This window comes from Maricaulis sp., from assembly GCF_048270095.1.
GTDB lineage: Bacteria > Pseudomonadota > Alphaproteobacteria > Caulobacterales > Maricaulaceae > Maricaulis.
Genome location: NZ_JBLWTL010000006.1, coordinates 29,520 through 85,641, shown reverse-complemented (window position 1 = coordinate 85,641; position 56,122 = coordinate 29,520). Strand labels below are relative to the sequence as shown.

Annotated in this window: 51 protein-coding genes; 27 read left to right on the top strand and 24 right to left on the bottom strand. The window is 63.1% G+C overall.

Annotated elements, in window-relative coordinates; genetic code table 11:
- Positions 1–28: 28 nt before the first annotated feature.
- On the bottom strand, positions 29–946 hold the full coding sequence (locus ACN0YJ_RS05690) for a methyltransferase domain-containing protein (RefSeq protein WP_417495589.1): 918 nt from the start codon (positions 944–946) through the stop codon (positions 29–31).
- Positions 947–989: 43 nt separating this feature from the next.
- Between ACN0YJ_RS05690 and ACN0YJ_RS05685 the strand changes: the two genes are divergently transcribed.
- Genes ACN0YJ_RS05685 through ACN0YJ_RS05670 form a run of 4 tightly spaced genes read left to right on the top strand, consistent with a single transcriptional unit; the run spans position 990 to position 3,275 of the window.
- Complete coding sequence (locus ACN0YJ_RS05685; protein ID WP_417495588.1) at positions 990–1,736, top strand: ComF family protein; 747 nt, start codon at positions 990–992, stop codon at positions 1,734–1,736.
- Positions 1,737–1,756: 20 nt separating this feature from the next.
- Complete coding sequence (gene grxC, locus ACN0YJ_RS05680) at positions 1,757–2,014, top strand: glutaredoxin 3 (RefSeq protein WP_417495587.1); 258 nt, start codon at positions 1,757–1,759, stop codon at positions 2,012–2,014.
- Positions 2,014–2,856 (top strand): carbon-nitrogen hydrolase family protein, encoded by an 843-nt coding sequence (locus tag ACN0YJ_RS05675; RefSeq protein WP_417495586.1) that lies wholly within the window; start codon positions 2,014–2,016, stop codon positions 2,854–2,856. The genes grxC and ACN0YJ_RS05675 overlap by 1 nt, the downstream gene beginning before the upstream one ends.
- Positions 2,853–3,275 (top strand): DUF1178 family protein, encoded by a 423-nt coding sequence (locus ACN0YJ_RS05670; protein WP_417489357.1) that lies wholly within the window; start codon positions 2,853–2,855, stop codon positions 3,273–3,275. Before ACN0YJ_RS05675 ends, ACN0YJ_RS05670 begins: the two co-directional genes overlap by 4 nt.
- A gap of 16 nt (positions 3,276–3,291) precedes the next feature.
- Here the strand turns inward: ACN0YJ_RS05670 and ubiG are convergent, their stop codons facing one another.
- A complete protein-coding gene (ubiG, locus tag ACN0YJ_RS05665) occupies positions 3,292–4,056 on the bottom strand; it encodes a bifunctional 2-polyprenyl-6-hydroxyphenol methylase/3-demethylubiquinol 3-O-methyltransferase UbiG (protein WP_417495585.1) in 765 nt (254 codons plus the stop codon).
- A gap of 207 nt (positions 4,057–4,263) precedes the next feature.
- On the opposite strand from ubiG, the gene ACN0YJ_RS05660 reads away from it, so the two are divergent.
- The 7 genes from ACN0YJ_RS05660 to ACN0YJ_RS05630 all read left to right on the top strand — a co-directional run bounded on the left by ACN0YJ_RS05660 (position 4,264) and on the right by ACN0YJ_RS05630 (position 12,531).
- Entirely contained in the window at positions 4,264–5,487 is a 1,224-nt protein-coding gene (locus ACN0YJ_RS05660; protein ID WP_417495584.1) for an aspartate kinase, read from the top strand.
- Positions 5,487–7,778, top strand: a complete 2,292-nt coding sequence (gene ptsP, locus ACN0YJ_RS05655) for a phosphoenolpyruvate--protein phosphotransferase (RefSeq protein WP_417495583.1) — start codon at positions 5,487–5,489, stop codon at positions 7,776–7,778. Before ACN0YJ_RS05660 ends, ptsP begins: the two co-directional genes overlap by 1 nt.
- A gap of 85 nt (positions 7,779–7,863) precedes the next feature.
- Complete coding sequence (locus ACN0YJ_RS05650; RefSeq protein WP_417495582.1) at positions 7,864–8,709, top strand: helix-turn-helix domain-containing protein; 846 nt, start codon at positions 7,864–7,866, stop codon at positions 8,707–8,709.
- A gap of 84 nt (positions 8,710–8,793) precedes the next feature.
- A complete protein-coding gene (ispG, locus tag ACN0YJ_RS05645) occupies positions 8,794–9,951 on the top strand; it encodes a flavodoxin-dependent (E)-4-hydroxy-3-methylbut-2-enyl-diphosphate synthase (protein ID WP_417489361.1) in 1,158 nt (385 codons plus the stop codon).
- Positions 9,952–10,065: 114 nt separating this feature from the next.
- The gene (locus ACN0YJ_RS05640) at positions 10,066–11,055 is read left to right on the top strand and encodes a hypothetical protein (RefSeq protein ID WP_417495581.1); all 990 of its coding nucleotides are present in this window, start codon (positions 10,066–10,068) and stop codon (positions 11,053–11,055) included.
- 10 nt (positions 11,056–11,065) lie between these two features.
- Positions 11,066–11,419, top strand: a complete 354-nt coding sequence (locus tag ACN0YJ_RS05635; protein WP_417478027.1) for an ArsC/Spx/MgsR family protein — start codon at positions 11,066–11,068, stop codon at positions 11,417–11,419.
- Positions 11,416–12,531, top strand: coding sequence for a threonine aldolase family protein (locus ACN0YJ_RS05630; RefSeq protein WP_417495580.1), 1,116 nt, complete (start codon positions 11,416–11,418; stop codon positions 12,529–12,531). The genes ACN0YJ_RS05635 and ACN0YJ_RS05630 overlap by 4 nt, the downstream gene beginning before the upstream one ends.
- Here the strand turns inward: ACN0YJ_RS05630 and ACN0YJ_RS05625 are convergent.
- Positions 12,500–13,600 (bottom strand): hypothetical protein, encoded by a 1,101-nt coding sequence (locus ACN0YJ_RS05625; RefSeq protein ID WP_417495579.1) that lies wholly within the window; start codon positions 13,598–13,600, stop codon positions 12,500–12,502. The genes ACN0YJ_RS05630 and ACN0YJ_RS05625 overlap by 32 nt on opposite strands.
- Positions 13,601–13,667: 67 nt before the next feature.
- Here ACN0YJ_RS05625 and ACN0YJ_RS05620 point away from each other — a divergent pair, with 67 nt between their 5' ends.
- The 6 genes from ACN0YJ_RS05620 (at position 13,668) to ACN0YJ_RS05595 (ending at position 19,340) form a co-directional block, all read left to right on the top strand.
- A complete protein-coding gene (locus ACN0YJ_RS05620; protein WP_417478030.1) occupies positions 13,668–14,249 on the top strand; it encodes a TIGR00730 family Rossman fold protein in 582 nt (193 codons plus the stop codon).
- A gap of 107 nt (positions 14,250–14,356) precedes the next feature.
- Positions 14,357–14,773 (top strand): MAPEG family protein, encoded by a 417-nt coding sequence (locus tag ACN0YJ_RS05615; protein WP_417478031.1) that lies wholly within the window; start codon positions 14,357–14,359, stop codon positions 14,771–14,773.
- A gap of 58 nt (positions 14,774–14,831) precedes the next feature.
- A complete protein-coding gene (prfA, locus tag ACN0YJ_RS05610; protein WP_417478032.1) occupies positions 14,832–15,899 on the top strand; it encodes a peptide chain release factor 1 in 1,068 nt (355 codons plus the stop codon).
- Positions 15,900–15,987: 88 nt separating this feature from the next.
- Positions 15,988–17,343, top strand: a complete 1,356-nt coding sequence (locus ACN0YJ_RS05605; RefSeq protein WP_417495578.1) for an alpha/beta hydrolase family protein — start codon at positions 15,988–15,990, stop codon at positions 17,341–17,343.
- A complete protein-coding gene (prmC, locus tag ACN0YJ_RS05600; RefSeq protein ID WP_417495577.1) occupies positions 17,340–18,302 on the top strand; it encodes a peptide chain release factor N(5)-glutamine methyltransferase in 963 nt (320 codons plus the stop codon). The genes ACN0YJ_RS05605 and prmC overlap by 4 nt, the downstream gene beginning before the upstream one ends.
- 183 nt (positions 18,303–18,485) lie before the next feature.
- Positions 18,486–19,340 (top strand): DUF4167 domain-containing protein, encoded by an 855-nt coding sequence (locus tag ACN0YJ_RS05595; protein WP_417478035.1) that lies wholly within the window; start codon positions 18,486–18,488, stop codon positions 19,338–19,340.
- A 59-nt stretch (positions 19,341–19,399) separates the two neighbouring features.
- Here the strand turns inward: ACN0YJ_RS05595 and ACN0YJ_RS05590 are convergent, their stop codons facing one another.
- Both ACN0YJ_RS05590 and ACN0YJ_RS05585 read right to left on the bottom strand, forming a co-directional pair.
- A complete protein-coding gene (locus tag ACN0YJ_RS05590) occupies positions 19,400–20,797 on the bottom strand; it encodes an MATE family efflux transporter (RefSeq protein WP_417478036.1) in 1,398 nt (465 codons plus the stop codon).
- A 165-nt stretch (positions 20,798–20,962) separates the two neighbouring features.
- Positions 20,963–21,733 (bottom strand): MOSC domain-containing protein, encoded by a 771-nt coding sequence (locus tag ACN0YJ_RS05585; protein WP_417495576.1) that lies wholly within the window; start codon positions 21,731–21,733, stop codon positions 20,963–20,965.
- Between the two features lie 158 nt (positions 21,734–21,891).
- Between ACN0YJ_RS05585 and clpB the strand changes: the two genes are divergently transcribed.
- Positions 21,892–24,501 (top strand): ATP-dependent chaperone ClpB, encoded by a 2,610-nt coding sequence (gene clpB, locus ACN0YJ_RS05580; RefSeq protein ID WP_417495575.1) that lies wholly within the window; start codon positions 21,892–21,894, stop codon positions 24,499–24,501.
- Positions 24,502–24,701: 200 nt separating this feature from the next.
- On the opposite strand, the gene ACN0YJ_RS05575 is transcribed toward clpB, so the two are convergent.
- Positions 24,702–25,139, bottom strand: coding sequence for a glyoxalase superfamily protein (locus tag ACN0YJ_RS05575; protein WP_417495574.1), 438 nt, complete (start codon positions 25,137–25,139; stop codon positions 24,702–24,704).
- 207 nt (positions 25,140–25,346) lie between these two features.
- Entirely contained in the window at positions 25,347–26,831 is a 1,485-nt protein-coding gene (locus ACN0YJ_RS05570; RefSeq protein WP_417478040.1) for a peptidoglycan DD-metalloendopeptidase family protein, read from the bottom strand.
- A 215-nt stretch (positions 26,832–27,046) separates the two neighbouring features.
- Here ACN0YJ_RS05570 and chpT point away from each other — a divergent pair, with 215 nt between their 5' ends.
- From chpT to ACN0YJ_RS05540, 6 genes are all read left to right on the top strand, one after another.
- Entirely contained in the window at positions 27,047–27,718 is a 672-nt protein-coding gene (chpT, locus tag ACN0YJ_RS05565) for a histidine phosphotransferase ChpT (RefSeq protein ID WP_417478041.1), read from the top strand.
- A gap of 140 nt (positions 27,719–27,858) precedes the next feature.
- On the top strand, positions 27,859–30,639 hold the full coding sequence (locus ACN0YJ_RS05560; RefSeq protein ID WP_417489276.1) for a chemotaxis protein CheW: 2,781 nt from the start codon (positions 27,859–27,861) through the stop codon (positions 30,637–30,639).
- Positions 30,636–31,118 carry a chemotaxis protein CheW gene (locus ACN0YJ_RS05555; protein WP_417478043.1) on the top strand — a complete coding sequence of 161 codons (483 nt, stop codon included), beginning with the start codon at positions 30,636–30,638 and terminating at the stop codon, positions 31,116–31,118. The genes ACN0YJ_RS05560 and ACN0YJ_RS05555 overlap by 4 nt, the downstream gene beginning before the upstream one ends.
- 14 nt (positions 31,119–31,132) lie before the next feature.
- On the top strand, positions 31,133–31,507 hold the full coding sequence (locus tag ACN0YJ_RS05550; RefSeq protein ID WP_091766385.1) for a response regulator: 375 nt from the start codon (positions 31,133–31,135) through the stop codon (positions 31,505–31,507).
- A gap of 9 nt (positions 31,508–31,516) precedes the next feature.
- On the top strand, positions 31,517–32,686 hold the full coding sequence (locus ACN0YJ_RS05545; protein WP_417495573.1) for a protein-glutamate methylesterase/protein-glutamine glutaminase: 1,170 nt from the start codon (positions 31,517–31,519) through the stop codon (positions 32,684–32,686).
- Positions 32,687–32,690: 4 nt separating this feature from the next.
- Positions 32,691–33,533: a CheR family methyltransferase gene (locus ACN0YJ_RS05540; protein ID WP_417478045.1), complete on the top strand. Its 843-nt coding sequence runs from the start codon at positions 32,691–32,693 to the stop codon at positions 33,531–33,533.
- An 88-nt stretch (positions 33,534–33,621) separates the two neighbouring features.
- Here ACN0YJ_RS05540 and ACN0YJ_RS05535 read toward each other — a convergent pair whose 3' ends face one another.
- The 3 genes from ACN0YJ_RS05535 to ctrA form a co-directional block, all read right to left on the bottom strand.
- Positions 33,622–34,257, bottom strand: coding sequence for a hypothetical protein (locus ACN0YJ_RS05535; protein WP_417489274.1), 636 nt, complete (start codon positions 34,255–34,257; stop codon positions 33,622–33,624).
- 137 nt (positions 34,258–34,394) lie between these two features.
- Positions 34,395–35,549 (bottom strand): hypothetical protein, encoded by a 1,155-nt coding sequence (locus tag ACN0YJ_RS05530; protein WP_417489273.1) that lies wholly within the window; start codon positions 35,547–35,549, stop codon positions 34,395–34,397.
- Between the two features lie 131 nt (positions 35,550–35,680).
- A complete protein-coding gene (ctrA, locus tag ACN0YJ_RS05525) occupies positions 35,681–36,376 on the bottom strand; it encodes a response regulator transcription factor CtrA (protein ID WP_091766370.1) in 696 nt (231 codons plus the stop codon).
- Between the two features lie 808 nt (positions 36,377–37,184).
- On the opposite strand from ctrA, the gene fliI reads away from it, so the two are divergent.
- Both fliI and fliJ read left to right on the top strand, forming a co-directional pair.
- On the top strand, positions 37,185–38,525 hold the full coding sequence (fliI, locus tag ACN0YJ_RS05520; RefSeq protein WP_417495623.1) for a flagellar protein export ATPase FliI: 1,341 nt from the start codon (positions 37,185–37,187) through the stop codon (positions 38,523–38,525).
- Entirely contained in the window at positions 38,522–38,938 is a 417-nt protein-coding gene (gene fliJ, locus ACN0YJ_RS05515) for a flagellar export protein FliJ (protein WP_417478048.1), read from the top strand. Before fliI ends, fliJ begins: the two co-directional genes overlap by 4 nt.
- Positions 38,939–38,943: 5 nt before the next feature.
- Here the strand turns inward: fliJ and ACN0YJ_RS05510 are convergent, their stop codons facing one another.
- On the bottom strand, positions 38,944–41,037 hold the full coding sequence (locus ACN0YJ_RS05510) for a TonB-dependent receptor domain-containing protein (protein ID WP_417495572.1): 2,094 nt from the start codon (positions 41,035–41,037) through the stop codon (positions 38,944–38,946).
- Between the two features lie 125 nt (positions 41,038–41,162).
- Here ACN0YJ_RS05510 and ACN0YJ_RS05505 point away from each other — a divergent pair, with 125 nt between their 5' ends.
- Positions 41,163–42,146 carry a DUF6607 family protein gene (locus ACN0YJ_RS05505; RefSeq protein WP_417495571.1) on the top strand — a complete coding sequence of 328 codons (984 nt, stop codon included), beginning with the start codon at positions 41,163–41,165 and terminating at the stop codon, positions 42,144–42,146.
- A 45-nt stretch (positions 42,147–42,191) separates the two neighbouring features.
- Here the strand turns inward: ACN0YJ_RS05505 and ACN0YJ_RS05500 are convergent, their stop codons facing one another.
- From ACN0YJ_RS05500 to ACN0YJ_RS05440, 13 genes are all read right to left on the bottom strand, one after another.
- Complete coding sequence (locus ACN0YJ_RS05500) at positions 42,192–42,515, bottom strand: hypothetical protein (protein ID WP_417478051.1); 324 nt, start codon at positions 42,513–42,515, stop codon at positions 42,192–42,194.
- 38 nt (positions 42,516–42,553) lie between these two features.
- Positions 42,554–43,354, bottom strand: a complete 801-nt coding sequence (locus ACN0YJ_RS05495) for an AAA family ATPase (protein ID WP_417489272.1) — start codon at positions 43,352–43,354, stop codon at positions 42,554–42,556.
- Between the two features lie 2 nt (positions 43,355–43,356).
- A complete protein-coding gene (locus tag ACN0YJ_RS05490; RefSeq protein ID WP_417489271.1) occupies positions 43,357–44,349 on the bottom strand; it encodes a flagellar biosynthesis-like protein (FlhF) in 993 nt (330 codons plus the stop codon).
- A 32-nt stretch (positions 44,350–44,381) separates the two neighbouring features.
- Positions 44,382–46,508: a flagellar biosynthesis protein FlhA gene (flhA, locus tag ACN0YJ_RS05485; RefSeq protein WP_417495570.1), complete on the bottom strand. Its 2,127-nt coding sequence runs from the start codon at positions 46,506–46,508 to the stop codon at positions 44,382–44,384.
- Positions 46,509–46,519: 11 nt separating this feature from the next.
- The gene (locus ACN0YJ_RS05480; protein ID WP_417478714.1) at positions 46,520–47,890 is read right to left on the bottom strand and encodes a sigma-54 interaction domain-containing protein; all 1,371 of its coding nucleotides are present in this window, start codon (positions 47,888–47,890) and stop codon (positions 46,520–46,522) included.
- A 39-nt stretch (positions 47,891–47,929) separates the two neighbouring features.
- Positions 47,930–48,202 (bottom strand): flagellar motor switch protein FliN, encoded by a 273-nt coding sequence (gene fliN / locus ACN0YJ_RS05475; RefSeq protein WP_417478717.1) that lies wholly within the window; start codon positions 48,200–48,202, stop codon positions 47,930–47,932.
- A gap of 98 nt (positions 48,203–48,300) precedes the next feature.
- Positions 48,301–48,951 carry a hypothetical protein gene (locus ACN0YJ_RS05470; RefSeq protein WP_417495569.1) on the bottom strand — a complete coding sequence of 217 codons (651 nt, stop codon included), beginning with the start codon at positions 48,949–48,951 and terminating at the stop codon, positions 48,301–48,303.
- Positions 48,952–48,964: 13 nt separating this feature from the next.
- Complete coding sequence (fliG, locus tag ACN0YJ_RS05465; RefSeq protein WP_417478716.1) at positions 48,965–49,951, bottom strand: flagellar motor switch protein FliG; 987 nt, start codon at positions 49,949–49,951, stop codon at positions 48,965–48,967.
- 44 nt (positions 49,952–49,995) lie between these two features.
- Complete coding sequence (gene fliF / locus ACN0YJ_RS05460) at positions 49,996–51,639, bottom strand: flagellar basal-body MS-ring/collar protein FliF (protein WP_417495568.1); 1,644 nt, start codon at positions 51,637–51,639, stop codon at positions 49,996–49,998.
- 219 nt (positions 51,640–51,858) lie between these two features.
- Positions 51,859–52,131 carry a DUF1153 domain-containing protein gene (locus ACN0YJ_RS05455; protein WP_091766327.1) on the bottom strand — a complete coding sequence of 91 codons (273 nt, stop codon included), beginning with the start codon at positions 52,129–52,131 and terminating at the stop codon, positions 51,859–51,861.
- Positions 52,132–52,327: 196 nt separating this feature from the next.
- On the bottom strand, positions 52,328–53,716 hold the full coding sequence (locus ACN0YJ_RS05450; RefSeq protein ID WP_417478711.1) for a flagellar hook protein FlgE: 1,389 nt from the start codon (positions 53,714–53,716) through the stop codon (positions 52,328–52,330).
- A 104-nt stretch (positions 53,717–53,820) separates the two neighbouring features.
- Positions 53,821–54,480, bottom strand: coding sequence for a flagellar hook assembly protein FlgD (locus ACN0YJ_RS05445; protein ID WP_417478710.1), 660 nt, complete (start codon positions 54,478–54,480; stop codon positions 53,821–53,823).
- A 10-nt stretch (positions 54,481–54,490) separates the two neighbouring features.
- The coding region (locus tag ACN0YJ_RS05440; protein ID WP_417495567.1) for a flagellar hook-length control protein FliK at positions 54,491–56,122 on the bottom strand (1,632 nt) is incomplete at its 5' end.

Here is a 56,122-nt window from a genome sequence, read left to right as displayed (position 1 = left end):
TGAGTTCGGGCTGGAGACATGTATGACTCTAGCGCCCGGCTTTTTCGCCCGCAGACGTCTCCGTCACACCCAACGCATCGGCGAGCCTGACCGTCGCCGATCCGGGCCGCTTGGCCTTCGGCTGATCGGGATGTGGGGCCCAGCCGGCAGCGTGGACGATTTCGAATGAGGCGCGGATGCGCCCGTCGGGATCGGAGAACCGCTCGGCATAGATTTCCGCCATCCGGACGAACAGGGCCCGTGTCGCCGGACCGCGGGACCGGTCGGCGAGAAGACTGGTTTCGGCCATGCCGCGCAGGTCTGCCATCAGCGCGAAGGCATTGTCATAGCGCACGGTGACGCGATCGATATCGGCGACCGGCATGGTGAAACCGGCGCGCTGGAGCAGGGCGGCGATGTCAAATGTGCCCGCCAGCGGTGAGACACGCGCATGTGCGCCGCCGCTCAACTCGGTCTCGGCCGTTACCAGGCATTGGCGCAATTCGGTCAGGCTATTGCCGCCCAGCAGGGCCGCCGCGAAAAACCCGTCCGGCTTCAGCGACCGGCGCAATTGCACCAGCACGCCGGGCAGGTCGTTGGTCCAGTGCAGGCCCAGTGGCGCGAGAATGAGGTCGAGGCTGGCATCGGCGAAAGGCAGGCGCTCCTCGTCGAGCGCGACGGCGGGGCCGTCAAGCCGGGCCGCGATCGCCGGTGCCAGGTCGCTCTGCGCAACCCAGCCGGTTTTGCTGCCGGCATGGCGTTGGCGAAATTCTGTTTGCAGACCGGGGCCGCCGCCGAGGATCACGGCGTGGTCAAAATCGCGCATGACGCCTTCGACCCGGTCACAAATATCGTCGAATGCCCGTTGCACGAGAAAATTGTATGACTGTATGCTGCGCGCAGCGCGATTGCGGCGCTGGCGCAACAGGCCTCGGTCAAACAAAAGCGGGGGCAGGTCGGGCGACATGCAGCCGATATGCCTTTTGCGGCGCGCCAAGGGAAGGGGCGGTGTGAGCAAGCGCATTCTGACAGCCATTGCCGACGCGATCTGGCCCCCGGTCTGCCCCGTGCGCAGTGTACCGGTCGACGCCAGCGGGCGGCTTGAGGCGAGCGCCTGGCAGGGGCTGGACTTCCTGGCAGCGCCCTGGTGCGATTGCTGTGGCGCGCCCTTCCCCTACACGTCCGGGACCGGCGCCGACACAGGAGTGTTGTGCGCGACCTGCATGGCCCGCCCACCCAAATTCGACCGCGCCCGGGCGCCGCTCGCCTATGGCGATGTGTCGCGGCAGCTGGTGTTGGGGTTCAAAAATGGGGGCCGGCGCGAGATGATCGACCAGTTCGGCTGCTGGATGGCCCATGCCGGCGCAGCCTGCCTGGACGGTGCCGATTATATCCTGCCGGTTCCGTTGCACTGGCGTCGCCTGCTGTCGCGGCGCTACAATCAGTCAGCATTGCTCGGCCAGGCCCTGTCGCGCCAGACGGGTGTGCCCATGCAGGCCGGCTGGCTGTTGCGGACGCGGGCGACGCCGAGCCAGGCAGGAAAGAGCGTGTTGTCGCGGCGCCGCAATATGGCTGGAGCCTTTCATGTCGCCCCCGGTCACCGGCTCGACGGCAGCCATATTGTTCTGGTCGATGATGTCTTCACGACCGGGGCAACGGCCTCGGCCTGTGCGCGCCAATTGCGGCGTGCCGGAGCTGAAATTGTGACTGTTGTCACGCTCTGCCGTGTTGTACGCGCCAGCGATCCCACTATGTAAAAGGGTAGAGGAGTTTCCCAATGGCCAAAGTGACCATCTATACCCGACCCATGTGTGGCTACTGCGCCCGCGCGGTCTCGCTGCTGAAATCAAAGAAAGTCGACTTCGAGGAAATCGATGCCGGCTTCGACCAGAAGAAGCGCGAGGAAATGGTGCAACGCTCCCGCGGCGCTCGCACCTTCCCGCAAATCTTTATCGGCAAGGACCATGTCGGCGGCTGTGACGAACTTGTGGCGCTGGACCGCGCGGGCAAGCTGGACGCAATGCTGAGCCTGTAATGAGCACGATCGCAACAGGGCTGATCCAGATGCGGTCCGGGATCGATCCGGCCGCCAATCTGGCGATGGCCTGCGATCTGATCCGCCAGGCCGCAGCGCGTGGCGCAATGCTGGTTGCGACACCGGAAACCACGCATCTGGTGCAAAAGGATGCCGACCAGGCCTTTGCGGTGATGCGGACGCCGGACGAGGATCCGGCCATCCCGGCCTTCGCTGCGCTGGCCAAAGAGCTCGGCATCACCCTTCTGATCGGCTCGCTCGCTGTCAAACTGGCGGAGCGCCGCGCCGCCAACCGCTCATTCCTGTTCGCGCCGGACGGGCGATTGCTCGCCAGCTACGACAAGGCACACATGTTCGATGTCGGTCTGGGGCAAGGTGAGACCTATCGCGAATCCGCGAATTACCGCGCCGGTGACCGGCTGGTGCTGGCCGATATCGGCGCGGCGCGGCTTGGCCTGTCGATCTGCTATGATGTGCGCTTCGCCTATCTCTATCGCCGCCTGGCCCAGGCCGGGGCGCAAATTCTCTCAGTGCCGGCCGCCTTCACCCGGCCAACCGGGCGGGCACATTGGGAAATCCTTTTGCGGGCGCGGGCGATCGAAACCGGGTCCTGGGTGATCGCGCCAGCCCAGGCCGGGCTGCATGAAGATGGCCGCCGGACCTGGGGACATTCCATGATTGTTGACCCCTGGGGCGCAGTGACGGCGATGCTCGATCATGACGAACCGGGGATCCTGTTGGCCGAGTTGAACATGGACAAGGTCGCCGATGCCCGTTCGCGCATTCCGGCTCTCTTGCATGACCGCGAGCTGGGCGGGCCGGACGAGATGATCCTGCGATGATCCGCTATGCGCTCCTTTGTGATCAGGAGCACGGGTTCGAAGCCTGGTTTTCGAACTCTTCCGCCTTTGACGATCAAAATGATCGCGGCCTGGTCGAATGCCCCCAATGCGGCTCGGTCACGGTGCGCAAGGCGGTGATGTCGCCGGCGGTCGCAACCTCACGCAAACGCGACGCGACCCCGGAAGCGAAATTCAAGGCGATGGCATCGCAGGTGAAGGCGCATATCCGCAATAATTTCGACTATGTCGGCGGTGATTTCGCGGCCGAGGCGCGCGCCATTCATGCCGGTGACAAGCCGGATCGCCTGATCTACGGCGAGACCACGCCCGAGGAGGGTGAGGCGCTGCGCGAAGAAGGGGTTCCGGTGGCGCCCTTGCCGGACGCCCTCGCGCCGACGCCGCCGAAGAAGGCGAGTTGATCGGCCAGGGCCGGCATCAAGCCTGCGGTTTGCGCGCCACCACCATGTAATTCACGCTGGTATCATCGCCCAGTGTCCATTGATCATTGAGCGGGTTGTAGCTGACCCCGACCGCGTCATCCATCTCCATACCGCCTTCATGCAGGGCGGCGGTGAGCTCTCTTGGCTGGACCAGCTTGTGGAAGCGGTGCGTGCCGCGCGGCAGCCAGCCCATCACCCATTCCGCACCGACAATCGCAAGTGCGAAGGCCTTGGAGGTCCGGTTGATGGTGGCGCAGATCATCAACCCGCCCGGTTTGACCAGCGCCGAACAGTCGACGAGGAAAGTGTGTGGATTGGCGACATGCTCCATCACTTCCAGATTGAGCACGACATCAAAGGGGGGCTCACCGGCCTCGATCAATTGCTCGGCGACACCGTGGCGGTAATCGATCTCGAGCCCTTGTTCGGCGGCGTGCACCGAGGCGGTCTTCACATTGGCTTCGGCCGCATCGACCCCGGTGACTGCCGCGCCGAGGCGGGCCATGGGTTCAGACGCCAGCCCGCCACCGCACCCGATGTCGAGCACGCGCAGGCCCTCGAACGGGCGTGTGCCGGCGAGGCCGAGATGGCTGCAGATCGTATCGCGGATGAAGGCCAGGCGGATCGGGTTGAATTTGTGCAGGGGCTTGAACTTGGAGTCCGGATCCCACCATTCAGCGGCAATGCGCGAGAATTTCTCGACTTCGGCCGGATCGACCGAAGGGCGGGAGAGGGTTTCCGGTGCGGCAGTGCTGGCCATGCCTGTTCTCCTGAGGCGCGTATTCCCGCAATATTGCGTTCGAGCGTTGCGTACAAGGCTTCGCCCAAGTAGGAAACCGCGATAACATTGCGGGATCAATCCGCGATATCCTGACAGCCACATTATGGCCCTGCTGGACGGGCTAATCGAGACGGGTGCGACGTTTTGAACCGTCATGGCTTCGAGACTGAGCGAGGGACAGGTGGAATGATACGCGTCGTTGCGAAATTTGGCGGAAGTTCGGTCGGTACGATCGAACGTATCCGCCATGCCGCCGGCCTGGTGGCCGATGCGGTCGCGCGCGGCGAAACGCACGCTGTTGTCGTTTCGGCCATGGCGGGAGAGACGGATCGCCTGCTCGGGCTGGCGGGCGAGTTTGGGGTCGGGCTGGGTGACGCAGAAACCGATGTGGCCCTGGCAGCCGGTGAGCAGGTGGCGGCGGCGCTGATGGCGCTGGCGCTGCGCGAACGCGGCTTGCAGTCGCGCTCCTTCCTGGGGTGGCAGGCGCCGGTCTTCACCGATGGCCCGCCCGGCGCGGCCCGCATTGCCGGTATGGAGGCTTCGGCGTTTGAAGCAGCCATGGCCGCCGGCATTGTTCCGGTTCTGGCCGGCTATCAGGGCATTGCCGAGGACGGGTGTCTGCGCACGCTCGGCCGCGGCGGCACCGATCTGTCGGCGGCGGCGCTGGCTGCGGCGCTGGGGGCACGCTGCGACATCTACACCGATGTCGATGGCGTCTACACGACAGACCCACGCATTGAACCGGCGGCGCGCCGGCTCGATGCGATCAGCCATGACGAAATGCTCGAACTGGCGGCGCAGGGGGCCAAGGTCCTGCAGGCACGTTCGGTCGAGTTCGCCAAATCGCGACATGTGCCGATGCGGGTCTTGTCGAGCTTCCTGGCTGCGGGCCAGAGTCGCGGCACCGATATCGTGGCTGATCGCGATATCGCCGAACGGCGCGTCGTCTCCGGCGTGGCCTACGCCCGTGACCAGGCCCGCATCGCCGTTCTGGGCGGAGCGCCGCAATCGCGTTTCGCCAGCGAGACCTTTGCCATTCTCGCCAATGCCGGGATTGGCGTCGACATGATCGTCCAGGCGCATGGGCGTGAGCCGGATACCGTCAATCTGGAATTTTCAGTTGCGCACCGTGACCTTGATCGTGCCCAATCGGCACTGGAGCAGGGATTGCCGGGGCTGCGGATCGGTTCGGAAACCGGTCTGGCGAAGGTATCGGTCGTTGGCGCCGGTCTGCGTCAGCGCGCCGATGTCGCCCGGTCATTGTTTGGTGTGCTCGGTGAAAGCGGAATTGCGGTAAAGGTATTGGCGACGTCCGAGATCAAGATCTCGGCGCTGATTGACAATGACGCGGTCGAGCGCGCCGTGCGCGCGCTGCATGCAGCCTATGGCCTGGATCGAATGGGGAATTGATGGAAGCGAAAACGCCCAATACCCGTGACCCTCGCCGCCTTCTCAGGCGTATGCGCGAGCTGATGGCGACACGCGAGAATGCGCAGGATCGACTCGATCACCTCACCACGCTGATCGCCGACGAGGCCGGTTGGGACGTGTGTTCGATCTATCTGGCGCGGCGTTCCAGCGCGCTCGAATTATGCGCCACCCACGGCCTGAAGGCTGAAGCTGTCCACCATACCCGCCTGCAGCCCGGTGAAGGCCTGGTAGGCCTTGTGGCGCGGCGGGCGCGCCCGTTTGCGACATTTGATGCCCGTTCGCACCCCGCCTTCTCCTACCGGCCCGAGACCGGCGAAGAACCCTTCAACACTTTTGTCGGCGTGCCGATCCTGCGCGGTGGCCGCCTGGTTGGTGTGTTGACGTCGCAGTCGACAGTGGAGCGCCAGGTCGGCGAGGACGAGATCGACTCGCTGCAGACCGTGGCCATGGTGCTCGCCGAGATCGTGGCTTCCGGCGATATCGTCGATTCCGAGGAAATGGCCGGCCTCGACGTGCGCCAGTCCAAGCCGGAGCGGCTGCAGGGCGGGGCTTTTTCCGGCGGTCTGGTGAAGGGCGTGGCGGTATTGTTCGAGCCACATGTCGGCTCCGACCGGCTGATCTCCGAGGATGCTGCAGGCGAAGAGGCACGCCTCGACACGGCGATTGATGGTTTGCGCTCCTCGATTGACGACATGCTTGAAAGCGGGCGGGTGCCGTTCGGTGGTCCGACGCGCGATGTTCTGCAGGCCTATCGCATGTTCGCCCATGATCGCGGCTGGCTGGAGCGTCTGCGTGAGGCTGTGCGGCTTGGCCTGACGGCGGAAGCCGCGATTGAACGGGTCCGCAATGAGAACCGGGCCCGGTTGATGAAGGCCGCCGATCTGACCTTCCGCGAGCGCTTGCACGACCTTGAGGACCTGGCCAATCGCCTGTTGCGGCATCTCGACGGCCATACGGCACCCCAGATCACCCTGCCCGACAACGCCATCCTGATCGCCCGCAATATCGGCCCCGCCGAATTGCTCGATTTTGACCGGACCAAATTGCTCGGCGTGGCGCTTGAAGAGGGGTCGGCCTCCTCTCACGCGGCGATTGTTGCCAAGGCGCTCGGTATTCCGCTGATCGGCCGCCTCGAAGGCGCGCTTGATCGCGCCGAGAATGGCGATCCGGTCATCCTCGACGCAGAATTTGGCGTGCTGCACATCCGCCCGCCTGTCGATGTGATCGAAGCCTATGACGAGCGTTTGCAGGTCCTCTCGATCCGGCGTCTCTCCTATGCCGAGATGCGCGGTCCGTCGGTGACCCTGGATGGCCAACGGGTTGGTCTGCACATCAATGCCGGCCTGCTGGTCGAACTGAGCCATCTCGAACAGGCTGGCGCCGACGGGGTCGGTCTGTTCCGCACTGAATTCCAGTTCATGGTCGCCGACACCCTGCCCAGGCTTGACGCCCAGGCTGCCGTCTATGGCAGCGTGCTCGACGCGGCCAATGGCAAACCGGTCGTGTTTCGCACCCTCGATCTGGGTGGTGACAAGGTGGCGCCGTTCGCGCCCTCAATGGTCGAACCCAATCCGGCGCTGGGCTGGCGCGCCATCCGGATGGGCCTCGATCGGCCGGGCCTGCTGCGCTACCAGTTGCGCGCCCTGATCCAGGCCGCTGCTGGCCGGCCGCTGCATGTGATGTTCCCGATGATTTCCGCGCCGTGGGAAATGCGTGCGGCCCGCGCCATGCTTGAGCGCGAATTGCAGCATGCCGAGCACAACCGGCATCCGCTCCCGTCCGAGGTCAAGATCGGCCTGATGCTGGAAACCCCCGGCATTGCCTGGGCCATCGAGCACGTGATCGACGCGGTCGACTTCGTTTCGGTCGGTGCCAATGATCTGATGCAATATTTCTTCGCCGCAGACCGGCAAAATGCGCGTGTCTCGGATCGGTACGATGTGCTCTCTCCGGCAGCGCTCGGATTGTTCCGGCAAATCCGCAATGCCTGCGCCAAACATGATGTTCCTGTGTCCGTATGTGGTGAGATTGCTTCCAAGCCCCTGGAGGCTGCGGTCCTGATAGGGCTTGGTTACCGAAGTCTTTCCATGGCCGCCGCCAATCTCGGCCCGATCAAGAAACTCATCTCCGGCCTCGACGCCGACAAGCTTGGCATCTGGCTTGCTAGCCGTATGGATAGTCCGGCCGACAGCTTGAGACCGCTCTTGCTGAACGCCGGTGCCGAAGCCGGATTACCTGGCGAGGCTGTTGAAAACGGGCGCAGAATTTGATCTTATGGTTAAGAGTGATGTGGGGAAGCTCCAATCACTTGCCCTGAGTGAGCATTCTACCCCGGACGGGGGAGGGGTTAAGGGTATGTCGAGTCAAACAGGAATGGCGGGTTTCGTGCCAGTAGATGCGGTGTTTTCGGAGAGTGGCGCGAGTTATGTGCAGCATTCAGCGGGTGACCGGCTGCGCGAGGCGCGCACCAAGGCCGGGCTGACGCTCGATCTGGCAGCGGCCCGTACGCGGATACGCCGAGACTACCTCGAAGCTCTTGAAACCATGGACACACGCGGCCTGCCGGCCCGTGCCTATGCGATTGGCTATCTGCGGACCTATGCCAATTTCCTGGCCATTGAACCGGTTGGCATTGTCGAGCAGTTCAAGCGTGAAGTGGACACCGAGACCGGCCGGGCCGTGCCCTCGGCCTCGGCCAAGACGCGCGACCCGATCAAATTGCCGCGCGGTGCCTTCGGTGCAGTTCTCATCCTGGTTTGCGTCGCTTCTGTCGCCTGGTGGTATGCCGAGCAATCGCCATCATTCGGCGTGATCGCCAACATGCCTTCGCCGCCCGATGCCGCTCCGGAATGGGCCCGCGCTGATTTTCAACCCGCCCGCCGCCCGGCCGATATCGGCACGATCTGGACCGGCGTTCCGCTTGGCGATGCGGCCGAAACCGACCAGCTGACGCTGCGCGCCACGGCGCCGACGACGCTGGAAATCCAGGACGCCTCGGGCCGGATCCTGTACTCGCGTACGCTGGCAGCCGGTGATGTCTACCAGGCACGCGAGGACGGGCTGACCTTTTCGGCGTCCGATGCCGGAGCGATTCTGCTGGAACGTGGCGGTGTCGAACTTGGTACGCTTGGCGCGGCGGGAATTCCCGTCGAGAATATCGCGCTGGCCCAGGCCGAGCCTGCTGTAGTCGTCCCTGAATAATTCCGGTCACTGGCTCGCAAGCCTGCCGCAATCCCGCTATATCACACGCTCATGCTAACGCCTCTCGCGTTATCGGAGCCCGCCATGTCTGCCATAATCCCCGAACGTGCCCACGATCCTCGTACCGTCCGCCCCTGGCGCATGATCGAGCGGCGCAAAAGCCGCACGATCCGGATCGGCAAGCTGGAAATCGGTGGCGATGCCCCGATCAGCGTCCAGACCATGACCAATACGCTGACCTCTGATGCCAGCGCCACGATTGGCCAGATCCGGCGTTGCGAGGAAGCCGGGGTCGATATCGTACGGGTCTCCTGTCCCGATGAGGCCTCGACCGCTGCGCTCAAGACCATTGTCCAGGCGTCGAGCGTGCCGCTGATCGCGGATATCCATTTTCACTACAAGCGCGGCATCGAGGCGGCCAAGGCCGGGGCGGCCTGTCTGCGCATCAATCCGGGCAATATCGGCTCGATGGACCGGGTGCGCGATGTCGTGCAGGCGGCGCGCGATCATGGCTGCGCCATCCGTATTGGCGTCAATGCCGGCTCGCTGGAAAAGCATTTGCTGGAAAAATACGGCGAACCTTGTCCCGACGCGATGGTCGAGAGCGCCCTGGAACATGCGCGCATCCTCGATGATCTCGATTTCCATGACTACAAGATCTCGGTCAAATCCTCCGACACTTTCATGACGGTCGCGGCCTACCAGCAGCTCTCCGAAGCCACCGACGCGCCCTTGCATCTCGGGGTAACCGAGGCCGGTGGCACGCGGATCGGCACGGTCAAATCCTCGATCGGGATCGGCTCCCTGCTCTGGGCCGGAATTGGCGATACGATCCGCGTCTCGCTTTCCGCCGAGCCGGAGGAAGAGGTTCGCGTTGGCTTCGATATTCTCAAATCGCTGGGGCTGCGCACGCGCGGCGTCAATATCATCGCCTGCCCGTCCTGTGCGCGGCAGGGCTTTGATGTCATCCGCACAGTGGAAACCCTGGAAGCCCGCCTGGCGCATATTTCCGAACCGATCTCGCTGTCGATCATCGGCTGTGTCGTCAATGGTCCGGGCGAGGCCCTGATGACCGATCTCGGCTTCACCGGCGGCGGTGCCGGGCGCGGCAAGATGTATGTCTCGGGAAAGCCCGACCACAATACCAGCAATGAAGACATGGTTGAGCATATCGTCGAACTGGTCGAAGCGCGGGCGGCAGAGCTGGGCGCGGCACGCGCCCTTGATGAGGTGAGTGAATAGCGGGTGTGTCTGCACCGGGACTCTCACCCGGTCTTTCCCCGCTGATCGATGCAGCGCGGTCGTATAGACGGGTGTCATTCGCTGGGGAGCGTTTGCACCAGGACTCGACAATCCATGTTCAAGATCATTCTTGCGGCCAGCACACTGGCTCTCGCACCGGCCTGCGCACTGGCGCAGGGCGCCGACCCGGAGACCGTCCAGGTCAATAGCGCCGACGCCCACCGCTTCATCGCCGTTTTCGACGCTGCACAGGGACAGCCCACCGCACAGGCGCTGCAGGCCGGCTATCTCGATGGCGCATCTCAGGCGGTCGATATCTTTACGCCCGACCGGATCCGCAGCGCCGAGCATCTGGCCGGCTATATTGCTGAACACAGCGAGCAGTACCGCCGCGCGATTGATGTCTGCCTGCCCATCGCCGAGTCGATGACGCCGGAGCTTCGCAGCATCTATGCCGCGACCCGCGCGCTATTGCCTGACCGTGAACTGCCGGACATTCATGTTCTGTTTGGCGCTGGAAATTCCGGTGGAACGGCCGGTCCCGGCGCACAGGTGCTCGGTCTGGAAGTGATCTGCGCGATCAAGGACAGCGAGTTGGATATCCGGTCGGCTTTCCGCATGTTCTTCGCGCACGAGACAGTTCACACATTTCAGGATCAGCCTGACCCCCATACCCTTGTGGCAGATCCGCTGCTCTTTGCTGTGTTGATGGAAGGCGTGCCCGATTTCATCGCCCTGCAGACGACCGGGGAATTGCCCTGGGCCGACCGGGATCGCTGGGCGCGGGAGAATGAGGCCATGCTCTGGGCGCAATTTGCCCGGGACCGGGTCAGTGTGCACGATGGCTTTGCGCTCGGCGAGGGCGGTATGTCGTTTGACGAATCGGCCAATGCGGCCTTGCACAATTGGGTCGGCAATTATGGGCAGGCACCGGAGGGCTGGTATTTCGAGGCCGGCTACTGGATCGGCCGGCAGATCGCGCAGGGCTATTATGATCAGGCGGACGACAAGGCGGCGGCACTGGCTGCGCTGATTGCACTTGAGGATCCTGCCGGCATTTTGCAGGCTAGCGGCTATGCCGGGCATGCCGGTGCCATTGAATGAGAGCCCCGCCATGACACTCACCCTGTACGGCCTGAAAAACTGTGACACGTGCAAGCTGGCGCTGAGAGAAATCTCGGCCGCCGGGCTTGAGCACCGCTTCGTCGATATTCGCAGCGACGCCGATCTGGTTGCGCTGGTGCCGCTCTGGGTAAAGCTGGCCGGTGCCAAGGCGTTACTCAATACCCGCTCGACCACTTGGCGCGGCCTTTCGCTGCAGGATCAACAGCTCGCTGATGCCGAGCCGGCGGCACTTCTGATTGCCAACCCGACCCTGGTCAAACGGCCGGTGATCGAAAGCGGTGACGCCTTGTATGTCGGCTGGACAGCGGCCGTGCGCGCGGCGGTGCTGGGCGCAGCGGGATGATCGATATCGAGCTCCGGGCCGGCTGCGATATCAGCCTGGGCTTTCCGCATCATGGCGCCGAGACGCCGGCCGATCACCTGCGCACGGTCGCCGACTACATGGACCGTGAAGGGTTTGCGTCCGAGATGTATCTTGGCGGGCCGATGGTCGCGGCGCTGGAAGCGAAAACCGCTGACCTGCTCGGTAAACCGGCGGCGATGTGGTGCCCCACGGGCACCATGGCCCAGGGGATTGCGGCGCGCATCCACGCCGCTCGCGCCGGGCAGGGCAGCATCCAGCTTCACCCGACCTCGCATCTCGAATTGCATGAGGAGCGCGGCTATCACTACGCCCATGGGCTTGATGCGAGCCTGATCGGCGATTGGGCCGATCCGCTCACCGCCGCCGACCTCCAGCCCGGTTCCGCCTGCGCCTTCATTGAGCTGCCGCAACGGCATAATGGGGGTGCCCTGCCGGCCTGGGACGAATTGCTGGCAGTCAAGGCGCGCGCACGGGCACTCGACTTGCCGCTGCACCTGGACGGGGCCCGCCTGTGGTCGACCCGGCCCTTCTATGACGACCGGACCTATGCGCAGATCTGTGATGGCTTCGCCTCAGTCTATGTCTCGCTCTACAAGGATATTGGCGCCCTCGGCGGTGCGGTGCTGGCGGGCGAGGATGATTTCATCACCGAGGCGCGGCTATGGCTGGCCCGCTTCGGGGGCCGTATCGTCTCGCCGGTGCCAATGGTGCCCGATGCGCTGCGACTGCTCGACCGGCGGATCGATCTGATGCCGGCTTTTGTTGCACGGGCCCGCGGTCTGGCCCTGGCATTGTCCGGGATTGAGGGCGTGGCCGTCACGCCCGACCCGCCGCATGTGAACATGCTCCATCTGCGCCTGCCGTGTGATGCGCCAATCGCGGAACGGGCTCGGGACGAAGCGGCGCGGCAAACCGGAGTCTGGCTCGGAAATCGCTTCTGGGATCTGGAAGGCGGGCCGGTTTGCGCGCTGGAAATCACCGTCGGCGAATATCTGCTCGGCCTCCCCGGTGCCCGTGTGGTTGACGCCGTCACGGTTCTCGCCGGCCATATCGCTGCCGCTATTCGACCAGGGCAAACAGAACCAGGGTGAGGGTCATCGGCTGGCCATTGCGGATCAGCCGAACCACCAGGGTATTGTCCGGCGGCCGGCCGTCGCAGCCGCGCACATCGAGCGAAGCTCCATTGAACCCGGTAACGATATCGCCCGCCTGTATACCGCCGCGACTGGCGGGTGTGTTGGCAATCACCGACCCGACCCGATAACCCTGCGGGTGCGGCTCGAATACCATGCCATGATCATAGTCCGGCTCGAAGGTGATCGGGGTCTCAGGGTGGTGGCGCACCATGCGCACGCGTTCGGTCGCCTGGTCAAAGGTCCACGTAAAATGGCGCATCACTTCGCCGCCGATCAATTCGGTGCCGGGCGTGGATTGCAGGGTCGGCGTGATGAGATGGTTGGGGCCGATGCGGGCATTCAGCCGTGACCGGGCGCCCGACCGTTCCTCGACTTCACGCAGGCGCATCGACGCGCCGGTCGGACGCGGCGGCTCGAAGGTGTCATAGAGATCGATCCGGCGCACAGCGAGGCTGGTCATGGCGGCACCACTGTCAATCAGCATGCGGCGGCGGCGATCAGGAAATTCCACCACCATCCAGGGGCGATAGTCAGGACCGTCCGCGCTGAACACCGTCACGCCATCGGGCGGCGGCAACCGGCCTTCTTCCAGCCGCATCTCGCCATTCTCGTAATCCAGCGTCAGCAGGTAATCGCTGAACGCACCAAAGGAGAGGATGCCGTCGATCGGGTGACCCAGCGCCCGGCCGAGATGATCGAGCTGGCCGACGCGGGCCTGCAAGCGATTGATCGCGATGGGGCCTGCCTGTGCGTCGCGGATATTGGCGCGGTCGCGCGCGCCGAGCCGGATGCCGCTGACACGCTCGATACTGTCAGGGTCGACATAGGAAGACGAGGCGCCGGTATCGTGCAGGAACCAGAGTGTGCGGTCGGCCGGATAACCTTCGCGCGGCGCAAGCGTGATCGGTATCAGAAAATAGCCGCGGCAGATGACGGTGGGTATGACGACCGGGTCGGCGGCGCTTGCGGCGCTGCCAATGCTCAGGAAACTTGCGATGACCAGCAATGCGTGATGGATCGACACACCAAAACTCCGAACCTGCCGGACAGATTACCCGGGTGACGGGTGCCGCCAAGGGGGAATGCATCCGATGAAATCGATTTGCGTCTATTGTGGCTCCAATCCGGGCCGGGATCCGGCGTTTGTGACGGCCGCTCGCGCAGTCGGAACGCGGCTCGCCGGGGCAGGGCTTGATATCGTCTACGGCGGCGGCCAGGTCGGTCTGATGGGCGAAATTGCCGATGCCGCGCTTGAGGCTGGTGGCCGGGTGATTGGCGTCATTCCCGAATTTCTCGCCCTCAAGGAAATCGCCCATCTCGATTTGACCCGGCTCTACGTCGTGCAGTCCATGCATGCTCGCAAGGCAAAAATGGCGCATTTGTCGGACGCCTTCATCGCGCTGCCAGGCGGCATTGGGACGATGGAGGAATTGTTCGAGATCTGGACCTGGGGCCAATTGGGTCAGCACCGCAAACCCGTCGGCCTGCTCAATGTTCATGGCTATTATGATGACCTCGTCGCCTTTCTCGACAAGATGGCCGACCAGAGCTTCCTCGCGGCCGATCATCGCGCCTCACTGATGGTCGCCGACCGGATCGATGATCTGCTCGAGGCCTTTCGCGGCTATGAGGCGCCGCCGGGAGATGTCCGGCTGAAGACGCTCCAGACCTGATCGCTTTTGTGATCATGAATGCATCAGGGCCATTCAGGGCGAGAAAACCATCGCATCACCGATTGAAACCGGTCTAGTCTCATCCCGAACAATCCGGGGATATCGATATGTATGAGACTATTCTGACGCCTGTGCTGGCGATGATCGTGTGGACATTGGTCATGTGGCTGTGGATGTATGCCACCCGCATTCCGGCGATGCAGAAGGCGGGCATCAATGCCGCCAGGATGAAGTCCAAGAGCGAGATGGACGTCCTCCCGATCGAGGTCCGTCGCATCGCCGACAATTATAATCACCTGCATGAACAGCCGACGATTTTCTACGCCCTGGTGGTTTATTGCCATCTGGTTGGTCCGGCCGATCCCTTGATGATCGGACTGGCCTGGGGTTATGTCGCGCTGCGCGTTTTGCACAGCCTGATCCAGGCCTTGTGGAACTTCATCCCGGTGCGTTTCCTCGTCTTTGTCAGTTCGACCCTCGTGCTGATCGTGATGGCGGTGAGGGCCGTGCTGGCGATCCTCTAGCGGAGGCAAGCAGCCGCGCGGCATTTGCAAGAACAGCGTCAGGTGCTAACCGAGCGGCATGCACACTCCCGCTTCCAGACTCGCGCAAGTCATTGATCGCTTCGACCAGGTTGAGGCGCGGCTCGGCGCGGCCTCCGACTCATCGGAGATCGTCAAGCTCTCCAAGGAGCATGCCGAGCTGCGACCGGTTGCCGAAAAGGCCAAGGCCCTGCGTGCCGCCCGTACCGAACTCGACGAGCTTGCCGAGATGATGGAGAGCGGCGATGCCGAGATGGCCGATCTGGCGCGCGAGGAATTCTACGAGCTGAAGGAAACCCTGCCTGCGCTCGAGCTTGAAATGAGCCTGGCCCTCCTGCCCAAGGACAAGGATGACGCGGCCAATGCGCTGATCGAAATCCGGGCCGGGACGGGCGGTGATGAGGCGGCCCTGTTCGCGGGCGACCTCTATCGCATGTATGAGCGCTATGCCCAGCTGCAGGGCTGGAGCTGGGAGTTGGCCTCGGCCTCGGAAGGCGATCATGGCGGCTATAAGGAAGTCATCGCCTCGATCTCGGGCAATGGCGTGTTCGGACGGTTGAAATTCGAGAGCGGCGTCCACCGTGTCCAGCGCGTTCCGGCGACGGAAAGCCAGGGCCGCATCCACACCTCCGCCGCGACGGTGGCGATCATGCCGCAGCCGGAAGATATCGATATCGAGCTTAATATGACTGAAATCCGGGTCGATACGATGCGCGCCTCCGGGGCTGGTGGCCAGCACGTCAACAAGACCGATTCAGCCGTGCGCATGACGCATTTGCCGACCGGGATCGCGGTTGTCTGTCAGGAAAAATCCCAGCACCAGAACCGGGCCAAGGCGATCGAATTGCTGAAGGCCAAACTCTACGACATGCAGCGCGAGGCGGCCGACGCCGAACGCTCGGCCGAGCGCAAGGGGCAGATCGGTTCCGGCGACCGCTCCGAACGTATCCGCACCTATAACTACCCGCAGGGCCGGGTTTCCGACCACCGCATCAATCTCACCCTTTACAAGCTGGATGATATTGTCGCCGGTGACGGGCTGGACGAAGTCATTTCCGCCCTGGTCGCCGAAGACCAGGCCGCCCGTCTGGCGGCCCTGGAGGATTGAGGCGCGCTGCGTCCCGGTTGACGGCGTTGCGGGCCCACGGTCCTCTGAAAGACCGGGCACTTCAGATCCGGCAAGGTTGGAGGTAACGATGTTGAAGTCCGGCATTTTTTTGGCGCTCGGCGCTGCAAGCCTGCTCACGGCGTGTTCCGGAAACGAGGCGCTCGACCCGGCCGCGCTCTGCCATGTCGGTGTCTACCAGACCGCATCGGGTTCGATCATTGATCTGGCACCGGTGGCTGGCGCAGATTTGCGCTGGCGCGCCCTCGATGGCCAGGTCGGCCGGATCGCGTCGGGCGAGGATGGCCTCTGGTCAGGGACAACCGGCTGGACCGACCAGCCCAATCTTGCTCGTTTCGATTTGGGCGAATGCGGCACGACGAGCCTGACTATTGAAGGTCTCGACGGCTATAACGGCGTCGCCGAGCGCATTGCCCTGGACATCATTGATACCGAATTTGAAAGCGACGGACTGACGCTGGCCGGCCGGCTGGTCCTGCCGCAAGGCACGGAACCTGTCCCGATTGCGGTCTGGGTGCATGGATCGGAGCGCGATTCGGCTCGCGACTGGGCCTATGCCCAGCGCATGATGCCGGCGCAGGGCGTGGGCATTTTTGTCTATGACAAGCGCGGCACCGGCGCATCCGAGGGTGACTATTCACAGGACTTTGCCGCATTGGCGGGCGATGCCGCCATGGCCTTGCAGCGCGCTCGCGACCTGGCGGGGCCGCGGGCCGGCCGGGTTGGCCTGTTCGGTGGCAGCCAGGGCGGCTGGGTGGCGCCCCTGGCGGCGACCATGAGCGATGCCGAATTCGTCATGGTCAGCTTTGGCATGATGGTGGCCCCGACCGACGAGGACGCATCGGAAGTTCAGCTCGAACTGCGCGCGGCCGGCTATGATGATGAGGTGTTGGACCGGGCCCGGCAGATTACCGATGTCACTGGCCGTTTGATGGCGTCCGGCTTCACCGAGGGACAAGCGGAGTTTGTTCGCCTGAAACGGCAGTGGGGCAATGAGGACTGGTTTGGTGAGATCGAGGGCGAGTATTCGGGCCATATGCTGCGCGCCGGCGTCACTGGCTTCAAATTCGTCTATCTCAACTTCATCGATGCCGGCACCAGCTGGGGCCATGATTCCATCGCGGTGATGAGCCAGGTCGAGGTTCCGGTCTTGTGGGTGCTCGCTGGGCAGGACCGAGAGGCGCCGCCGGATGCGACACGCGATATCCTGCACACTCTGATCGCCGAGGGCCGGGCGATCGAACTGGTTGAGTTCGCCAATACGGATCACGGAATTCTCGAATTCGTTGAAACCGAAACAGGGCGGGAATCGACGCGCTATGCCGCGGGCTATTTCCGGCTGCTGGGTGATTGGGCCCGTGATGGCCGGCTGGAAGGTCCCTATGGCGAGGCCCTGCTGGCCGGGCCGCCGGTGCAACAGCCGTGACCAAGAATGCCGATCGAGCGGCAGGGTTTGAAGCGGCGGTGGAGTCTCATGCCGCCGACCAGGCCGGCCGGCCCGGCTTCGCGCTGGTCCAGGCCTGGCAGGGGCTGGATCTCGCCGGCATCCGCCGCCATCTGGTCCTGGCCCTGAGGGCGACCGGAATTGATGAGGCCGAGGATGATGCGCGCTTTCTGATCGGCCATGTCCTGGCACCGGTCAGCCTCGCCCAGTCGCTGGCCGATCCGGCGCTTTGGTCGTGGCAGGATGCCGCGCGGCTCGCCGACCTTGCCGCCTTGCGTCTTCAGCGCGTACCGCTGTCGCAGGTGCTTGGAAGCAGGCCCTTCTGGACGCTGGACCTCAAGGTCACTGCCGACGTCCTGACCCCGCGCGCCGATACAGAGGCGCTGGTCGAGGCGGTGCTGGCGCGCTGCTCAGACGCGCCCCTGCATATGCTCGATCTTGGCACGGGTTCCGCTGCGATACTGGCGGCTCTGCTCAGCGAGCGCGCCGCCTGGACCGGGCTGGGTATTGATTTGTCACCGGCGGCGCTGGCCGTGGCCCGGCAAAATCTCGACGCGTGCGCACTGACGGCCCGGGCGCAACTGGCCCAGGGTCGCTGGGGCGAGGGGCTGCGCGATCACAGCTTTGATCTCATCGTCTCCAATCCGCCCTATATCGTGCGCGAGGTGCTGGCTGGTCTGGAACCGGAAGTGCGCGACCACGAACCCGCCCTGGCGCTTGATGGCGGCGAGGACGGGCTCGACGCCTATCGCGTCATTGTTGCGGATCTGCCGCGCCTGCTTCGGCCGGGTGCGCGGTTTGCCCTTGAGATCGGTTTCGATCAGGCCGGCGCGGTTCTGGGGTTGGCCGAGGCGGCTGGTTTGATGGCACTGGAATGCCTGCAGGACCTGTCAGGGCATGACCGGGTTGTGTTCGGACAGGCGGTTTTGCCGAACGGTTAAAATCGCTTGGAAAGCGTTTCGCCGCGCGCTAGGTTTTATCACAACAGGCGGGGCGTGCCACTTTTTGGGGCCTAGCGCGGTCGGATCCACCGCCTGTTTTGCTCCGGCCAATCAAGATCAATCGTTTCATCAGGGTGCAAGATCACGTCCCTGCAACTGAACAACAAGGTCACATTGTCAGATATGAATCGCTGGAAAACAGGGGCGGGCGATAACAAGCGCCAACGCGGCCGTGGGCGGAAGCCGAGCAATCCTTCCAATCGCAGCTATGAGAGCAATGGTCCGGAGGTTAAAATCCGCGGCAATGCTCCCCAGATTTTTGACAAATACGTTCAACTGGCACGCGATGCGATGCTGGCGGGCGACCGGGTGCGGGCCGAGAATCTCTACCAGCACGCCGAGCATTATTTCCGTCTCATCCAGGCCAATCAGCCGCGTCGTGATGCCGGTCCTGACGACCAGGTCGAGAATGACGATGATGATGTTGCTGATGATGGCTATGAGCGCTTCAGCGATCGGGTCGACGAGCGCGACAACAATAATAATTCGGGCGGTAACAATAACCGCGACCAGAATAATCGTGATCAGAATAACGGGGACCGCAATTCCAGCCGCGATGGCAATCGCGATGGCAACCAGAACCGCAATCGCGAGCCGCGCCGGGGGCGTCAGCCGCGCCAGCCGCGCCAGGAACAGCCCCAAAGCGATCCACTCAATGTTGTGACACCGGAGGGCGAGGCCCAGCCGCAAGCCCAGCCACAACAGCCCGCGAGTAATCATCACCCGATCCACGCGCCTGTCACGCCGTCGAGCGTCGCGCCAGCCGCGCCGGACGCTGCAAGTGATGACGAGCCGCCACGCCGCGCCCGCCGTCCACGCCGTCCGCGCAGCGATGAGGGCGATACCGGTGCAGCACCAGCAGCACCCGCCGCTGAAGAGGCCAAGCCCGCCAAGGCGCCGCGCGCGCCGCGTGCGTCCCGCGCCAAGCCAAAGGACGACAAGTCCGATGGTGGCGGCTCGGAGAGCGACGCGGCCTGATCGCGTTGTGCGCGTTTGAAATGGAAAGGACCCGTTGCTTCAGGCATCGGGTCCTTTTTTCATTCGGCGGTGCTTGCTGCCGGCGGCGCAGCTCTGTGGCCATGAAACAGGCCCCAGGCGGCGCCGGTGCGGCGGGCGTTCTGGAAAAGGACCGTGGCGGTCACGCCGAGCATCAGGCATTCGGCCGCCGGATTGACGATCCAGATTCCGGTCTCGCCGAACACCGTCGGCAGGATTAGCGTCAGGGGAAGGACGAAGAGATAGGTGCGTCCGAGCCCGAGAATGGCGGCGCGTGGCGCATCGCCGATCGCCTGGAAATAGGTCGAGATCATGGTCTGCGGTCCGGCGAGCGCGTAGAGCGCGACCATTATCGGCATGATGCGCGCCACCTCCGCGATCACCGCGGGATCATTGACGAACATCCCGCCCCAATGATGGCGCAGGCTGACCAGCAGAATCTCGGCCCCGGCGGTGTAGATCAGGCCGCAGACCATGGCGATGACAAGGATCCTGTTCGAGCGCTGCCACAGACCGGCCCCGAAATTATTGCCGACGATGGCCTGGAGGGCCTGGCTCATCCCCATCAGCACCAGAAAGGCGAAGGAGAGGATTCGCATAACGATGCCGTAGGCCGCGACGGTGGTGTCATAATGTCCGGTGTCGACGGTCTGCAGCATGAAGATCACTGCGCCGGACCCGAGCGACAGGCCGACGAAGGACAGGCTTTGCGGTGCGCCCAGCGCCAGAAAGCCGGGCCAGCCGGTGCCGAGACGGGACCAATCCAGGCCGGCGAGGCGCAGGGGTGAGGTCTTGCCCAGGCGGAAGCCCAGGATCACCAGCAGGGCGACAGCCTGGGCGATGGCTGTTCCCAGGGCCGAACCCGCCACGCCGAGCCCCATCACGGCAATCAGTACGTAGTTGAGCGCCAGATTGGCCAGTGTCACCAGCAATCCGGTCATCGCCATCAGCCCGACCTTGCCCTCGACCCGCAGCGCGGTGGACTGCACCGCCAGGGCAAAGGCGATCGGCGAGCTGAACACGGCAATGCTCAGATAGACGTGGCCCATCTGCGCCAGTGTTTCCGACCCGTTCGCTGCCGCTAGGGTCAGCGGACGGGCTCCGGCGAGAAACAGAACCACCAGGATCAGGCAGACAATCAGTGAAAGCCCGTGGGCGCCGACGAATTCGGCTCGGGCCTGGCCGATGGCATTGGCCCCGAGATGGCGGGCCAGAACCGAGGCCATACCGTTGGCGACCAGTGAAGACAGGGCCACAATCAGCATGAAGAGCGGGAACATCAGCGTCACCGCACTCAGCGCATCGGCGCCGACGAAAACGCCGAGATAGATTGCGTCGACGACGGTCAGCAGACCATTCATCGCCATCAGGAAAATGATCGGCAATGCCGTGCGCACGAAAACCGGCCCGAGCGGGCCGTGGGTGTAGGTGTTGTTCATCACATCAACTCCGGACGCGAAGCTTGGAGGATGGGGCTCGCATTGCCACCGCAGCGATTGCGCCGGGAGGAGAAGATCAATTGCCGGAAATTCACCGTGACCGAAGTCTGCGAGCGGCGGGCATCCGGGGACCGGCGCGCTGAGTACTGCGGTCGGCGGGGCGCGTCAAGTTTGCCCGGAGCCGGAGCATTCGAAATCGTCCCCGAGCGCAATCACACCATTCGTCTCCACGCTCATGTAGATCCCGCAATCGGCATGCCCGTACTGCGCCATCAGCGCCGCCGGCAGGTCGATATCACGCCGGGACGTGGCCGGGTTGACGCTGGTGGCGGCGCAGCGGCGGATACGGCTCTGGCCGCGCAGCCTGGCATTGCCGATCCGGATATCGCGACCGATCCAGCCGAATTCGGCCCAGGGCTCCAGTCCGTCGATCAGGAGATTGCCGCGAAAGCGTAGCGGGTCGATGGCTTGTCCGGTTCGCGCCTCAAGATCGCGCACGGAGGCGGCATTGATCAAGGAGATGTGCGGGTCGGGAATATCAGTCAGGGCCTGGCCGGGGACATGGGCGATCCGAAGGGTGCCACGGACTTCTTCACCGAGCAGGGTCTCCAGCCGGGCGAAAAACGGCGCATGGCTGGCGGCCTCGCCGAGCGTGATGGTGATAGTCTCGCCGTCAGGGAAGCGGACTGCGAAATGCTCGCCCGCCGCATCGAATTGGCAGGCCAGTTGCGCCAGCCCGGCCTGGCGGGCCAGCATCAGGAAATGTTTCTTCTTCACATGCGCCGGGCGGGCCGGGTCGAAATCGCCGGGACCATTTTCGATTGCCCAGGCTCGGTCGAAGGGGAGCGTATGGCCCGCATTAAGTTCGACCAGTTCAAGCCGGTCGGGGCCGAAGCCTTTTACCGGAAAGCGGGTAATTGCGGTAAGCTGCGGCATGGTTGGAAGAAACCCTTGTGGGATTACGGTCAATCTGTCGCGGTCCGGCCTCTTGTGTGACGCATGTGCAACACTTACATCCAGGTCAAGCCGCGATTTCGACGCGCTTTCTTAAGGCGTCGGAGCGCACCCTATCTCGCCTTTCCCGGGGGATCGACATGGAATTCGACAAATACACAGACCGCGCCAAAACGATTGTCCAGGGCGCCCAGACTCTGGCCATCAAGGCCGGCCACCAGCAATTCACGCCCGAGCACGTACTCAAGGCGCTGCTTGACGATACGGCAGGTCTCGCGATCAATCTGATCAAGGCGGCCGGCGGCAGCGCGCACCAGGTTATTGACGGCGTCACCACCGCGCTCGCCAGCCTTCCCAAGGTCGAAGGCGGCGAGGGCAAGCTCTATATGGCGCCACCGACCGCCAAGCTGTTTGACGCGGCCCAGGAGGCTGCCACCAAGGCCGGCGATGAATATGTCACCGCCGAGCGTCTGCTGCAGGCGCTGAGCCTGAAATCGGGCACCAAGGCCTTCGATATTCTCAAGGCCGCCGGTGTCACCCCGCAGGGCCTCAATACCGCGATCAATGATCTACGCCAGGGCCGCACCGCTGACAGCGCCTCGGCGGAAGACACCTATGAAGCGTTGAAGAAATACGCCCGCGACCTCACTGAGGTGGCCCGCGAAGGCAAGCTCGATCCGGTCATCGGCCGCGACGAGGAAATTCGCCGTGCCATCCAGGTGCTGTCGCGCCGGACCAAGAATAACCCGGTCCTGATCGGTGAGCCCGGCGTCGGAAAGACCGCCATTGCCGAAGGCTTGGCGCTGCGCATCGTCAATGGCGATGTCCCCGAGAGCCTGAAAGAGAAGCGTCTTTTGGCACTCGATATGGGCGCCTTGATCGCCGGCGCGAAATTTCGCGGTGAGTTCGAGGAACGGCTCAAATCCGTGCTCAATGAAGTCACCAGTGCCAATGGCCAGATCATTCTCTTCATCGACGAGATGCACACACTGGTCGGCGCCGGCAAGGGTGATGGCGCCATGGATGCGTCCAATCTTCTGAAGCCTGCCCTGGCACGCGGTGAGCTGCATTGTATCGGCGCCACGACGCTGGACGAATACCGCAAGCATGTCGAAAAGGACGCGGCCCTGGCCCGGCGTTTCCAGCCGGTCATGGTCGAGGAGCCGACCGTGGAAGACACGGTCTCCATCCTGCGCGGGTTGAAGGAAAAATACGAGGTGCACCACGGCGTGCGCATTGCTGACAGCGCCATCGTGGCCGCTGCCAATCTGTCCAATCGCTATATCACCAATCGCTTCCTGCCCGACAAGGCGATCGATCTGATGGACGAGGCCTCGGCGCGTCTGCGCATGCAGATCGACAGCAAGCCGGAAGAGCTCGACGAGATTGACCGCCGCGCGATCCAGCTCAAGATCGAGGCCGAGGCGATGAAAAAGGAGGCCGATGAAGCCTCCAGGGAGCGCCTCGCCGCGATCACCAAGGAAGTGGCGGAGCTGGAATCGCGTTCAGCCGAACTGACAGCGACCTGGCGCTCGGAGAAGGCGAAGCTCGCCGGGGCGACGACGCTGAAGGAATCGATCGAGCACGCCCGCGCTGAGCTCGCCGATGCTGAACGGCGCGGCGATCTTGGCCGTGCTTCGGAGATCAAATACGGCCAGCTGCCCGATCTTGAGCGCCGTCTGGCCCTCGCAGAGACCGCCAGTGATGATGGTCAGAACACGATGCAGGAAGTCGTCGATGACGAGCAGATCGCCCAGATCGTCTCGCGCTGGACCGGCGTGCCTGTCGACAAGATGCTCGAAGGCGAGCGCGACAAGCTCTTGCGCATGGAAGAAGCCCTGCATGGCCGCGTCGTCGGCCAGGAAACGGCGCTGGAAGCCGTCTCCGATGCGGTGCGCCGTGCCCGAGCCGGGCTCAAGGATCCGGCCCGTCCGATTGGTTCCTTCATGTTCCTCGGACCAACGGGTGTCGGCAAGACCGAGCTGACCAAGGCGCTGGCCGCCTTCCTGTTCGACGATGAACACGCGGTCACCCGCATGGACATGTCGGAATATATGGAGAAACACTCCGTCTCGCGCATGATCGGCGCGCCTCCGGGCTATGTCGGTTATGAGGAGGGCGGAGCGCTCACCGAAGCCGTCCGCCGCCGGCCCTATCAGGTGATCCTGCTCGACGAGATCGAGAAGGCGCACCCGGATGTCTTCAACGTGCTCCTTCAGGTGCTCGATGATGGCCGTCTCACTGACGGGCAGGGCCGCACGGTCGATTTCCGCAATACGATCATCATCATGACCTCCAATCTCGGGGCCGAGCATCTGCAGGCCGTCGAAAATTCCGAGGATGCCCGCGAGATGGTGATGGAGGCTGTGCGCCTGCATTTCCGGCCGGAATTCCTCAACCGGGTCGACGAGATCGTGTTGTTCAACAAGCTGGCTCGCGAGGATATGGGCGCCATTGTCGATATCCAGATGAAACGTCTGGAGAAACTTCTGGCCGATCGCCGGATGGCGATCGATCTCGACGCGAGCGCCCGCGACTGGATCGCCGCCAAGGGCTATGACCCCGCCTACGGCGCCCGCCCCCTGAAGCGCGTGATCCAGAAGGACCTGCAAGATCCGCTCGCCCGCATGCTGCTGCAAGGCACCATCAAGGACGGTGAAAATATCGTGGTATCAAGCGAGGCGGGCGTGTTGACGATCAATGGCGTCGCAATTGGCGAGAAGCGGCCGCTGAAGGCTGTGGTGAATTAGCTTTCTTTGGAGCCTTGCATAGAGGACGGCCGGAGAGCGATGCGCTTTCCGGCCGTTCTTCTGTCGCTACCAAATGCGATATTTCTCCGTCATCCTGGCGAAAGCCAGGACCTCGACGCGACAAGCGCGGGGCCCGGTCTATCGAGGTCCCGACTTTCGTCGGGATGACGACACGTGTGAGGCAGGCACCCCCGCTCCCCCTAGATCGCAATCACCATTTGCGGCTCGCCATTGCCGGTCAGGGCCGGCGAGCGGCCATCAGCCGCCACCGTGCAATTCACCCGTTTTCGAAACGCCGAGAAACTGTCGAACGTCACGACATCGACCGGTTCGTCGAAATCGATCGTCAGCCGGTAATGGCTGCCGTGATTGAGGCTGGCCAGGGCGATGACCTCGCCCTTGAACGCCTGACCGAGATAATGGCCGGCAATGTTTGCCCCGAGCGTCAGCGGGCTGGCCGGGCGATTGCCGGCTGCGGCGTGCAACGTGTTCCAGTCGCGAAACCCGTGCTGGTGGGCCAGTAATTCGAGCGCTTCGCTATGGGAGATGAAATTGCCCTCGGCCGTCAGGCTCTGGCGCAAGCGTTTGGCCTGGGCCTTGAGGGCCTCCAGCGCTGGGAGGGTCTGGATAGTGGACATGTCGTCGCCTGTCTCAGTGACTGCATGCGTCTTTCGGATGGGGCTCGCCTTGCCATCACACCGCATGACACTGGGTCGACGGAGGAGATCAGTTCGAAGATTTCACCAGGGCTTGCGCCTGCGAGCGGCGGGCATCTCCAGACCCGTGGCGGGGTTTTTGCCGCGCCACGGGGATCAAGTCAAGCTGAAGCCGTGGTGCGGCCGAGCCTATTGTGCGCCGTCGCCGGCTTGTGCCATCAGCGGCGTCTCGCTGGTATTGGCTGGCTGGGCGCCATCGCGAATGGTGATGATGCGGTCGCGTTCGGCGATGAAGGCCGGCATGTCAGCATCGGTCAGCTGGCGGCCAGTCGGCAGGTCGAGCGTCATCGGGTTGACCGGACGGCCGTTCTGATGAACTTCATAATGCAGATGCGGTCCGGTTGAACGGCCGGTCGTACCGACATAGGCGATCACCTGGCCCTGGGTAACGCGGCTGCCTGCCCGGATACCACGGGCGAAACCATTGAGGTGGGCATAGGCCGTTTCGAAACCATTGGCGTGCCGGATCTTGACGTAATTGCCGAAGCTGCCAAACCGGTTGGCGCGTTCGACGACACCATTGCCGGCGGCGAAGATCGGAGTGCCGGTCGGGGCCGCGAAATCCGTGCCGTTATGGGCGCGGGTATAGCCCAGGATCGGGTGACGCCGGCGGCCGAAGGAGGAGGAAAGGCGGGCCCCGTTGATCGGGGTCAGCATCAGCAGGCGCTGGGCGCTGGCGCCCTCGGCGCTGTAATAGCCAATGCCGCCATCGGCGGTTTCGAAGCGGAAGAATTCCTTGGGGTCGCCACGGCCTTCATAGCGCGCATAGAGGATGTCGCCGGTACGCGCGGTATTGCCTTCTTCATTCACGAAACGTTCGAACACGATGTCAAACCCGTCGCCAGGCTGGATCGAGCGCTGGAAGTCGATCGCATAGGCCAGCACGCCGGCCAGCTCGACCACGATGCGGTCGGTGGCACCGGCATTGAGCGCGTCAACATAGAGCGATGAGGTGATGGAGCCGGAGGAGCGCACGACCTGGCGTTCAAACTCGGCAATGGTTTCGCGGGTGCGGTATTCATCACCGCTGACACGCGCGACAGTGATGGAGCGTTCGACATCGGGGCGAAAGGAAATCCCGCTCAGCCGCAGACGGCTCTGGGTTTCTTCATCGGCCTGGATGGCGGCATCGGGCTCGGTCTCAAGATAGAGATTGAGGCTCTGCCCCGCGCGCAGATAGCGCAAATCATAGACCTGGTTCAGCGCCCGGATCGCCCTTGCGGCATCGGTGGAATCCACCCCGGCATCGTCGAGCAGGCCGGCCAGTGTGCCACCGCGGGGCACGACGCGTTCGATCTGGAGATGAACAGGGCAACGCGTACAGGCGGTGAAGGCATTGGTGTCGAGCAGCGCCGGGTGCAGCGGTACCGCAGGCGTTGTGCCCTCGGTGCGCACCAGGGATGTGCCGGTCGCGGCGTCGATTTCCAGGGCGGCGGCATTGACGTCGAGCACTGCCACAGCTGCGACGGGCGCGGCCAGTCCGGCGGCATCGCTGCGTGTGTCTTTCGACGTCATCAGGGCGGCGAGAAGGCCGGCCGAGAGCACCAGGCTGGCGCATACGACGAGGCCGCGGGCACGGCGTTCATCGGCTTGGGTTACATCAAATCCGGGCATGGTTATGTGGACACTCCGAAGCTTCGTTCCATCACGCGTCATCTCAAGCAAATATCGCACCGGAGCAAAATGCGTCCGCATTTGGCGTCCGGGCCCCATAACCCGTCCGAATCATGTCTTGGACGCATTCGGTTGCCAAGTCCTTTCCACGCCTCGAATGGATTTGTGCTGCGAAACCGGGTCGGCGGGTGAGAGAATCGTGTATCGATTGACCGATGCAAGAACAACGCCCCGCCGAAATGGCCGCCGACCAATTAGCCGCACTGCTCTGCGCGCGGCTTTGTCATGATCTCGTCAGCCCGGTGTCCGCACTCGGTGCGGCACTCAGCGTGCTCGACGATGAAACCTCCGCCGACATGCATGAAGATGCAATGGATCTGGTGCGCGACAGTTCGCGCCAGGCCCAGGCCAAGCTGGAGTTTGCGCGTCTCGCCTACGGCGCGGGCGGCTCTGCGCCGGCGACGCTCGACACACGCGAGCTGCAGCGTCTCACCGAGGCGATGTTTGCGGCCTCCAAGCCGGAAATTGTCTGGAAGGTTGAAACCCCCGGGCTTGAAAAGACACCCTCGCGCCTGCTGATGAATCTATGCATTCTGGCGGTCGAGTCTGTGCCGCGCGGCGGCAAGGTGACGGTCGAGGCCACGGAAACCGGTGGCGGTGCCCGGATCCGCATCGTCGCGGAAGGGCCAAAAGCCAGGCTCAATGCCGACGCCGTCATCGCGCTCGAGGGGCAGGCGCCGGAAACCGGCTATGATGGCCGCTCGATCCAGCCCTATTTTGCGGGCCTGATCGCGCGCAATGCCGGCGGGCGTGTCAGTGCCCATGCCAGCGAGGAAAGGGTCGAGTTCGTCGCCCTGATCCAGCCACACCCCTCAACACTTGGCTGAGCGGCTGTAAAAACTGGTCATAAGCTATGAAGTGAAGACTGGATTTCCGCGGGCCTGCACCAACAGTCCGTTAACCAAGCCCGTGTCAACTTACCGTCAAATCACGCCCTGACAGGCATATCGACGGCAAGAGGTTGGCAATGGACGATCTGATCAGTGAATTCCTGACGGAGACTGGCGAAAGCCTTGACGTCATTGATGCGGAGCTGGTCCGTTTCGAGAATAATCCGGAAGACCGGGCCATTCTCGACAATATTTTCCGGCTCCTCCACACCGTGAAGGGCACATGTGGTTTCCTTGGCCTGCCGCGCCTCGAAGCCGTCGCGCATGCCGGTGAAACCCTGCTTGGAAAATTCCGGGATGGCGATCTCGCCGTTTCGCCGCCGATGGTTACCCTGGTCCTGGAATCGATCGACCAGATCAAGGTCATTCTTCGCAACATCGAGGAAACCGGCAATGAACCCGCGGGCGAAGACGGTGAATTGATTGGCCGGCTTGAAGACGCTTCCCAGGGTCGTGTGGTCGAAGCTGTCGAGCCCGCCGCGCCGGTCGAGGCTGTGCCTGAAGGCTGGGACGCTGATCTGGGCCGCGAATTGCGTCCGGGCGAAGTCTCGCTCGCCGATCTGGAAGCGGCCTTCCTGAATACCGATGCCGAAGTCGACGTCCCGCAACTCGCTGAAGAGCCCGCCCCCGAACATCTCGGCGTTGGTGACTTCGATCCGGAACTGGGCCGCGAGCTGCGCCCGGGCGAGGTATCCGTCGCTGAGCTTGAGGCGGCATTCAATTCCGCCGAGCCGGAAGCCGGCATGGCACCGGCCACGATCACCCCGGATATGAGCACGACCGAAGCGCTGCAGACTGCCGTCGCCGAGCTCAAGGGAGCTGATGACCACATCCTGGGCGGCGATGGTGCGCCGCGCATGCAACAAACCGTACGGGTTGGCGTCGACGTCCTCGATGCCTTGATGACGACGGTTTCCGAACTGGTCCTGACACGGAACCAGTTGATGCAGACCATTCGCGGTCTTGAGGACGAAGACCTCAAGGTTCCGCTTCAGCGCCTCTCCGCCGTCACCGGCGAATTGCAGGACGGTGTCATGAAGACCCGGATGCAACCGATCGGCGATGCCTGGCGCAAACTGCCGCGCATTATCCGCGACGTCTCCACCGATCTCGGCAAGAAGATCGAACTGGTGATGGATGGGAGCGACACCGAGCTCGACCGCCAGGTGCTGGAACTGATCAAGGACCCGCTCACCCACATGGTGCGCAATTCCGCCGATCACGGTCTCGAAATGCCGGCTGACCGGATCAAGGCCGGCAAGTCGGAGAAGGGCACGATCACCCTGAAGGCCTTCCATGAAGGCGGCCATATCATCATCTCCATCGCCGATGACGGCATGGGGCTGAACACCGCTCGCATCGGTGAAAAAGCGCTCGAAAAGGGTCTCACCACCCATGAAGAGCTTGCTGCCATGACCGAGCAGCAGATTCATCGCTTCATCTTCGCGCCAGGCTTCTCCACGGCTGCGAAAGTCACCAATTTGTCCGGCCGCGGTGTCGGCATGGATGTGGTGCGCAATAATATCGAACAGATTGGCGGCGTCGTCGATGTCACCTCGACCACCGGCAAGGGCAGCCATTTCAAGATCAAGATCCCGCTGACCCTGGCGATTGTCTCGGCGCTGATCATCGGCAGCCACAAACAGCGCTTCGCCATTCCGCAGCTGGCCGTGCGCGAGCTGGTCCGTGTCGGCGCCGGTTCCGAACATGCCATCGAATCCCTCAGCGGCGCCCGCGTGATGCGTCTGCGCGACCGGCTCATGCCGCTGGTCGATTTGCAGGAAGTCCTCGGGGTCAGCCAGGCTGCCGGCGACGCCAAGGCGGAAGGCAAGGTTGATACCGGCTTCGTCGTCGTGCTCGACGCCGGCGGGCGTAATGTCGGCCTGATTGTCGATAATGTCCTGGATACCGAAGAAATCGTCGTCAAACCCCTGTCCGACTCGCTGCGCAGTGTCGGAGCCTATTCCGGCGCCACCATTCTGGGCGACGGCACGGTCATCATGATCCTCGACCCCAACGGCCTGGCCGGAGAAATCGTGTCGAGCATGGAAGACGAAGCGCATTACGACGCCAGCGCTGCAGCCGCGGCCGAGACACAGAATACCCAGCGCCTGCTGCTGGTCCGTGCCGGCGGAGCCGAGCCGAAGGCGGTGCCGCTGGCGCTGGTCACACGGCTCGAGGAATTTCAGCCGGATGCGATCGAGACCACCAATGGCCGGCTTGTGGTGCAATACCGCGGCCGCCTGATGCCGATCGTGCCGCTGGGCGGTCAGATTGGCGGCACTCAGGGTCAGCGTCAGCCGGTTCTGGTCTTCTCCGAAGGCCATGGCGCGATCGGTCTTGCCGTCGACCAGATTGTCGATGTCGTCGAGGAACGGGTCGATCTGCAGATGCGCTCCGACAAGCCGGGAATTATCGGTTCCGCGATTATCAAGGGCAAGGCCACCGATGTGGTCGATATCGCCTGGCATCTCGAACAGGCCCAGGCGGGCAATATCCAGCGCCGCAGCTCGAAGCGCCGGCGCCGGGTCCTGCTCGTTGATGCTGACGCTTTTGCCCGCCGCATGATCGCGCCGCTGCTCGCCGCTGCCGGTTACGACGTCACCCCGACGGGCGGGATGCATGAAGTCCTCGCGATTGCCGAAGCGGGCGAACAATTTGATGCCCTGGTTGGCGATCCCGCCGCGCTCGAGAAGATCCGTGCCCAAGGGATGTGGGCCAATCTGCCGGCGCTCGCCGTCACCGACTGGCCAGAAGATACCAATGCCGAAGGCCTCACCATGGTGTTGCCGCGTTCGGACCGGGGCGCGCTGATCGCCGCCCTGGATGAAGCGTCTCATGAGGAGAAGGTGGCATGACCGACCATTACGACGAATCATCGGAACTGGCTGCTGACGCCATGATCGAATACGTCTCCGTGCGGATTGGCGATCAATTGTTTGGCGCGCCCGTCAATTCAATCCGCGAGGTTTTCGCGCCGCAATCGGTCACAGCCGTGCCGCTGGCACCGCTGGAAGTGGCTGGCCTGCTCAATCTGCGTGGCCGCATCGTCACCGCAATCGATGCCCGCCGGCGCCTCGGTCTGCCGCCGCGCGATGCCGATGATGCGGGCATGGCGCTTGGCGTGGAACGCGGTAGCGAAATCTTTGGACTTATTGTGGATTCTGTCGGTGAAGTTCTGCGCCGTCCGCGTGCCGAACTGGAGCCCGTTCCCGCCCATGTCGACGCGCGTTGGCGTTCGATGGTGAAGGGGGTTCACCGCCTCGATAAAGAATTGCTCGCGGTTCTCGATGTGTCGGCAGTCATCGGCACAACGGTCAAAAGCGAAGCCGCCTAGGGAAGGGCAAGCGTATGAAGACCTGTCTCGTCGTCGACGATTCGCGTGTGATCCGGAAAGTCGCCCGCCGAATTCTGGAAGAGCTCGAATTCGCATGTGTTGAAGCCGGCGACGGTGCGGAAGCGCTGGAAAAATGCCGGGAGCAAATGCCCGATGCGATCCTCCTGGACTGGAATATGCCCATCATGAACGGGCTGGACTTCGTCAAGGCACTGCGCCGTGAGGAAACCGGGGACCGGCCGATCGTGGTTTTCTGCACGACCGAGAATGACATGGCTCACATCACTGAAGCGCTGCGCGCCGGTGCCGACGAATATGTCATGAAGCCGTTCGACGGCGATATCATCGCATCAAAATTCCAGCAAACCGGTCTGTTGCGAGCGTCATAGGGGAGGCTGATGACAGAGCTCGCCCCCCAAATGAGTCCTGACCACGGCATGGCCCGTGTGCTGGTGATCGATGACTCCGCGGTCGCCCGCGGTCTCATGACGCGCTGGATCGAGGAAGATCCCGATCTTGTCCTCGTCGGCTCTGCTACCGATGGCGAGCAGGGGATCCGCAAGGCTGAGGAGCTGCGCCCTGATCTGATCATCCTGGACGTGGAAATGCCCAAGATGGACGGGCTTGCAGCCCTGCCCATTTTGCTCAAGACCGTGCCGAAATGCCGTATCGTGATGGCTTCGACCCTGACCCGCCGCGGCGGTGAGGTGACGATCCGCGCCTTGTCGATGGGCGCCGCCGATTACGCCCCGAAGCCGCAAGCGGGCCGCCTGGCCGGAGCCGAGGAGTTCCGCCGCGACCTGCTGGCCAAGCTCAAGGCGCTGGCCCCGCGGCCCAAAGTGTCGCGGCCGGCGAACCCGGGCGCTGCCGCCGCGGCACCCCAGGCGCGCACCGCGCCCGGTGCACCGCCACCACCGCCGGCAAAGCGGGCATTCAGCCCTGTCGCCGCCGCGCCGATTTCGCGCGGTACCACGCCTCGGTCAACCGGCCGGCCTTCGATCATTGCTATCGGCTCCAGCACCGGGGGGCCCGAAGCCCTGCGGATGGTGATCAGCAAGTTTTCCGCCGGGCTTGCGGCGCCAATTGTCATCGCCCAGCACATGCCGGCCCTGTTCACCAAAATCCTCGCTGAGCATCTGGCCAAGGCCAGCAATCTGCCCTGCAAGGAAGTTGAGCACGGCGAACGCTTGCAGGCGGGGCATGTCTATGTCGCGCCGGGCGATTTTCACTTCACGGTGCGACGCGATGCGGGCGGCTATTATGCGGCGCTCGACCAAAGCCCGCCGATCAATTTCTGCCGCCCGGCCGTCGATCCGCTCTTTACATCCGTCGCCGAGGCGACGGGCGGAAGCGCACTCGGCGTCATCCTTACCGGGATGGGGCATGACGGGCGTGAGGGCGTGCGCGCGCTGCGCGCGACCGGTGGAACCATTATCGTCCAGGACGAAGCGAGCAGCATCGTCTGGGGCATGCCTGGCGCTGTCGCCGAGGCCGGACTGGCAGATCAGATACTGCCGCTATCGGAAATCGGGTCGGATATCGTCCGGCGCGCCAAGGGTGGAATGTAGGCCTATGCTGGAAAAACAGGAAATTCTCTACGTGGCCGCCGAAGCGTATAAGCGCTCGGGCCTCGTTCTGTCGGCGGACAAGGGCTATCTGCTGGAAAGCCGGCTTGCACCGCTGGCGCGGGCAGAAGGCTATGCCTCGATCGAGGCCCTGATTTCAGCGGCGCGGCGCGAAGGCAGTGACCGCCTCCTCTGGGCCATCACGGAAGCGCTGGCGACCCACGAGACATTTTTCTTCCGCGACAACACGCCCTTTGACCTGTTCAAGCAGGACATCCTGCCCGTCCTTTCGCGTGCGCGGGGCAATACCGGTGTGTTGCGGATCTGGTGTGCGGCCTGTTCATCCGGCCAGGAACCGTATTCGCTGGCCATGCTGCTGGAAGAAGAGCGCGCACGCCTCGGCGGCCTTCGCGTCGAGATCGTCGCGACCGATATGGCACCGCGCGTGCTGGAAAAGGCCAAGGCGGGGCTCTACAGCCAGTTTGAAGTCCAGCGTGGCCTGGCCATCCAGCGCCTGGTGACGCATTTCGACCAGACCGGTGACCAGTGGCGCATCAAGCCGAATATCCGCCAGATGGTGAATTTCCAGAAGCAGAACCTGCTCGAAAACTTTGCGTCCATGGGCAAGTTCGACGTCATCTTCTGCCGCAATGTGCTGATCTATTTCGATGCGGAATCGAAGAAGAAAGTTCTGGCGCGCCTCTCGCAGCAGACCGCGGCCGACGGCTATCTCGTTATGGGTGCGGCAGAAACCGTGGTCGGCCTGTCCAGCGATTATGTACCGGTGGAAGGCCGTCGCGGCCTCTACACCCAGGTGGGCAATGCGGCGCTCAAGACGGCGGCCGCCTGATAACGGCGTCGCAGGCCAGAGTTCAAAATGGAAAACCCCGGCACCAGATTGGTCCGGGGTTTTTCATACGCATCGTGTCAGGGCCAGCCTACTCTGCGGGCGCCGGGAAGATAACGATGCTGCGGGCGATGGCGCCGAGGGCTTCGCGGGAGAAGGCGTCGAGTGTGACCAGCTCGCTCCCTGTGTCGGTTGAACTTACGGCGATGAATTCCAGCCAGCGATAATCGCCGGCCACGGTATCTTCAATCCAGAATCGTCGCACGGATATGGCTTCCGGGTCTTCTGCGGTGGGCGTGCCGGTGCATTGCTGCCAGATGCGCCGGCTCCCGGCCGCATCAATCGCGACATAGGGGGCATCGCGTCCGCACCATTCCGGCGTTGCCGGGCGGGCGACCTCATCGATCCGGTCGAAATCATACCCACCATTGCGGGACAGGACCTGGGCGCCGTCAATTCCGATGCTGATCCCCCAGTGTGCACCGCTCAATTCCATCGACGCCTGCATTTCGGTGGACAGGGCCTCGAGTTCGCGGGCCAGAGCGTCCGGCGCCGCGACGCGGATCAGGCCAGCCTCGGGGTCGTTCAGGCTCTCCACCAGGCCTGGCCAGTCCAGCGCGCTATCCGGGGATGGCGCGGTGGAGGACACGTCCTGGGCCGCCACGGCCTGCCCGGCCGCCAGGAGCGCCATCGCGAGTGTTGCGAGGATAATCTGGGGGTGTTTCATACGGGCTCTCCCTGTTTCCGCAGCGATCATACATTGCCATCGCGTGCCGAAAAGCCCCTGAACAGGGGAGGAGACAAGAAAGGCCTGATCATCGGAACCGGGTTTTTCTCACGGGCGCCGAAGCCTGTCGACCGAGCCTATTCGCCACTCTCCGCAGCTGTCCGGGGAGCGATAATGATGTCATTCGCCATCAGCGCCAGCGCCGCTCGAGTGAAACTGTCCACAGCCGGGAGTTCGGCCGGGGTGTCGGTTGAGCCGAACACGCTGAGTTCAAGCCAGCGATAGGCCCGGCTTGTTCTCTCCTCGGTCCAGATCTTGCGGACGACGAGGGTGTCGGAGTGTTCCTCCGGTGGTGTGCCGGAGCATTGATGCCAGGTGTGGTGAACCCCGGTTGGCCCGGTTGCCGAGAAGCTCACATCGGGCAGGCACCATGCGGCGGTTTCGGGCCGCCTCGCAGCTGCAAGCCTGTCCGGATCAAACAGGCCACCGTCCGCGATGGACTGCGCCCCATCGACCCCGAATGTGAAGCCCCAATCGACGTCCTCTACGCCCGCCTCATCCAGGACCCCGGTCACTGTTGCCGCGAGCGCGAGGGCTAGCGTGTCCGGTGCATTGAAGCGGATGAAGCCGTCCGCGCGCTCCATCAGGCTCTGCAGGGTGTCCCGCCACAGCATCGAGTCCTCCCCGCTACTGGGAGGGTTTGCCAGGACGAGGGCGCGCAAGACATCGGTGGCCATCGCTGACAGGATTTCATTGCCGGAATTGAGCAGGCTGTCCTGCTCGGCGGCTATGGTCGTGACGAGGTGAATATGGAGGGTCTGGCCCTCGAAAGGGGCGTCCAGAAGCTGATCAAGCGTCAACATCGGAATCCCGTCCTGAATCGTATAGAGGCGACAAACCGTCCCCGCCAACTCCGTGCCCTGGCGGGAAACGACCATGACCGGGGTCGGGGCGTCACACGGACGGGGGGCGGGGGCATTGGTTGAGAAGAAGATATCGAGGCCCAGCCCCCACCGGCCGCCTTCGGCATCCGCGAGGGCGGTCAGCCGGTCATGTTTCACTTCAAGACGCTCGAGCAGGCCTTCGGGGTCACGAAAGGCAACGCGCCCGTCGGCTGCAGCCTCCAGCGCGGTGAGCTCTGCGATCAGCTCGGACGGTGAAAAAGTCTCTATTTCCGCCATACGCGGACGCGGCGTTGCCGGCTCGCCGGAGGTTTGCTGGAACGCCAGGGTGGGCCCGGCGGTCAGAAGGGCGACCGCCAGTGCGGTCAGGCTCAATCGGTGGCGTTTCATGGGGCACCTCGCTGTTTGCAAGCCAGATTAGCTGGACCCCAACCTCCGCATAGCCCCTGAACAGGGGAGCTGGACACAAAAAAAGCCCGGTCGCGAGGACCGGGCTCTTCAATCTCGTATTGGCCGTGCGATCAGACGGCGACTTTTTCTTCCATCGGATCGCGCAGCACATAGCCACGGCCCCAGACGGTTTCGATATGATGTTCGCCTTGCGTGGCGGCGGCCAGCTTCTTGCGAAGCTTGCAGATGAAGACGTCGATGATCTTCAGTTCCGGCTCGTCCATGCCGCCATAGAGATGATTGAGGAACATCTCCTTGGTCAGCGTCGTGCCCTTGCGCAGCGAGAGCAGCTCGAGCATCTGGTATTCCTTGCCGGTCAGGTGGACGCGCTGGCTGTCCACTTCCACGGTCTTGGCGTCGAGATTGACGGCGATCGAACCGGTCTTGATGATCGATTGCGAATGCCCCTTCGACCGGCGGACGATGGCGTGGATACGCGCAATCATCTCATCCTTGTGGAAGGGCTTCGTCATATAGTCATCGGCACCGCATCCAAGGCCGCGGACCTTGTTGTCGATATCGGCATTGCCGGTGAGGATCAGGATCGGAGTGTCGATCTTGGAGACGCGGAGGGTCTTGAGAACATCAAAACCCGTCATGTCCGGCAGATTCAGATCAAGCAGGATGATGTCGTAATCATACAGCTTGCCGAGGTCGACACCTTCCTCGCCAAGATCCGTCGTGTAGATGTTGAAGCCATCTGACTTCAGCATCAATTCGATGGACTGCGCGGTCGCCCGGTCGTCCTCAATTAGAAGAACCCGCATGGTTCGCCTCCGGTCTGGTACCCGAACGAATCAATCCCGCCCGGTGTGTAGTCTGATTAACCTTATTCTGACGCTACGAGGAAACCCTTAACGAAAGTTAACTGCGGCTTGACCAGGTTTGAGAATCGTCAGCCCGGCGATTCTTTTCCGCTCCAACTTGATTCGCAATTATCGTTAACGAATAGGGGGTTAGCGCGTGGACTTGAGCGCCATGACTCTGATGAATCTGGTCAGCTGAGAATATTGTCACGTATAAAGTATTCGCCATGAAATGCCGAGATTGCCTGCCAGGCTTGAGAATGGGTCCGAAGTCTGAGTTCGATCCGACCTGTCTTCTTATCCACAGACAATTTTTTGTGCCTACTGGCGCAGGTTCATGTTTCGAGTCCATGCGCACGCAATCCGGACACCTCTCCTTCCTGGATGCGGCCTTGCCCCGACGCCGATGGGGCGCCGACCCCGGTGCGCCTTCAGTCTGGCGTTATCAGACGCGGCCCGGGACGAGCGAAGACCGCCAAGGCAAGGGGGTGATATTGGCACAACACGCCAATTCAATTGCCGTTTTGGGAGATCGCCCGCCGAAATGGTGGGCGACTGAAACGCACAGCAGCCGGAAGGAATGCCACAGCGACGCATCCCCCGGCGATGACCGGCATCAAACAGGCCTCGTCAGAGCCGCAGCCCCGATCCAGGCCGTGCAGCATGTCCCGCATTTGCGCGTCCGCGTTTACGTGGAAGCAACCGCAATAGCGTAGGGTGAAATCGAATCGGCCAATTGGCCCCGCCTGAAAGGCATGATGTCGGCATGATGCAGACCCTCACAGATCGGATTGACGGGCTTGATGCGCGTGTCCTGGAAGGACGCGTCACGGCTCTCAATGGTTTGTTGGTCGAGGCCGAGGGGCCGGTTTCCGGTCTCAGCCTGGGTGCACATGCGACGATCGTCACCGGGCGCGGCACAGCGGAATGCGAGATTGTCGGCTTTCGTGGCCAGACGGCCCTGATGATGCCCTTCGGGCCGCTGGAGGGCATCCGCCCCGGCGCCAAGGTCGTCCTGCAACCGGATTCGGCACGGGTTCGTCCGTGCCTGAGTTGGCTGGGCCGCGTCGTGGACGGCTTCGCTCGCCCGCTTGATGGCGGACCGGCGCTCAGCGAAGGTGCCCACGCCTATCCGCTCAAGGGCGATCCGCCGATGGCGCATGGCCGCGCGCGCCTGGGCGAGCGGATGGATATGGGCGTGCGCGTCCTCAATGCCTTTGCACCGATGCGCCGCGGTCAGCGGCTCGGGATTTTCGCCGGCTCGGGCGTCGGGAAATCGGTCTTGATGTCGATGCTGGCGCGCGCTTGCGATGCCGATGTGATTGTCATTGGCTTGATCGGCGAACGGGGCCGTGAAGCGCGCGAGTTTGTCGATGATGTGCTCGGGCCTGAAGGCCGCGCCCGCTCGGTCGTGATTACTGAAACCTCCGACGCACCGGCTCTGGCCCGCCGCCAGGCTGCGCACCTGACCCTGACTGTCGCCGAATACTTCCGCGACCAGGGCAAGGATGTGTTGTGTCTGATGGACAGCGTCACCCGATTTGCCCTCGCCCAGCGCGAGATTGGCCTGGCTGCCGGTGAGCCGCCGACGACACGCGGCTATACCCCGTCCGTGTTTGCCGAATTGCCGCGCTTGCTCGAGCGTGCCGGCCCGGGCGTGGAACGCACCGATGGCCGCAAGACCGGTACGATTTCGGGCCTGTTCACTGTGCTGGTTGATGGTGACGACCATAATGAGCCGATCGCTGATGCCGTGCGCGGAATCCTCGACGGTCATGTGGTGATGAGCCGGGCGATCGCCGAGCGTGGCCGCTTCCCCGCCATCGATGTGCTCAAATCGGTGAGCCGGACGGCACCGGAAGTCTTCGCGCCTGCCGAGCGGCCACTGGTCGCCGAGGCGCGCAAAATGTTGTCGGCCTATGCCGATATGGAAGAATTGATCCGCCTGGGGGCCTACTCCCACGGATCGAACCCGGCGCTAGATCGGGCAATTGCTCTCAACGATCCGTTGGAAGCATTCCTGGGCCAGGGAAAAGACGAAGCGGCGGATATCCCGTCGACATTCGCGACCCTGGCCGGGATTTTGGATGGTGAAGGAATATCCTCATGACACGCTCACACGAACCCTTGATCCGGCTGGCCCGGTTCAAAGTCGAGGAATTGCAGAAGCAGATGGCCGAACTGGATCGTTCCAAGGGCGCGCTGATCAACCAGATCGAGCGGCTTGAGGCTTCGGTTCCCGAGGAGCAGGCGGTCGCCACGCAATCGCGTGATGGCTATCTGGCCTATGGATCCTACGCCCAGGCGGTGATCAAGCGAAAAGAGAATATCCGCTCATCCCTCGATGAAGTCGAGGTTCAGGCGGATGCCCTGCGCGACCGGCTCGGCGACGCCTTCCAGGAACTCAAGAAGTTTGAAGTTCTGGAGGAACGCCGCCTCGCCAATATCGAACGCGCCCTGCGCGCGGCCGAGCAGGACGAACTGGACGAAATTGCCCAGATCCGTCACCGCCGGCCCAACTGATAGGCTCAGAAATTCTGTGACCAGGTGACGTCGAGCCGCAGCGAACGCCCTGGCTCACTGACGCCCGCGAAGACGCGCTCATAGTCTGTGTCGAAAGCATTCTCGACGCCGGCATTGAGCGACAGGCCGTGCCCGGCGAAGGGCTGCCAGCGTGTGTAGAGGTCGAGCACGCTATAGCCATCGCGGAAGCTCGCCGGGTCACTTGCTTCGTCGAAATCGCCGGCCAGCTCAGCCCGTGCGCCGAGGGTCAGGCGCTGTGAGGCCAGCGTCCAGCGCCCATCCAGATACAGCCGGGTCGGGGTTGATGCACCGACCGGCTCACCGCTGACGGTGTCCTCGCCATCGACGTCGGAGAGGCTGGCATCGAGGGCGAAGGGTCCGCGCTCGAATTTGATTTCGGCTTCAAAGCCCGACAAGCGGGCGGCGCTGACATTGCTGCTCTGGGTCGTGCCAGCCGAGCAGGGCAGGAAGAATGGCGGCGTGAAACAACCGGGATCGAAGGCAAAGGTCACGTCGAGGTCGATCAGGTCCGTGGCATCGGTTTCAAACCAGGCCGCGCGCATTTCCAGCCGGTCGACATTGTCGAAATGGTCGGCCAGATCAAGACTGAAACCGGCCTCGATGGTCTCGGTTGATTCCGGCAGCAAGGCTGGGTTGGCGATGAAGCGGTTCGAGATGAAGACCGGTGGCCCGAGAATGATGTGTGGCAGTGAGAAATGCGTCCCGTCCAGATAGAGCTCATTGATTGAAGGTGCCCGGAAGCCTTCACCCCAGCTGGCGAAGACATTGAAATTGTCCGACGGGGCATAGGTCGCGGCAAACCGGCTCGAGGTCGCATTGCTGGACGTATCGGCAGCCAGGCTTGAGCTGGTCTCGAATGAATCATGGCGGATGCCCGGCAACAGGATGATCCGGCCGGGAAGTCCAAACGGGGCCGGGCCTTCAAGCTCCAGCTGGGTATAGCCGGCCGTGAACTGGCTGGACGCGTCCGGCGCACCGCCGCGGACGCCGCCGACTTCAGCGCTGTCGAATCCGTCCTGTGTGTCCTCGTAATATTCGCCGCCGATCGTCAGGCCTGCATCAAACTGGCCGAGCTGAAACGCGAAGCGCTGATCGATGCGCAGACCCGTGGTTTCCAGGTCGCGCCGCAATTGCCGTCCCGAAACGAGCTCGGCTTCATCAACACCGGTCGCATTGCGGTAGACGGTCAGGTCGAGATCCATCCAGCTCAGACCGGAGGGCGAGGCGCTCAGATTGAAGGCCAGATTATCGCTCGACACGTCTTTCTCAACCAGCGCATTGAGCGAATCCACCCCGGCCACGCCCTGGGCGTTATTCGGCTCGATGACCTCGCTGTCGAAGCCCTGCCAGCTCAACTCAAGGCGGACACCCTCTGCGGCCTCGACCCCAAGCTTGACCAGGCCGGAGGTGGCGGCATCATCGGCGGGCAGATCATCGCCCGATCCCAGCGCGATATCGCCGGACTGGCGGCGCGACATCGAAGCCAGCAGGTCAAACCGGTCTGACTGCGCATACAGGCTCGCCGAGCCGCGTACTTCCTCATCAACACTTCGCGTGCCGGCGCCGAGGCTGAAGCCCCAGCTTTCATCATCGGCCAACAGGTCGCGGGCATTGGCTGTGCGCAGCGAGATCACGCCGCCGGAAGCGCCCGAGCCGTAGAGCGCGGACGCCGAACCGCGCACGCTTTCGACGCCAACCAGCAGGGATGGGTCGACGAAGAGGGCGCCATCATGGGCCGATCCGAAATTCTGGCGGGCGCCGTCGAGCAAGAGGGTCGTATTCTCCCGCCCCTGACCACGCAGGGAGGGGCTTTGTCCGGTGCGCCGCGGCCCGCCAGCGATTTCCATGCCCGGCAACTGACGCAACAAGTCATCCAGATCGGCCGGCCGGCCCAGGTCCAGGGTCTCGGCCGAGATCGTCGAGGTCATGCCCGGGTATTCAAAGGCGTTCAGCTTGGTGTGTGTCGCCTCAACGACGATGACCTCGACTTCGGCATTGGGTGTCGCCGCCGCCGTTTGTCCGAGTGCGGGGCTGGCGAGGGCGATGCTGGCAGCACCGAGGAGGAATGCGGATTTCATGACGCGCCTTTCTGCGAACGATTTGCAAGCGCGCCTCTTGTGCCGCGGCAGTTTAGCGATTGCAAGTCAGAATCAATCGCAATAACATTCGCCACGTTATTTTCTTCACACATGATGAGGCCCTCATGAAACGCCTGACCCTTGTCGCCGCCGCGCTCGCTCTGACCGGATGCGCGGCCACGACCAATCCCGCCGCTGAAATCTACGCCGCGCCGCGCAGCGAAGCCGCTGAAGTGGCCGCTTTCGAACGCGACCGGCAGGCGATTCTCGCCATGCAGGGCGAGTATGATGTGACCTTCGATTTCCGCGAGACTGTGGCGATAGAGCCCGGCTATGAGCTGGCAGAACCCAAGCTGACGCCGGCCCGCGAAGTCGTGATCGTGGCCGAGGACAGCGGCGATTTCATCATGCTGCAGCACTTCCTCCTCGCTGGTGACGGCCCGGATCCCTTCATCGTGAAGCATTGGCGCCAGGACTGGCGCTATGAGCCCTCGCGTGTGCTCGCCTTTGAGGGCCATGATGACTGGCGCATGGATGATGTCGCCGCCGCTGATCGCCGCGGTGCCTGGTCACAGACCGTCTATCAGGTCGATGACAGTCCGAGATATGCTGCGGTCGGGCCGTGGATCCACACGTCCGAAGCCTCGACCTGGGAACCGCCGGTTTCCTGGCGGCCCCTGCCGCGCCGGGACGACACAACCCGCGAGGATTATGATGTCATCGCTGCCGTCAATCGCCACACCGTCACGCCCTGGGGCTGGACCCATGAGCAGGACAATTCAAAACTGGTCGTGCGGGATGGCACAACACAGGAATTGGTGCGGGAAATCGGCGTGAATACCTATCGCCGCACCGAGCTCGAGGGCGCCGCCGCAGCGCACGCCTATTGGGATGCGACTGAAGACTACTGGGTCCACGTGCGTAACCGATTCCTCGAGCTGGAAGACACCACGCGTCGCTTCCATATCGAGGACGACGCCGAAGGCACTCTGCTGTACGGGCCGGTTCTTGATGCCGGCCAGCGCGTCCTGTTCGGGATGGATGATGTCGACGCTGCCTGGGCTGACGCCCAGACCTATCTCAATAGCCAGATCACAGTGCTGGACTAGTTGCATGGCAACACTTCGGTCGGTGAGCGCTAGCCTTGCAGCAGGTTAGCGCTCGCCTATCCGGCGTTTGGAAAAGAAGATGGCGCCGATCAGAACGAAATAGATCGCCAGCCGCAACAAGACGACAACACCACCGCGTTCATCGAGCCGCGAAAAGGCGAATTCAAAGGCGTAATTTGGTGGAACCCCGACGGCCCAGCGGTAGAAAAACGGCGCCACCGCATCGACGACAAACATGACCCCCGCGGCCGCCGGCCATTGCGGCCACTTGCGCATGATCAGCGCAGCCACGAGTGACAATACGATAATCAGCCACCAGTCATAGCCGGTGAAGCCATGGCTCAGCCGGTCGAAAAATGAATCATACATGGCGTTTCAGATCCCCCCTGATTGCCAGTCCCGGCAGTCTACGCGGCTTCGCGGCCTCGCGCGAGTATTCCGGCAAGTGAATGATAATCCTTGGCCGCATCGCAATCCGGCGCGCGAACTGCAACACAGGTCTGGGTCCGGATCGCGGCGGGCACAGTGGCGTCGCGCCGGACAATGCCGGCCAGCGTTGGCGTGAAGCTGAGAAAGGATTCGCAGGTCTTGCGAAACGCGCCGAACGCGTCGCGGGCAGCATTGGCATTGGGGGCATTATTGACCACGACCAGCGGTGATGCGCCTTCATCATGCAAACGCAATGTCTTCACAAAAGCATAGGCATCGGTCAGCGATGTCGGCTCGTCATTGATGACAATGATGACGTCATCCGCGGTCAGGGCGAGACGAACAGTGGCGCGGTCGGCACCGGCCGCCAGATCAAGAATGGCGCGGTCATAGGACAGGGCCAGCGCTGCGACACCCGTGGCAAGCTTGGTCAGGCCAGGTCCGGACAGATTGGCCAGCGCACCCGAGCCGGAGCGGCCCGAGATAACATCAAACCCGCCGCGCTCGGCTGCCCCGCCAATGGCCGGGCAAACCGCGTCCTCCAGCGAAGTCTTGCCGCTGAGAACATTGACGATATCGGCGCGTGGCTGGAGCCCGAGCTGGACATCAATATTGGCCATGCCGAGGTCGCCATCCATCAGCAGGACGCGTTCATCCATCAGGGAGAGGGCCCGGGCCATGCCGACGGCGAGGGTCGTCTTGCCGACGCCGCCCTTGCCGGAAGCGATTGCGAGAACACGCCCGGCGGCGCGATGATGGGGAGCCGAGGCAAGTTTCATGATCAGTCGGTTTCCTCATAGGGGTGAGCGCGGGTTTCGATCAGGGCGCGAGCCAGCCGCAAGGGCGTCGCCGGGGCAAGCCCGCCGCCGATGAAGGGGGTTGATGAGATCTGTGCGAAGGCCAGACCGGTCTCGCCAACGCCCAGCACAGCGCCGAGCCGGCGCGCGCAGTCCAGCTTGACCGGAATGCAACGGCTCGCGCCGATCGAGGCGAACAGCGACGCGGCATCCTCGGCGTCTTCCGGCGTCAGGCCGGCATCGAAGACATAGACGATCTCCGCCTCGCTGGAATCGGCAAAGGCGAGCGTCATATCGAGATCGTCGAGCTCGAACGGATTGACAGCCGGGCTGTCAATCAGAGCCGGCCCATCGAATTCGCGCATCGCATCAGCCAGTTCGCGCGGGTCGTCGACGGCGATGAAGCTGGCGCCCATCTTCTGCGCCAGGGCTTGCAGGCGCGCATCGGCACCGGCCCGCTCGCCATCGCAGGAAATCAGGGTCGGGACGGACCCGGCGGCAATCGAACGCGCCGCGGTTTTTGCGAGGGCCGATGTCTTGCCGACGCCGGGCGTGCCGGCAAACAGGACAGCATGCTCAGGAATCGCGGGCAGGGGCTGGAAGGCGTACCGGGCTTCTATCGCGTGGGCGAGGCGACCAACCGCATGGCCATCGGCAAAATCCTGGGCCGCCTTGATCAGGGACTGGGCTGCGACGCCGGGGGTGCGGTGAAAGCCGAGCGCGCGGATAACCTGGTCGAGGTGTTCGTCCTCAAGGTCTCCGCGTGCAATCTCGGCGGCATCCGCAAGGCGCTGGGTGCGTTCGCGCACCGGCTCCACCGGGTCGGGATGGTAGGCCATCTCGCTCGCCGCCCGCACCTGCACGCCGCCATTGGGCCCATCCGATGTGGCGATGATGACGGCCTCTGCGCCCATCTCCCGGCGGACGTCCGCCATGGCTTGAGTCAGAGTCTGGGCTGCAAAGGTTTTCAAACGCATCGAAGGTCACTACCGGGTCAATTGTTGGTCGGTCAGCCGACATGCCCCAAGGTCTTCAGTCGTGCGCTCGGGTGGATCTCGTTCTGCGACATCACCACCGTTTGCGGGCGGAAACGCTCCACCAGCGAACGCACATACGGACGAATCACGGGGCTCGTCAGCAGTACAGGTACATGACCCTGTGCTGATGCGGTTTCAAAAGAGTTTCTAACTGCAGCGACAAACTCATGAAGTTTGGACGGCGCCAGGGCCAGCTGTTTGCGCTCACCTTCACCGATCAGGGCTTCAAGGAAGGCCTGTTCCCATTGTGGAGCAAGGGCGAGCACCGGCAGATTGCCATTGGGTGCCTTGTTGCTGTGACAAATCTGGCGCGCGAGCCGGCTGCGGACATGTTCGACAATCGGCTCGATGCGGTTGGTCGTGCCGCTTGATTCGGCGATGCCCTCGATAATCGTCGCCAGGTCGCGAATCGAAACGCGTTCGCGAATCAGCGACTGCAGCACGCGCTGGATACCGGCGCGGCTGATTTGCGACGGGGCAATGTCGTCGACCAGCTTGCGGTGTTCCTTGGAGAGCTTTTCGATCAGCTTCTCGACTTCGGCATAGGAGAGCAGGTCCGACATGTTGTCGCGCAACAATTCGGTCAAATGGGTGACCAGAACGGCCGCGGGCTCGACAATCGTGTAACCGCGGAACGAGGCTTCCTCGCGCAGATTCTCGTCGATCCAGGTTGCGGGCAGACCGAAGGCCGGCTCCTTGACGTGTTCGCCGGGCAGCTCGATCTGCAGACCGGCGGGATCCATGACAAGGAGCTTGTGAAGCTGCAGCATACCACGGCCCGCTTCGAGCTCCTTGATCCGGATTGAATATTCCAGATTGCCCAGCTGCATGTTGTCGACAATTCGAACCGCCGGAGTGATGAAGCCCATTTCCTCGGCGAGTGAGCGGCGCAGGGCCTTGATCTGGTCGGTCAGCTTGCGGCCATCGACATCATTGATCAGTGGCAGGAGACCATAGCCGAGCTCGATCTTGAGTTCGTCCATTGCCAGACTGTCCTCGATCGGCGCTTCGCTGCTCTTTGGCGTATGCGCTTCGACCTCGGCCGCGTTCTCGGCTTCTTTCTCCGCCGCCTTGCGTTCGGCGATATCGCGGTTGAACCAGGCGAGAGCGCCCGTGCCTGCCGCCATCAAGGCGAAGGGAATGAAGGGCATGCCTGGCAGAACGCCAATAATGAAGGTGGCCGCCGAAACCAGGCCGAGCCCGGCCGGGTTGGCGACCATCTGCCCGAACAGGGCCTTGTCGGCCTGGCCATCAACACCGGCTTTGGAAACCAGCAGGCCGGCCGCGACGGAGATGATCAGGGCCGGGATCTGGGAAACCAGACCATCGCCGATCGTCAGGCTGGAATAGGTGCCGGCGGCTTCAGCGAAGGGCATGCCCGACTGGGCGACACCAATAATGATGCCGCCGACCAGATTGATGCCGGTGATCATCAGGCCTGCCATGGCATCGCCGCGGACGAATTTCGAGGCACCATCCATGGCACCGAAGAAATTGCTTTCGCCCTCGAGATCCTTGCGGCGCTGGCGTGCCTCATTCTCTGTAATCAGGCCGGAGGAGAGGTCGGCGTCGATCGCCATCTGCTTGCCGGGCATGGAGTCGAGGGTGAAACGAGCCGCGACTTCGGCGATGCGTCCGGAACCCTTGGTGATGACGACGAAATTCACGATCACCAGGATCGCGAATACGATCACGCCGATCACGACATTGCCCTGCATCACGAAAGCCCCGAAGGCCTGGATGACTTCGCCGGCGGCGTCTGTGCCCTCGGCGCCTTTCGAGAGGATCAGCCGGGTCGAGGCGATGTTGAGGCCGAGGCGCAGCAGGGTCGTGATCAGCAGCACGGCCGGGAAGGCGGAAAATTCAAGCGGTCGTTTGATGAACAGGGCCGTCATTAGCACCAGCACCGCGATCGAGATCGAGATCGCTAGCGCCAGATCGAGCAGCATGCTTGGCATCGGCAGGATCAACATCACCAGGATGCCGAGAATGCCGACCGCCAGGGCGACATCGCCCTTCAGAATCCGGTTCAGGAAGGCCTGTGGATCGAAGGCGCCGCTGTTGGAGCCTAACGAGCCGGAGGCTGAAGTATCGACCAAGACTTATCCAATCACGCGACAGAAGCGCCCATGGCGGGCTGGTTGGGCAGGGGAACCGTGACGCCCTGCTCGGTATAGAGTTTGAGCTTGTTGCGCAGAGTGCGGATCGAGATGCCGAGAATGTTGGCGGCATGCGTACGGTTGCCCAGGCAATGATCCAGCGTGTCGAGGATCAGATCCTGCTCAACCTCGGCGACGGTCATGCCGACCATGACGCGCTGGGCTGCATTGGCCGCATCGGACGCCTGGCGCACGGCGGTATTGCCGGAGCCCGAGAAGACCGAGCCATCAGGCATGCGAATGGCGTCGGGGCTGATTTCCCGGCCGGTCGCCAGCAGGACAGCACGGTGCATGGCGTTTTCCAGCTCACGCACATTGCCGGTCCATTCGCGGGCGACGAGATGAGCCTTTGACGCTTCGGACAGCGGCAGCGGCTCAACCTGGTTGGCCGCCGAGTATTTGCGGATGAAGTGCTCGGACAGGGCGAGAATATCGGCCGGGCGTTCGCGCAGCGGCGGCAGCGCCAGATTGACGACATTCAGGCGGAACAGCAGATCTTCGCGGAAGGAACCTTCAGCGACAGCCTTGCGCAGGTCGCGGTTCGAGGTCGCCAGAATGCGGATATTGACCTTGACCGGCTTGGTGCCGCCGACCCGATCGATTTCGCGTTCCTGGATCGCGCGCAGGAGTTTGGCCTGCAGACGCGTATCCATTTCCGAGATCTCGTCGAGCAGCAGCGTACCGCCATCAGCTTCCTCGAATTTACCGATCCGGCGGGCGACGGCGCCGGTGAAGGCCCCCTTCTCATGGCCGAACAGTTCCGATTCGAGCAGGTTTTCCGGAATCGCGGCGCAATTGACCGAGATAAAGGGGGCGCCGGCACGCTTGGACTTGGCATGGACATGGCGCGCCATGACTTCCTTACCCGAGCCGCTCTCACCGGTGATCAGGACCGAGGCATCGGAACCGGCAATCCGGTCGGCCAGGGTGATGACGGTCTGCATCGATGGATCGCGGGCGATCATCGGGCGTTCGTCATCAGAAATCGCTTCGAGGATGGCAGCGATCAGCTCGGCATCGGGCGGCAGAGGGATGAATTCCTTGGCGCCGGCCCGGATCGCGGCCGCAGCCGCCTCGGGACGGACATTGACGCCACAGACAACGACCGGAACGATAATGCGTTCCGCTTCATTCGCGGTGATCAGCGCCTGCACGTCGAGCGACAGATCAACCATGATCAGGTCGGCGCCGCGCCCGGCGCGCAAATGCGACGTCGCTTGCTGGATCGTATCGACCTGCGACACGGAGGCGCCGCGGTCGATCGCAATTTTAGTGGCGGTGTGCAATTGCCCACCCAGGCTTCCGACGATCAGGACTCGCATAATGTCCGCTCCATTGTGTTCATTGTCTCAAGCCGCCGTTTAACCGGCGTCCCCATCCTTGATGATTTCAGTCATGGTCACGCCAAGCCGGTCGTCGACGACGACGACTTCGCCGCGCGCTACCAGGCGATTGTTGACGTAGATATCGATCGCTTCGCCGATCTTCCGGTCGAGTTCGACCACCGATCCGGCCGTCAGCTTGAGCAGGGAATTCACGTCGATCTGTGCCTTGCCCAGAACCGCGGAGATATTGACCGGGACATCGAAAACCGGGGCGAGATCGGCGGCGCTCTTGGCGGCGTCGTCGATCATACCTTCGCGCGGCTGCTGATCCTCGACCGGGACGGGTGTCGCGTCCTTCTCGAGTTCTGGCAGGTCGAAATTCGTATTGTCAGGCATGGTCGGCCTCCTTATGCCGCAGACGCGTTGACGGTCGGGTCGGCCGCCGCGTCTGTCGCGGATTCTTCCTGGGATGCGGCAGCGAGCCAACGCGCCACGACTTCGCCCAGCCGGGCGTCGATTTCTTCCGCCGAGCGTTCAATCGCACCGGTCGCCCATTCAAGGCGAACATCGGCCCCGCTCATCTCGGCATTGCCGCGCACCCGGATCGCGCCTTCAAAGCCAAGATCGCGTGCCGTGCGCTCCAGCCGTTCGGCCAGGTCCTCGACCAGTTCCGGTGCACAACGCACGGACAGTCTGGGTTCATCGCGCAAATCCTGCACGGCTTCGGCGGCGAGCTGCTCGATCGTGTCGATCGGATAAGCGTTCAGCGCTTCGCCGGCGATCTTGCGGGCCGCGGCGAGCGCCAACTGCGTGGCACTGGCCCGCAGGGCGGCCGATTCTCCCGCCAGGCGCGACAGGATGAGCTGCATTTGCGCGCCGATTGTCTGCAGGGATTCAGCGCAGCGGCCTTCTTCCATCTCACGGCCTTCCTCGACGCCCCACATACGCGCGGAGTCGATATCGTCCTGGGTGAAGAAACGCTTATAGCTCTCGCCATCACGAAGGATCTGGCCGTCGTGATCGAACTCGGTGTCGAAATCAAATTTCGTCGGGCTCATGCCTGGGTCATCCTCAATAAATCAGTTCGTCGTCGGCGCCGCCATCGGCGAGAAGAATCTCGCCCTTGGCAGCCAGATCCTTGGCGAGCGCAACGATGCCCTGCTGGGCGGTATCAACATCCTTCAGTCGGACAGGTCCGAGCGCGGCCATATCTTCGCGCATGATCTTGGCGGCACGCTCGGACATGTTGGAGAAGAAGAGATCGCGCAGGCTGTCGGAAGCACCCTTCATGGCGAGGCCCATCTGGTCCTTGTCGATGGCGCGCATCAGGGTCTGGATGCCGCCTGGATCGAGCTTGGAGAGGTCCTCGAACACGAACATCAGGGAGCGGATCTTCTCGGCACTGTCACGATTGCGCTCTTCCAGCGCTGCGAGGAAGCGGTTCTCGGTCTGGCGGTCGAAATTATTGAAGATACTGGCCATCATCTCGTGGCTGTCATGCTTGGAGGTCCGCGCCAGATTGGACATGAACTCATTGCGCAGCGTCTCCTCGATCTTGTCGAGAATTTCGCGCTGGACCGGCTCCATGCGCAGCATCCGCGTGACGACTTCGAGTGCGAAGTCTTCCGGTAGCGAGCCGAGGACGCGGGCGGCGTGTTCGGCCTTGACCTTGGAGAGCACGACAGAGACCGTCTGTGGATATTCATTCTTGAGATAATTGGCGAGTACGACCTCGTTCACATTACCCAGCTTGTCCCACATGGTGCGCCCGGCGGGACCGCGCAGCTCTTCCATGATGGTGTCGACTTTTTCGCCGGGCAGGAATGAGCCCAGCAGGCGTTGGGTCGCCTCGAACGACCCCATCAGCGAGCCCGTCGAGGACATCTGGCCGACGAAATCGACGATCAGCTTTTCGACGGCGGAGGCCGTGACAGTGCCGAGATTGGACATCGCCGACGAGACTTCGCGGATTTCCTCTTCGTCGAGATGATTCCACAGGCCGTGGTCATCCTCGCCCAGAGCGAGCAGGATCACGGCGGCCTTTTCCGGGCCGGTCATTTTGCCGGGATCTTCGATCGCTCTGCTGCGGTCAATGGCCATCATCAACCCTCATGGAGCCAGGTGCGAAGGATCGAAATCGATTCTTCGGGGTGAGACTCAACAATGCTCGCGACCTTCTTCACCGAGGAGGCTTTCACCTGGCCGTCGATCTTGGAGATATCAATCCCGTCATCGGCCAGCGCCGCGGCGCCGCTCGAAGGATTGGTGCCGGCGAGGGCCATCGGCGCGGCTGCGCTGTCAATGCGGGGGGCGCTGCCACCGCCTGTCGCGCCTGCGAGGGCGAGACCGGCCGGCATTGCGCCGCCGCCGGCGCCCTTGATCAGCGGGCGGGCGACCAGGAAAATGACGAGCAGGGCCGTGATGAACATCACAGCGACTTCCGCAATTCGCATGAAATCGCTCTTGCTGAAGTTCAAACCGGATGTCGCGGGTGTGCCCAGCAACGGGTTCGCCCGGGCGAATTCCATTTGCGTGACCGTCACTGAATCCTGGCGGCCGCCGACTTCATTGACATAGCCCATGGCTGAACGGACGAGTGCCTCGATGCGATCAATCTCGTCCTGGGAGCGTTCGCGCCACTGCACCGTGCCGTCGGGCTGGGTTTCGACGATACCGTCCACCGCGACGGCGACCGAGAGGCGTTCGATGCCGCCCGCTTCGGTAATTTGTGTGCGCGTTGTGCTCGAGATCGCATAGCTGACGACATCATTCGAGACTTCACGATTGGAGGTCGCGCCGGTCGCGGCGCCGGCACCGGAGTCTGCGTCGGGCAGGTTTTCCGAGGCCGAGACACGATTACTGTTGGCACCGTCCTGGTCGATACTGGTTTCGTTGCGGCGGTCACGTGACTGAACGACGGCGCCGTCCGGATCGTAGACCTCCGAGCTCTCCGTGACGCTTTGCCGGTTGAGCTCCGCGGTCACCTGGACGCGGGCGGCACCGACGCCGACAACGCCCTCGACGAGATCGAGAAGATTTTGGCGCAACTGGCCCTCAATACCGCTCTGACGCTCGTCCATCATAATGCTGACGGCCGAACCTTCGCCGCCGCTTCCGGCCAGCTGACGGCCGCGATCATCGGCCAGTGAAACATGATTGGATTCGATGCCGGCGCCGCTGGCGACGATATTGCGGATGACGCGGACCTGCTCGCTATTGAGCTGGGCATTGGTGGAGATGGTCACCGCGGCGGTCGGTGCCTGCTGATCGCGGACAAACAGGCGGCGTTCGGGCAGGTTGAGGTGGACGCGGGCGGCGGACACGAAGGCCATCGACTGGATCGTGCGGGCCAACTCGCCTTCGAGGGCGCGCTTGGCATTGAGATTCTGCACGAAGCTGGTCTGGCCGAAGCTGTCTTCGCGATCGAAGATTTCATAGCCGACCGAGGCACCGCTCAGCGGGCCGCCGGATGCGACCCGGACACGGGCTTCATCGACCTGGTCGCGCGGCACATAAATGGCGGTGCCGCCTTCCCGGATTTCGTATTCCACATTGGCCTGGTCGAGCAATTGGGCGGCCGAGGCGGCCGCAGCCGGGGCGAGCCCGGAATAGAGCAGCGATTGCGAGCCGGCACCGACATTGCCGGAGAAATAGACGAGCGCGGCGGCCACGCCGGCCGCGAGACCGAAAATCGCTGCCAGACGGCCAATGCCGAATGCCCTGAACTGATCGAGAAGCGCGTTCACAAGTTTTCCTGCCTGTTCGATCGCACGCATCTTGCGCGAACCACTGGGCAGAATTTTCCTACCGACCTCGTAAACGAGGCCTTAATGCCGGAGCATAGGAGATGCATCCGGTCCGGGAGGGCAGGTGAGACAGGTGTGTTTTGTTATGCGGCACACATGAAAAAGGCGACCCCGGGGGGATGGGGTCGCCATTCTTTCAGGATTTGTCGCGAATACGCGCTATCGGTAGTGCTGCAATCGAGTCGTTCGCAGGCCGGCCAGGCCGTGCTTGTCGATCGACCTTTGCCAGCCGAGAAATTCCTCGACCGTGAGCGTGTATCGCTCACAAGCCTCGTCCAGCGAAAGCAAGCCACCGCGAACTGCGGCGACCACTTCGGCCTTGCGTCGAACCACCCAGCGCTGTGCGCCTGGATTGGGGAGGTCTGCAAGCGTAAGCGGGCTACCATCCGGCCCAATTACGTAGTTTTCTTTTTTTTGAAGGCGCGGCTGCATGTCCGGTCCCCGTTTGTTTGTTTGTTTGTAGGGTCAACATACGGGAGGGGTTTTAACATCGGCCTAAGCTACTGGGTAAATTTGCCTTTAACGTCTCCGGTAAAATACGCTCATATAAATTGACCGCTTTGCGCATAAAAAGACGGGCCCCGCCAGCATGGCGGAGCCCGTCATTTATTCACCGCTACCGGGCGGCTTATCGCTTCATGCGGATCGCTTCATCGAGCATTTCGTCTGCGGTCGTGATGATCTTGGACGAGGCCGAATAGGCACGCTGCGTAATGATCAGATTGGTGAATTCTGTAGCCAGATCGACATTCGAACTCTCCAGGGTCGCGGCGGCGAGATTGCCGGCAGAACCGATGCCGGCGGTATTGAGTGTGTAATTCCCGCTATCGCGCGTAACGCCATAGGCACCGCCGCCCAAGGCTTCCAGACCGTCGGCATTGGCAAAGGTTGCGACCGGGACCTGGTAGATCTTCTTGACGATACCATTGGTGAACTTGGCGTAGACCATGCCGCTGGCATCAATATCCACCCCGGAGAAATCCCCGAACGGCGTTCCGTTGACCGAGGTGGCCGCGAGGGCACTCTGGCTGTCGAACTGGGTCAGGCCACCGGCGCTGTTTGGACCGCCAAGCGCCATATCAATGGTCTGGGCGCTGATGCCTTCGGCCGCAGCCCACTGGACGGCGGTTGCGCCAAGTGGTGCGGCATTGTTGGAGGACAGGAAGCTCAGCGTGCTGGGGATGGTGCTGTTCGCCGAGTCGAAATTACCATTCGAATCGAAGGCGATGATGCCGGTGCTGATCTGGCCGTCGACCAGGCCGGCCCCTGTTGTGACTTCCGAGGCCGGGCTGACATGCAGTTCGGCATGCCACTGGTTGGGTGTCGAGGATTTCAACATCGACAGGGTGATGGTGTGTACGCCGCCTTGCGAATCATAGATCGGGATGCCGAACTCGACATCCGCTGTAACCGCCCCGGAGGACATATTGGTCGCCGACGCGCCTGCGGCATAGGTCGCCTCGGCTGCGGAGACAGCCTGGCTTGCCTGCAAGTTTGCGCTCAGACCAACTTCAGTCGTGGCCTCGGCCGCGCCGCCGACGGAAACCGGGTTGATGATCTCCAGTGAACTCAGATCAGACGGGTCCGCGTTGATCGTCCCGTCGGCCTGGACCGGCCAACCGGCCAGGTAGAGGCCGGCGGAGTTCTGCAGATATCCGTTTGCGTCCGGATGGAAGCTGCCGGCGCGGGTGAAGGCGACCGGATCAGTCGTGGTGAAGCCACGCGTGTTCTCGCTAACCACGAAGAAGCCGTCGCCGGAGACCGCAAGGTCGGTCGGGGAGCTACCCGGTGAGAGCAGGCCGCTCTGGCTGATCTGCAATTTGGTGGAGCTCATGATCCCGCCAGCAGCAAAATGCTGCGACGTGCCCTGGGAGCGGTAGAGCGGGGTAAAAACGGCGGTCGCCCGCTTGTAGCCAACCGTATTCACATTGGCGATATTGTCCGAAATCGCTGCGAGAGCGCTGGAATTGGCGATCAGGCCGGACGCGCCGGCGATCATTGCTGAATTGATGCTCACGATAAGCTCCTTGTTGGTGTTTGTTTTTGGAGCGTTCTGCCGTCTTGTGAGGCCGGGTCGCCTTTCTGGCGGTCCGGGTCAGGCCAGTGGCCTGCTTATGTCTTCTATTGTTCTTCCTGAAGTGCGAGCACGGAGGAGAGGGGAACATTCACCCCGCCCATTTCCACAATCACTTCGGATCCAGAAAGATCGATGCCTGTGACCCGGGCTGAGGCCCGGATTTCAGCGGTGATTTCGGCGCCATTCTGTGCGGCGGCATTGATCTCGAGCGTGTAGACGCCGTCTGGTGCGGTGCTGCCGGACAATGTCTGGCCGTTCCAGTTGAAATCATGCTGGCCGGTCGTCGTTTCCCCGGTCGTGCGGTAGACGATCCGGTCGCTGGAATCGCGGATTGTCAGATCGGCAGCGTTGGCATTTTCGGGCAATTCATACTGCCAGGTCGCGGCCCCGTCCTGCAGGCGGCTTTCCGGGGTCAATGCCGTCGCGACGCGCCCGATATAGCCGACCGACGAGGTCTGGGCTGCGGCCGATTGAACGATCAGCAGGCTCTCCAGATTCTGGTTCTGGGCGATTTGCTGCTCAACGCCGGAGAATGAGACGAGCTGATCGACGAATTGCGTCGCGTCCAGCGGATCGAGCGGATCCTGGTTCTTCATCTGCGCCGTGAGCAGGTTGAGAAACATCTCGTAATTATCGGCAAGGCTGGTCCGGCTGTTTTCAAGCTGCGGGCTTGAGTCGGTTACCGAATTGATCGCGCTTGGCATTTTGCTTCTCCTAAACTCTGAGGTCGACGCCGTCGCGCCGCGACAGACTGAAACCGTATGCGTCGGCCAGGCCCGGAATGATCTCGGCGCCAAGCTCGTGCGCGCTGTCCTCATCCAGTCCATAGACATTGAAATGGCTGCCCTGTTCGGACTCGGCGGATTCCTGCTCGCCGCTGCCCTCGCTGAGCTCGAAAGTCAGCCCGTCTTCTTCAAGCTCAAGGCCTGCATCATTGAGTGCGCGTTCCAGATCGCGCGTCGAGCGTTGCATTTCGGCGAGCGTGTCGCCGCGTTCCACCGTCAGTGTGGCATGCACGCGGTTGTTCTGGCTGAGCTCGAGACGGATATCGACACGGCCAAGCTCGGCCGGGTCGAGCCGGATCCCGAACACACGCGAACCATTGGCGAAGCGTTGTGATATCTGGCCGGCGAGCTGGTTGGCCGTATGTGGCGAGAAGCGCGGGGGCTGACCGGCGCCGGCCTCTGCCGCGCTGCGGGTCGCGCCACGCGCCGCGATCGAGCCTGAATCCGTCATTGTGGTCATCACCGGATCAGAGCTGACACCGGAAATGCGTACGGCATCGGTCGCGAGGGCTGGCAGCACACTTGCGGGAGGTGGAGGCGCAGAGGGCGGCAATTCGCGGCTTGTGACTGCTATATCGGGACGTGAGGCGGCCGCGTTGGCAGTGCCCGATTGTGGCTGGGCCGATGCGCCATTCGCCTGGGGCCTGGCGGCCGCCGTGTTCGCGCTATTGGCAGCCGATTTTCCCTTGCTCCGGCCGATGGCCAGATTGCCGTCGCGTTCATCCACGCCCTGGCGTGCTTGTGCGAAACGGCCTGCCGGTGTGCTCGCCGCCACCGCCGCCTGGGCGGCTTCGCCGGTCTGAGACGGGGGCGAAGCGGGCGCTGCAGGCGCTGCAGCCGTCGGGTTGGCTGGCGAGGCGGCGGGTGTCGCTGCGGATTGGGCGGGCGGTGCCGGGTTGGACGGCGACAGCACAGCCATGACGGGCGGCTTGGCCGTCTTGTTGGCGGTCGCACTGGTGCTGGCAGAAGTCGAGGCAGTAGGCCCGGTGTCAGCCGTTGCGTCAGGATTGCCGGTCGATTTGCCCGCGGTGCCCGCATCGAGACTCTTGGCGGTGGCAGGCTTTTCAATGCCCTGGCCGGACCCGGCCAGTATGGCCGTCTCGGCCGGAGTGGCGGCCGCGCCCGGGACGGGGCCGGGTTGGCCGCCTGTGCCAGTTGCGGTTGAACCGGTCAGGCTCGCCGCCGGCTGCCCGATGGTCACGTTGGCGGACGCGCTCGTCGCATGGGAGGCGGCCGGTGTGCTGGACGCGGAAACTGCCGGGGCTGTCGCCGTTTCGGCCGTCACATGCGGGGTCGCGGAATTGGGTGTCTGGACGTTGGGCGTACTGGCCGAGCCGGCGGCACCGGCCGCGCTCGAATTGGGCGCCTGCGCTGTTGTTGTGGCCGCCGCGGGCGTTCCGGTGCCAGTTGCCGCGACGCGTGCGTTCGATGCGATATCGCCAACAAATTCCGGCCCGCCCTGATTTGGCACTCCGCCGGCTGAGGCGAGATGAATGGCGTCAGGGGCGGCCGTATTGACGGCGCCTGTGGGTCCTTGAGACGGGGTCTCGCCCGCGGCGGT

Coding starts and splice junctions, on each gene's coding strand:
- ACN0YJ_RS05690 (WP_417495589.1), bottom strand. CDS start 946: ATGTCGCCCGACCTGCCCCCGCTTTTGTTTGACCGAGGCCTGTTGCGC.
- grxC (WP_417495587.1), top strand. CDS start 1,757: ATGGCCAAAGTGACCATCTATACCCGACCCATGTGTGGCTACTGCGCC.
- ACN0YJ_RS05675 (WP_417495586.1), top strand. CDS start 2,014: ATGAGCACGATCGCAACAGGGCTGATCCAGATGCGGTCCGGGATCGAT.
- ACN0YJ_RS05670 (WP_417489357.1), top strand. CDS start 2,853: ATGATCCGCTATGCGCTCCTTTGTGATCAGGAGCACGGGTTCGAAGCC.
- ubiG (WP_417495585.1), bottom strand. CDS start 4,056: ATGGCCAGCACTGCCGCACCGGAAACCCTCTCCCGCCCTTCGGTCGAT.
- ACN0YJ_RS05660 (WP_417495584.1), top strand. CDS start 4,264: ATGATACGCGTCGTTGCGAAATTTGGCGGAAGTTCGGTCGGTACGATC.
- ptsP (WP_417495583.1), top strand. CDS start 5,487: ATGGAAGCGAAAACGCCCAATACCCGTGACCCTCGCCGCCTTCTCAGG.
- ACN0YJ_RS05650 (WP_417495582.1), top strand. CDS start 7,864: ATGTCGAGTCAAACAGGAATGGCGGGTTTCGTGCCAGTAGATGCGGTG.
- ispG (WP_417489361.1), top strand. CDS start 8,794: ATGTCTGCCATAATCCCCGAACGTGCCCACGATCCTCGTACCGTCCGC.
- ACN0YJ_RS05640 (WP_417495581.1), top strand. CDS start 10,066: ATGTTCAAGATCATTCTTGCGGCCAGCACACTGGCTCTCGCACCGGCC.
- ACN0YJ_RS05635 (WP_417478027.1), top strand. CDS start 11,066: ATGACACTCACCCTGTACGGCCTGAAAAACTGTGACACGTGCAAGCTG.
- ACN0YJ_RS05630 (WP_417495580.1), top strand. CDS start 11,416: ATGATCGATATCGAGCTCCGGGCCGGCTGCGATATCAGCCTGGGCTTT.
- ACN0YJ_RS05620 (WP_417478030.1), top strand. CDS start 13,668: ATGAAATCGATTTGCGTCTATTGTGGCTCCAATCCGGGCCGGGATCCG.
- ACN0YJ_RS05615 (WP_417478031.1), top strand. CDS start 14,357: ATGTATGAGACTATTCTGACGCCTGTGCTGGCGATGATCGTGTGGACA.
- prfA (WP_417478032.1), top strand. CDS start 14,832: ATGCACACTCCCGCTTCCAGACTCGCGCAAGTCATTGATCGCTTCGAC.
- ACN0YJ_RS05605 (WP_417495578.1), top strand. CDS start 15,988: ATGTTGAAGTCCGGCATTTTTTTGGCGCTCGGCGCTGCAAGCCTGCTC.
- ACN0YJ_RS05595 (WP_417478035.1), top strand. CDS start 18,486: ATGAATCGCTGGAAAACAGGGGCGGGCGATAACAAGCGCCAACGCGGC.
- ACN0YJ_RS05590 (WP_417478036.1), bottom strand. CDS start 20,797: ATGAACAACACCTACACCCACGGCCCGCTCGGGCCGGTTTTCGTGCGC.
- ACN0YJ_RS05585 (WP_417495576.1), bottom strand. CDS start 21,733: ATGCCGCAGCTTACCGCAATTACCCGCTTTCCGGTAAAAGGCTTCGGC.
- clpB (WP_417495575.1), top strand. CDS start 21,892: ATGGAATTCGACAAATACACAGACCGCGCCAAAACGATTGTCCAGGGC.
- ACN0YJ_RS05575 (WP_417495574.1), bottom strand. CDS start 25,139: ATGTCCACTATCCAGACCCTCCCAGCGCTGGAGGCCCTCAAGGCCCAG.
- ACN0YJ_RS05570 (WP_417478040.1), bottom strand. CDS start 26,831: ATGCCCGGATTTGATGTAACCCAAGCCGATGAACGCCGTGCCCGCGGC.
- chpT (WP_417478041.1), top strand. CDS start 27,047: ATGCAAGAACAACGCCCCGCCGAAATGGCCGCCGACCAATTAGCCGCA.
- ACN0YJ_RS05560 (WP_417489276.1), top strand. CDS start 27,859: ATGGACGATCTGATCAGTGAATTCCTGACGGAGACTGGCGAAAGCCTT.
- ACN0YJ_RS05555 (WP_417478043.1), top strand. CDS start 30,636: ATGACCGACCATTACGACGAATCATCGGAACTGGCTGCTGACGCCATG.
- ACN0YJ_RS05550 (WP_091766385.1), top strand. CDS start 31,133: ATGAAGACCTGTCTCGTCGTCGACGATTCGCGTGTGATCCGGAAAGTC.
- ACN0YJ_RS05545 (WP_417495573.1), top strand. CDS start 31,517: ATGACAGAGCTCGCCCCCCAAATGAGTCCTGACCACGGCATGGCCCGT.
- ACN0YJ_RS05540 (WP_417478045.1), top strand. CDS start 32,691: ATGCTGGAAAAACAGGAAATTCTCTACGTGGCCGCCGAAGCGTATAAG.
- ACN0YJ_RS05535 (WP_417489274.1), bottom strand. CDS start 34,257: ATGAAACACCCCCAGATTATCCTCGCAACACTCGCGATGGCGCTCCTG.
- ACN0YJ_RS05530 (WP_417489273.1), bottom strand. CDS start 35,549: ATGAAACGCCACCGATTGAGCCTGACCGCACTGGCGGTCGCCCTTCTG.
- ctrA (WP_091766370.1), bottom strand. CDS start 36,376: ATGCGGGTTCTTCTAATTGAGGACGACCGGGCGACCGCGCAGTCCATC.
- fliI (WP_417495623.1), top strand. CDS start 37,185: ATGCAGACCCTCACAGATCGGATTGACGGGCTTGATGCGCGTGTCCTG.
- fliJ (WP_417478048.1), top strand. CDS start 38,522: ATGACACGCTCACACGAACCCTTGATCCGGCTGGCCCGGTTCAAAGTC.
- ACN0YJ_RS05510 (WP_417495572.1), bottom strand. CDS start 41,037: ATGAAATCCGCATTCCTCCTCGGTGCTGCCAGCATCGCCCTCGCCAGC.
- ACN0YJ_RS05505 (WP_417495571.1), top strand. CDS start 41,163: ATGAAACGCCTGACCCTTGTCGCCGCCGCGCTCGCTCTGACCGGATGC.
- ACN0YJ_RS05500 (WP_417478051.1), bottom strand. CDS start 42,515: ATGTATGATTCATTTTTCGACCGGCTGAGCCATGGCTTCACCGGCTAT.
- ACN0YJ_RS05495 (WP_417489272.1), bottom strand. CDS start 43,354: ATGAAACTTGCCTCGGCTCCCCATCATCGCGCCGCCGGGCGTGTTCTC.
- ACN0YJ_RS05490 (WP_417489271.1), bottom strand. CDS start 44,349: ATGCGTTTGAAAACCTTTGCAGCCCAGACTCTGACTCAAGCCATGGCG.
- ACN0YJ_RS05480 (WP_417478714.1), bottom strand. CDS start 47,890: ATGCGAGTCCTGATCGTCGGAAGCCTGGGTGGGCAATTGCACACCGCC.
- fliN (WP_417478717.1), bottom strand. CDS start 48,202: ATGATCGACGACGCCGCCAAGAGCGCCGCCGATCTCGCCCCGGTTTTC.
- ACN0YJ_RS05470 (WP_417495569.1), bottom strand. CDS start 48,951: ATGAGCCCGACGAAATTTGATTTCGACACCGAGTTCGATCACGACGGC.
- fliG (WP_417478716.1), bottom strand. CDS start 49,951: ATGACCGGCCCGGAAAAGGCCGCCGTGATCCTGCTCGCTCTGGGCGAG.
- ACN0YJ_RS05455 (WP_091766327.1), bottom strand. CDS start 52,131: ATGCAGCCGCGCCTTCAAAAAAAAGAAAACTACGTAATTGGGCCGGAT.
- ACN0YJ_RS05445 (WP_417478710.1), bottom strand. CDS start 54,480: ATGCCAAGCGCGATCAATTCGGTAACCGACTCAAGCCCGCAGCTTGAA.